Below are 41,648 nucleotides of genomic sequence, written 5' to 3' on the forward strand. Positions count from 1 at the left end.
CCCAGCTGGTCGAAGCGGTGGCCCTTGGCCAGCAGCAGGCGGCCGCCGGTGTCGTAGATGCTGAGCGGCGTCGGCTGATCCGGCGCAAAGCGCTCGCGGTGCAGGCTCAGGGGCTCGAAGTCCATCGCGTCACGGGCGACGTTCAGCCTGGCGACCCCCTCGGCCCCAGGCTGACCCAACGTCTTGCTTTTGTAGAGGGCGCGATTACAGCCGCCATTGCCGCGCTGTGGAGCCCGTGTCTGCACCCAGCGGCGTGACTTGCCGCACGGCGGCGGCGGCCTTGTGAAGGCCCGGGGCCGGTGCGTGGCCCCGTTGAGCTCTGCGCCGCTCAGCCCCGCTTGGCCAGCACCGCCCGCGCCACGCGCGACACCGGCTCGCGACCCAGCACGCCGGAGATGAAGGCGCCAGCGTCCACGAGCCGGTCCAGATCAATGCCGGTTTCAATGCCCAGGCCGTTCAGCAGGAACACCACGTCCTCCGTCGCCACGTTGCCCGTCGCGCCCTTGGCATAGGGGCAGCCGCCCAGGCCCGCCACGCTGGCGTGGAAGCTGTGCACGCCCACCTCCAGGCTGGCGTACAGGTTGGTCAGCGCCTGGCCGTAGGTGTCGTGGAAGTGGCCCGACACCTCGGCCGTGGGGAAGTGCTTCAGCGCCCGCTCCATGGCGGCTTGCACCTTGCGCGGCGTGCCCACGCCGATGGTGTCGGCAATGTCGATGGCGTCCACGCCCAACGCACGCAGCGGCTTCACGACGGCTTCCACCTGGTCCGCCGAGATCTCGCCCTCGTACGGGCAGCCCAGGGCGCAGGACAGCGCCGCCCGCACCTTCACGCCGGCCGCATGCGCGCCTTCGATGACCGGTGCGAAGCGCTCCAGGCTCTCGGCGATGGAGCAGTTGATGTTCTTCTGCGTGAAGGCCTCGCTGGCCGCGGTGAACACCAGGATCTCGTCGGGCCGGGATGCCAGCGCGGGCTCCAGGCCTTTGAGGTTGGGCACCAGCACGGAGTAGCGCACGCCGGGCTTGCGCGTGATGGCGGCCATCACGGCGGTGTTGTCGGCCATCTGCGGCACCCACTTCGGGCTCACGAAGCTGGTGACTTCAATTTCCTTCAGGCCGGCGTCCTGCAGCAGGGCGACGAGCTGCGCCTTGTGCTCAGTGGCCACGTTGGCCTTCTCGTTCTGCAGCCCGTCGCGCGGGCCGACGTCGAGGATCTTGACGTGCGAGGGGAGCGTCATGGTCATGATTCCAGCTTCAACAGCTCGGCGCCGTCGCTCACCTGGTCCCCCACGGCAAACAGCAGCTCGGCGACCTTGCCGTCGCGCGGCGACGAGATGGTGTGCTCCATCTTCATCGCCTCCATCACGGCCAGCGGTTGGCCCTTGGTGACGGTGTCGCCCGCTTTGGCGAGGAAGGCCACCAGCTTGCCCGGCATCGGGGCCGTGAGGCGGCCACCTTCGGCCGCGCCATCACCCGCATGGGCAATCACATCCACCTCGGTCAGCACGGCCGACCCCTCGGCGCCGAACACCGCCACGCGCTCGCCCTGGGCGTAGGTCTTCACGCGCACCCGGTCGGTGCCGAGGAAGAGTTCGTGCGTCTCGGCATCGCTGCTCTGCACGGCGAACTCGATGGCCTCGCCTTCAACCGTCAGCGTCATGCTGCCGCGGTGCTGGCGCGCCAGCAGCACTTCGTGGTGCGTGCCGCCGGCTTCCAGGTCGAAGCGGCGGGTGGCCGCGCCGAACAGGCGGAAGCCGTCGCGGGCGCTCCACGGGTCGGTGCCTTGGGTGGTGGCCTCCACGGCCAGCGTGTGCGCGACGACAGCAGCCGCGCTCACGCGCAGCGGCAGGCCGGGCTGGTCGAACAGCGCGGCGCGCTCGCGCTCGATGAGGCCGGTGTCCAGGTCGGCCCCGGCGAACGAGGCCGTGGCCGCGCAGCGGCGCAGGAAGGCGACGTTGGTGTGCAGGCCCACGATGTGCGTGTCGCGCAGCGCAGCGTCCAGCCGGGCCAGCGCCTGCGCGCGGTCCTCGCCCCAGACGATGAGCTTGGCGATCATCGAGTCGTAGAACGGGCTGATCGCGTCACCCTCGCGCACGCCGGCGTCGATCCGCACATCGCCCCGCTGGAACGCGACGTGGGCCGGCCAGCGCGCCACGTCCAGCGTGCCGGTGGCGGGCAGGAAGCCGCCGTCCGGGTTCTCGGCGCAGATGCGCGCCTCGATGGCGTGGCCATGCATCGTCAGCTCGTGTTGCTTCAGCGGCAGCGGCTGGCCCGCAGCCACGCGCAGCTGCCACTCCACCAGGTCTTGCCCGGTGATGGCTTCCGTCACCGGGTGCTCCACCTGCAGCCGGGTGTTCATCTCCATGAAGTAGAAGCGGCCATCTTGCTCGGCAATGAATTCCACCGTGCCCGCGCCCACGTAGCCGACGGCCTTGGCGGCCGCGACGGCGGCCTCGCCCATCTGCGCGCGGCGCTCGGGCGTCATGCCCGGCGCGGGGGCTTCTTCCAGCACCTTCTGGTGGCGGCGTTGCACCGAGCAGTCGCGCTCGAACAGGTACACGCAGTCGCCGTGCGTGTCACCAAACACCTGGATCTCGATGTGGCGGGGCTTCTGCACGTAGCGCTCGATCAGCACCGCGTCGTCGCCAAAGCTGTTGATGGCCTCGCGCTTGCAGGAGGCGAGTGCCGCGTCGAATTCGTCGGCGCTGAACACCGCACGCATGCCCTTGCCGCCGCCGCCCGCGCTGGCCTTGATGAGCACCGGGTAGCCGATGCGATCGGCTTCGCGCTTGAGCAGCGCGGGGGCTTGATCGGCGCCGTGGTAGCCCGGCACCAGCGGCACCTGGGCCGCTTCCATCAGCCGCTTGGATTCGGCCTTCAGGCCCATGGCCTGGATGGCGCTGGGCGGCGGGCCGATGAACACCACGCCCGCGTCGGCACAGGCCTGCGCAAACGCCTCGTTCTCGCTCAAGAAACCGTAGCCGGGGTGCACCGCCTGCGCGCCCGTGGCCTTGGCCGCGGCCAGGATGCGCTCCCACTGCAGGTAAGAGTCGCGCGGGGCCGGGCCGCCGATCAGCACGGCCTCGTCGCAGGCCTTCACGTGCTGCGCATTCGCGTCAGCCTCGGAGTAGACGGCGACCGTCTGGATGCCCAGGCGGCGGGCGGTGGCGGCCACGCGGCAGGCGATTTCGCCGCGGTTGGCGATCAGGATTTTCTTGAACATGGATGGTGTCTCCTCAAGGGGCCAGTCCCAGGCGCTCCAAGGCTTGTGGCCGCAGGCGCAGGACGTGATGAATGGGCAGGTCAGGAAACGGGGTGGGGCAGGTGACGGAAACCGTTGCGGCGGGGCCAACGTCCAGCGCCACCGGCAGACCTGCTGCGCAGGCGGAACTTGCAGCCTGCCAGGCGCCCACTGGGTCGCTGAACGGGGATATGCCCGCGATGCGGCCCACGCGCATGTCGCCCCGCAATTGATGACAGGAGGGGATGGACTCGATCCGAAAATGGTCTGCCTGGGTCCAGAAGCCCATGCGGCCGCAGTCGGCCGTCATCAGCGCGCCCATCAGCCCGCTCCCCAGCCGGCTGCGAACGGCCGAGGGCAGTTCCGTGCCGGCCACCAAATCTTGAATGTCCAGGACGTCGCGCCAGTCGCGTTGCAGTGCGCTGCTGAAGCCTTGTTGAGGGTCGAGCAACAGTCGGTGCATACGACCTGACTGGCCCGAATCGGCCCAGCGAGCGATCGCAGCGACGTCCACCGCAGCTTTGGTGTTTTGAAACAAACTGGCGGCCATGTCCACGGGCGCTGCGTCGCGGGGGCGGGTAGCTTGCGCCAGGAGCATCAACGTCTGGCCGCACGCGTAGGTGTCGTCATCGCGGTTGAAGCCGGTGGGTAACGTGGCAGACGCACGGTCGCTGCGCGCGAACAGGCAATTGTTCAGCGCCGTTTCCAGCGAGGCTTGCCAGCGGTCGGGGCTGTACAGCCCAGCCTCGCGCATCAACAGCCCGGCCATCCATTCGGCATGGCCTTCGTGGATCCACGGGCGGTCTGCATCGGTGCGGTAGATGCCGGTGTCCCACCAATGCGTTACTTCATGCGCGACAAAGCGCTGAACCTGTCCCGCGATATCGAATCCCTGCGGCACAGCAGGGTCGAACCGCAGGCTCATCATCCGGCCGGCGGTCACATCACCGCGAAACCCATGCAGGCCAGGGGCCGAACTGGTCACGGCCGTCCAGGGTCCAGCAGGGGCCACGCCATAGGCGCGTGCCAGCCGCGCCGTGTTACGTCGCAGTGCGTCGCGCACGGCACTTCTCACTGTCGCGTCCACAGCTTGATCGTGGATCAGGACGCCGCCCGGCAACTGTTCGATCTCGGCACTGCCAAGCCAGACGTATTCGTGCGAGCCGCTGGCATCGAAGCCAGCCTGGGTTTTCCCATCGTCCTGGGCGGCAAACGCGACCTGTTTGGCCGGCAGTACGCGGTCGATCGGCAGGCTCGAAACCTGGCCGGCCACCACAGTGCGAGCGCCCCGGTTCGCAACCCAGCGCCAGCGCACGGTATGGCCCGGCGGTACAGCGCTGAAAAAACCCAGGTAGGTCATCACGGCCGCACGGCCAGCCGGAAAGGCGGGCTCGTTGACGGCATAGCGATTCAACAGCCGTGGCGTGATTCGGAAGATGGCTGAGCGACAGCCGGCTGCGAGCATGACCGTGACACGCGGCTTCAAGGTCACGCTGGCGCAATGTCCCAAGGGCGCGGCCATCTCCGTCCAGACCGTGTGCATGACTTCCTGCTGATTGAACAGCGGCACCTCGCGAACGCCCGGTGGGGGCGTGTAGCTCACGAGCAATGAGCCGTCATCAGTCAACCGCTGCTCAATGAGCAGTTCACCCGCCGATGCCTGGGTGGTCAGTGCGAGCAGGAGAGATGCAATGGAGCCAGGCAGCTTTATCGACACAGGGGGACCTCCGGGATGTTGGCAACGCGGAGCGATCAGCCCGGCTTGCCTTCTTTCAGGCGCTTGCGCTGCGCCTCGTAGTCTTCGTAGCTTTGGCTGTTGGCCTTGCGGCAGGCCGTGCGGTCTTGGGCGCTGTAGGCGCGGTCGCACGAGTCCAGCGCGCGGTCTTGCGCGATGTCGTACAGCAAGCCGCAGCCGGACAGGCCTGCCGCAGCGAGCAGCAACAGCACGGCGGTCTTCATCTCAGTGGCGGCAGAGCTCGACCTTGGCCGCCTTCTCCGACGGCGTCAGGTCGGCCTCGGTCGAGCAGCGCATGCCCAGGCGGTCCAGCAGCGCGCGGTCCTTCTCGGCCTGGGGGTTGCTGGTGGTCAGCAGCTTGTCGCCGTAGAACATGGAGTTGGCACCGGCCAGGAAGCACAGCGCCTGCATGGTCTCGGGCATCTCTTCGCGGCCGGCACTCAGGCGCACCATGGCGCGCGGCATGGTGATGCGGGCCACGGCGATGGTGCGGATGAACTCCAGCGGGTGCAGCGGCGCGGTGCCGGCCAGCGGCGTGCCTTCCACCTGCACGAGGTTGTTGATGGGCACGCTCTCGGGATACGGGTCAAGGTTGGCCAGTTGCACCAGCAGGCCGGCGCGCTGGCGGCGGGTTTCACCCATGCCGACGATGCCGCCCGAGCACACCTTCATGCCCTGCTGACGCACGCGGTCCAGCGTGTCCAGGCGGTCTTGGTAGGTGCGGGTCGTGATGATCTGGCCGTAGAACTCGGGCGAGGTGTCGAGGTTGTGGTTGTAGTAGTCCAGCCCCGCTTCCTTCAGTTGCTCGGCCTGGCCGTCTTCCAGCATGCCGGCCGTCAGGCAGGTCTCCAGGCCGAGGGCCTTGACCTCGGAAATCATCTCGCCAATGGCTTCCAGGTGGCGGGCCTTGGGCGCGCGCCAGGCCGCCCCCATGCAAAAGCGCGTGGCGCCGTTCTGCTTGGCGGCGCGGGCGGCTTCCATCACCTCTTCCAGCGGAATCAGCTTCTCGGCCTTGAGGCCGGTGTCGAAGTGGGCCGACTGCGGGCAGTACTTGCAGTCTTCCTCGCAGCCGCCGGTCTTGATGGACAGCAGCGTGGAGAGCTGCACCGCGTTGGCGTCGAAGTGCTCGCGGTGCACCTGTTGCGCACGGAACAGCAGGTCGTTGAAGGGCAGCTCGAACAGCGCGGCCACCGCGTCCACCGTCCAGGGCGTGGCCTGGCGGCGGTCGGCGTCGGTGGTGGGGGTGAGGGTCTGGATCTGGTTCATGCGAGGGTCAGGCAAGAAGGGCGCCGAGCGCGGCGGGGTCGAGATGGGCCGCCGCAGCGGCGGGGTCTGCCGGCGCCGGAACGCGGGGCAGATGGCCCAGGCAAGGCGCCTGAAGGCCGAGTTGCAGAGCTTGCAGATTGTCGGTGACGTGGGGCTGACGGGCGTCCACCGTGTTGGCCACCCACGCGGCCAGACGCAGGCCGCGGGCGCGCACGGCCTCAGCCGTCAGCAAGGCGTGGTTGATGCAGCCCAGCCGCAGGCCCACGACCAGGATGACCGGCAGGCCCAGGTCCACGGCGAGGTCGGCCGTGTCCCAGCCGTCGGTCAGCGGCACGCGAAAGCCGCCCACGCCTTCCACCAGCGCGAGGTCACCCCACGCGGCCGTGGCACGGATGTCGGCCAGCAGCGCGTGGCGGTCGATGCGGCGGCCCTCCAGCCGCGCGGCGATGTGCGGCGCGCAGGGTTCGCGGAACTGCAGCGGGCCCACCTGCGCGTCGGTCAGGCCCAGCGCTTGCGCGGCGCGCAGCGTGGCCACGTCTTCGTTGACCCAGGCGCCGTCCACCAGCTCCTGACCGGCAGCCAGCGACTTGATGGGCGTGACCCGCCGGCCCTGTGCCGTGAAGGCGTGGGTGAGCGCGGCGGTGACGAAGGTCTTGCCGATTTCGGTGTCGGTGCCGGTGATGAAAAAGCCGTGGTTCATGCCGCCTCCAGCTCCTGCGCCGTGGCGCGCAGCGTGGCCAGCAGTTGGTCCACGTCGGCCTCGGTGTGCGTGCCGCACAGCGTGATGCGCAGGCGTGCGGTGCCGGCCGCCACCGTGGGCGGGCGGATGCCCGGCACGCGGATGCCGCCGGCCTCCAGCCGGGCGGCGGCCAGCATCACGTCGGCATTGCCGCCGACGATGAGGGGCTGGATGGGCGTGGTGGCCGGCGTGAGCGCCCAGCCCAGCGCGGGGTGGGCCTGGATCAGCGTCTCCAGCCCGGTGCGCAGGCGGGCTTGCAGCGCCACCAGGTTCGCGCGGCGGGCCTGGCCCACGGGGCCTTCGATCAGCGCCAGACTGGTCAGCAGCGCATGCTCGATGGCCGGCGGCGAGGCCGTGGAGAAGATGAAGTTGCGGGCGGCCTGCAGCAGGTACTCGGTGATGGTGGCGTGGGCCACCACAAAGGCGCCGGCCAGGCCGGCCGCCTTGCCCAACGTGCCGATGAGGATGAGGCGTTCGCTGTTCAGCCCGAAGTGCTCCAGCGTGCCCCGGCCTTGCGCACCCAGCACGCCGAAGCCGTGGGCGTCGTCCACCACCAGCCAGGCGTCGAACTCGCTCGCCAGCGCCAGCAGCTCGGGCACGGGGGCGAGGTCGCCGTCCATGCTGAACACGGCGTCCGTCACGATGAGCTTGACCTTGGCGGTGCTGGCCGCCAGCAGCGTGCGCAGGCCGGCCACGTCGGCATGGCCGTAGCGCGTGACGGTGGCCTTGGCCAGGCGCGCGGCGTCGATGAGGGAGGCGTGGTTCAGCTGCTCCGAGAAGATCTCGGTGTGCTCATCGCCCAGCGCCGTGACGACGGCCAGGTTGGCCATGTAGCCGGTGCAGAAGCTGATGGCGCGGGCCTGCGGGATGTGCGGCGCGTACCAGCGGGCCAGCGTGTCAGTCACCGCCTCGTGCGCGGCGCTGTGGCCGCTGACGAGGGGCGACGCGCCGGAGCCACCGCCCCACTTGCGCGCGCCTTCGGCGAGCGCGTCGGCCAGCGCAGGCTCGGCGGCCAGGCCCAGGTAGTCGTTGGCGCAGAACATCAGCAGCGGGCGGCCGTTGATGGTCTGGCGTGGGGCGGTGCCGGTGTCGGCGCGGCGCAGCGCGCGCTTGAGGCTCTGGGCCTCGATGGCGGCGAGCTTGGCGCTCAGGTGTTCAAGCAAGGACATCGTTCAAGGTCGCCGTCACGGCCTGGGCCAGGAAGGCCGCGGTCGCGTCGTCGATCAGGTAAGGGGGCATCAGGTAGACGGTGTTGCCGATCGGTCGGATCAGCAGCTCGTGTGCGCGGGCCTTCAGGTGGAAGGTCTCGGCGAAGCGCGCAGGAGCGTTCGGCACATCGAAGGCCAGGATCATGCCGCGTTGGCGCAGGTGGGCCACGCGTGGGGCCAGCGGCGCGAAGGCGCGCGCCAACGCTGAAGCCTGCGCGCGGGCGTTGTCCAGCAGGCCGGCGTCGAAGCGGTCCAGCACCGCGTTGGCGGCGGCGCAGGCCAGCGGGTTGCCGGTGTAGCTGTGCGAATGCAGGAAGCCGCGGGTGACGTCGTCGCTCCAGAAGGCGTTGAACACGTCATCCGTCGTCAGCACCAGCGACAACGCCATCGTGCCGCCGGTGATGCCTTTGCTCAGCAGGATGAAGTCGGGCCAGTCGGTGCCCACCTGTTCCCACGCAAAGAAGGTCCCGGTGCGGCCGCAGCCCACGGCGATCTCGTCGGCGATCAGGTGCACGCCGAACTCGCGTGTCATCTCGCGCAGGCCGCGCAGGTACTCGGGTGAGTACATCACCATGCCCGCCGCGCCCTGGATCAGCGGCTCGACGATGACGCAGGCGATCTGCGCGTGGCGCTCGGCCAGCAGCCTGCGCATCGCGGCCAGCGCCTCGGCTTCGTTGGCGAGGCGGCCGTCGGGCGAGGCCACGATGTGGGCGCGCATCAGCAGCGGGTCGTAGGCGTCGCGGAACACCTGCACGTCGGTCACGCTGAGCGCGCCCAGCGTTTCGCCGTGGTAGCTGTGCCGTAGGCACACGAACTCGCGCTTCTCGGGCTGGCCGAGGTTCTTCCAGCTGTGAAAGCTCTGCTTGAGGGCGATCTCCACCGCACTGGCTCCGTCGCTGCCGAAGAACACATGGCCCAGGGCGCCACCCGTGCGGGCCGACAGCCGCTCCGCCAGCCGCACGGCGGGCTCGTGCGTGCAGCCGGCCAGCATCACGTGGGGCAGGGTGTCCAGCTGCTGCTTGATCGCGTCGTGCAAGGCGCGGTCACTGTGGCCGAAGAGGTTGACCCACCAGGACGAGTTCGCGTCGAAGTAGCGGCGGCCGTCGGTGTCGATCAGCCACGGCCCCTCGCCCCGGGCGATGGGCAGCGGCGGCACATCGGCCAGGCGGGCCATCTGCGTGCAGGGGTGCCAGACGGCGGCACGGCTGCGTTGGGCGAGGTCGGGAGCGGTCATCGGAAAGACTCTCAAGCTCTTAGGGCAGGCGCGGCTTGAACTGCGGCACCGTGGCGTTGAACAGGGCGAGGGCGGCGGCACGGTCGGCACTGCACAGCATCAGGAAGTGCAGCAGTTTGCGAGGCGTGGCATAGCCCAGGTACAGCGCCACCTGCTGGCCGGGCAACTCGGCGGCGAAGGACAGTTCCAGCCCGGCCTCGCTGCGGTGCGGGCGCACCTGTTGCTGCAGCGTCTGCCACACGCCGGGCGTGGCCTCGTTCAACGCGGCCAGGCGTTGGGTGATGACTTCGTCGGCCAAGGCCTGCAGGTCGTCGGCACCGCTCTCGATGAAGTCCACCGCCACCACCAGCGCGGCGTCGTGCGCCGGGGCGTGGAAGGCCACGGTGTTGTCTTCGTCGGTGGCCTGGGCCTGCCAGGTGGGCGGCAGGTCCAGCGTGAACTCCGAATAGACGTGGCTCTGCGTCTGCACGGCGTCGGCCGGCGGGGTGAGCGAGACGCTGTAGCGGTAGAGCATGGCGTCAGCCCACCAGCCAGCCGGGCTTGCGCTTGCCCAGGAAGCTCTGCACGCCCTCGCGGCCCTCGGCGCTGGCGCGGATGTCGGCAATGCGGCGGGCGGTGTCGTCGCGCAGTGCGGGCGTGATCTCGCGGCCAGCCACGTCCTGCACCAGCCGCTTGCAGGCGCGCACGGCGGCCGGGCCGTTGGCGGCGATGGCCGCGGTGAGTTCGTCAACCTTGGCGTCCAGCGCGTCCGCCGTCACCAGCTCGTGCACCAGACCCAGTCGGTGGGCTTCGGCCGCGTTGAAGCGCTCGGCGGTGACGAAGTAGCGGCGCGAGGCTGGCTCGCCCAGGGCCTTGACGACGTAAGGGCCGATGGTGGCCGGCAGCAGGCCGAGCTTGGCTTCACTCAGGCAAAAGCCCACGGTGTCCACTGCCACCACGATGTCGGCGCAGGCCACCAGGCCCACGCCGCCGGCGTACACGTCGCCCTGCACGCGGGCAATGACGGGCAGCGGGCAGCTGTAAATCGCCCACAGCATGTCGGCCAGGCGGGTGGCGTCGGCGTGGTTTTCGTCCCAGCTGTAGCCGGCCATGGCTTGCATCCAGTTCAAGTCCGCCCCCGCGCAAAAGGCCTTGCCCTCCGCCGCCAGCACGATGGCGCGCAGGTCGGTGCGCGCGCCCAGCGCGGTGAAGGCGGCGGTGAGCTCAGCGATCAGGCCCTCGTTGAAGGCGTTGCGCACCTCGGGGCGGTTGAGGGTGACGCGGGCAATGCCGGCGTGTTCGGTGAGGGTGAGGGCAGACGTCATGGGTCAGTCTTGGAGATCGAAGCCCTGGCGGCGCAGGTAGTCGGCCACCACGGGTTGCCACACCTTGGGGAAGCGGCTAAACAGCGCGTGGCCGTCTTCACCGTGCGGCGGAAACTGCACGAATTCGGCGTTGCCGCCGGCCTCGCGGAAGCGGGCCACCCAATCGCGTGGGTGCCGGGGGCCGAAGAAGAGGTCGTTCTCTGTGTAAAGCCACAGCATGGGCACGCGGGCCGTCTTGCCATAGCTGGCGAACATGCGCGCCAGTTGAGCGCTGCTGCAAGGGTCGCCGGGGTGGGTCTTGGGGTCGCCCCCGCCGCCGCCGGCCACGTTGATGGCGGCGACCACGCCCGGAGGGTTGAGCGAGGCCAGCGTGACGGCGGTGGCGCCGCCGAAGGACTGGCCCATCAACACCGTGCGGTCCTTCCGTGTGTCGGGCCGGGCGTGCAGCATGCTGAGCAGTTGCAGGCTCTGGTCGGCGGCGGCCTGGTAGACGGGCGGGTACTGGCGGTTGTTGCAGCTGCCGGAGTCCTCCACGTCTTCCCCCCCGCTGACGCCGTAGCCGATGCGCGTGGGCACGGCTACGAGGAAGCCACGCTCGGCAAACCAGCGCGAGGCTTCAGAGAAGCGCGCACGTCCCATGGCGGCGCGCGCATCGGCCTCGGTGGCGCGGCCGTGGTTGAGCAGCAGGATGGGGTGAGGGCCGGGGCGGCTGTCGTCGGTGAAGACGGTGACGCGGATGGGCTGCTCGATCACCTTGCCCCACGCGTTGCGCGCCTTCACGGGCAGGTCGAATTGCTCTTCCACAAGCTTGGCGTGGGCGCTGGCGGTCAGCAGCAGGCCTAGGCTCAGTGACTGGCAGGCGTAAAGCAGGGGGCGGGTGGTCATGAGCGGGTGAGGGCGTCGCCGGCCGGGTCGCCGAGCGGTTTGCACATCAGCACGGAGCGGTAAGTCTTGCCGGCCCATTGCAGGGTGCCGACGTCGGCGTAGCCACGGCGAGCGTATCGCGCCCGCAGCGCCGCGGCCGGCTCGGCCGTGTCCAGGGCGATCTGTGCGAAGCCCTGGGCCCGTGCCCAGGTTTCCGCAGCGTCAATCAGCCGCTCGGCCAGGTGCTGGCCGCGCCAGTCGGGATGCACGCCGAGTTGCGACAGGATGGCCGTGCCGGGCGTGGTGTACAGCGCGGGCGATGGGTCGCCGATGTACGCCTCGCCCACCGGCTTCGGCCCGCGCACCGCCACCGTGCCCACCAGCCGGCCGTGCTGCTCGGCCACGAAGGCCTGCGCATCGGCCAGCCGCTGGCGCGTCACCTCCACCGGCTGATCCACCGCCGTGAAGTTCCAGCCCTGGGCGGCCAGGCTGGCGTAGGCAGCGTGCAGCAGACGGGTGAGGTCCTCGAGCGAGTCGCTCGGCTGCAGGGGGCGTATCACATGGGTCATGGTGCAACGCCCGCGCAGCTGTGCTCGGCATTCACGCGCGCTTGCAATGCCTTCCACGCTTCGAGCTCCGACGGGGCGGCGCTGTAGGCGGGCTGAAGTTGTTCGGCGCCCGGCAGCGCGGGCTTCTGGCGCATGAGCTGCCGGCAGATAGCGCTCGCGGCTCTATGGGCCCGCGCTGAGCGATCGTTCGTGGGCTGCGGTTCGCTGGGTAGATGCAACTCCTGGACCACTTCGGGCACCGTGGATTGCAGCGCGGCGCTTGCCGAGGTCAGCCGGAAGCCCGCCAGCGGCAGCAGGGCGAACGCCAGCAGATCCGCGTCCCGCTCTTGTGCGTCGAACTCTCGCGGCGTGTCGGCGCGGGGTTGCGGGAACATAAGGCGCTGGCCCATCTGCATCAAATCGGCTGCGGTGCCGGTGACGCCCAGGGCCGCCGTCGCGGCGTTCACGCCTGGCTGCATGCGCAGCGCTTCGTGCCCGAGAACATGGTGCGCCAAGCGGTGAGCCACCAGGAACGCCGCTTCGTCGGCGCTGATGTCTCCCCGAGCGTGAGCAGCCGCCGCGCGCTCGGCCATCAGCGCGCCGCCGGGCTTGCGGGTGACGGAGTCGCCTTTCACGATGGATGCGCCGCAGCGCCGACTGGGGTTGTCTGCCGAGGCGTTGAAGCCGCGCGGACACCAGATCGAGCCCGCCAACAGCACGCGATCGTGGATGCTCTCGAACGACGCCGGCTCCTCGGCGTGGGCGGCGGCGTGCAGGGCAAGCGCCAGCAGAGCGGCGGGCACGACTCGGGCGGAACGTGGCATGTCAGTGCAGGGTCACATCCGGAACACGCCGAACTTCGTTTCCGGGATCGGCGCGTTCAGCGAGGCGGAGAGGCCCAGGGCCAGCACGCGGCGGGTGTCGGCGGGGTCGATGACGCCGTCGTCCCACAGGCGGGCGCTGGCGTAGTACGGGTGACCCTGGTCTTCGTACTGCTGGCGCAGCGGGGCCTTGAAGGCTTCTTCCTCGTCAGCGCTCCAGGTGCCGCCCTTGGCTTCGATGGCGTCGCGGCGCAGGGTGCTCAGCACGCTGGCGGCCTGCTCGCCGCCCATCACCGAGATGCGCGCGTTGGGCCACATCCACAGGAAGCGCGGGCTGTAGGCGCGGCCGCACATGCCGTAGTTTCCGGCGCCAAAGCTGCCGCCGATGATGACCGTGAACTTGGGCACCTGGGCGCAGGCCACGGCCGTCACCATCTTGGCGCCGGCGCGGGCAATGCCTTCGTTCTCGTACTTGCGGCCCACCATGAAGCCGGTGATGTTCTGCAGGAAGACCAGCGGGATCTTGCGCTGGCAGCACAGCTCGATGAAGTGCGCGCCCTTGTTGGCACTCTCGGCAAACAGGATGCCGTTGTTGGCGACGATGCCCACCGGCATGCCCTCGATGTGCGCGAAGCCGCAGACCAGCGTCGTGCCGTAGCGGGACTTGAACTCATCGAACTCGCTGCCGTCGACGACGCGAGCGATGACTTCGCGCACGTCAAACGGCTTGCGGGTGTCGGTCGGGATCACGCCGTGCAGCTCGGCGGGGTCGAAGGCCGGGGCCTTGGGCGCCTGCACGGCCAGCGGGTGGGTTTTGGTCCAGTTCAGCCGTGCGACGGAGTTGCGAGCGAGGGCCAGCGCGTGGGTGTCGTTGTTGGCGAGGTGGTCGGCCACGCCCGACAGGCGCGTGTGCACGTCGCCGCCGCCGAGGTCTTCGGCCGTGACGACCTCGCCGGTGGCGGCCTTCACCAGCGGCGGGCCGCCCAGGAAGATGGTGCCCTGGTTCTTCACGATGATGGTTTCATCGCTCATGGCCGGCACGTAGGCGCCGCCTGCGGTGCAGGAGCCCATCACCACGGCGATTTGCGGAATGCCCTGGGCGCTGAGGTTGGCCTGGTTGAAGAAGATGCGGCCGAAGTGGTCGCGGTCGGGGAAGACTTCGTCTTGGTTGGGCAGGTTGGCGCCCCCGCTGTCCACGAGGTAGATGCAGGGCAGGCGGTTCTGGTCGGCAATTTCCTGCGCGCGCAGGTGCTTTTTGACCGTGATGGGGTAGTAGGTGCCGCCCTTGACGGTGGCGTCGTTGCACACGATGACGCACTCCACGCCCGACACGCGGCCAATGCCGGCGATCACGCCGCCGCCCGGGGCGGCGTTGTCGTAGAGGTTCAGCCCGGCCAGCGGCGCGATTTCCAGGAAGGGCGTGCCCGGGTCCAGCAGCATTTCCACCCGGTCGCGCGGCAGCAGCTTGCCGCGGGCGGTGTGCTTGGCGCGCGCGGCCTCACCGCCGCCTTGCGCGATCTGCGCGAGCTTGGCGTTGAGGTCGTCGATCAGGCCGCGCATGGCGTCGGCGTTGGCCTTGAAATCGGCCGAGCGGGGGTTGAGCTGGGTGGTGAGCGCGGGCATGGAGTCTCCCGGAGGGTTCCGCTTAAGCGGAACTCAACTTGTGATGGATTGGCCTTGTGAGCCGTTCGGGGTGCGCCAGAATAATTGAGGGCGGACCCGGATGCAATGCCGACTTGAGCTTGACTCAAGAATTGCGCAGAATGCGCGCACCATGCCCACGCCCACCGCCTCCGTGCCCCAGCGCCGCGCACCCGCCGGCCCCAAGGCCGAGCAGCGCGTGCGCGACATCCTGCGCGTGGGCCGCGAGGTGTTTGCCGAGCGCGGCTACGAACGCGCCACCACCACCGAGGTGGCCCAGCGGCTGGGCGTGTCCGAGGCCACGGTGTTCACCTACTTCCGCAGCAAGCGGGAGTTGTGCGTGCGGGTCATCCAGGACTGGTACGACGAAATCATTGCCACCATCGAGGCCGGCCTGCCGCGCCAGGCGTCGGTGCGGGATCAGCTGGAGTTCGTGGTGCTCACGCACCTGCGGCTCTTCCTGATTCAAGGCACGGGCTTGTGCGCGCTGGTGCTGTCTGAGGGCCGCAAGGATGCCGGGCACGGCGTGCAAGACCTGGGAGAAAGCTTTGTGGCCCTGCAGCGCCGCTACACCGCGCCGCTGATGGACCTGCTGGCCCGCGGCCAGGAGGCCGGCGAGGTGCGGCGCGACATTCCGCTGCGGCTGCTGCGCTCGCTGGTGTTCGGCCCCATGGAGCACATGCTGTGGGAGGTGGTGATCACCGGCCGGCAGATCGACGTGGAAGCCAGCGCCCGCGACCTGGTGGCCCTGCTGTGGCCGGCGCTGCAGGCGCCCGATGAAGAACTGCTGCGCCTGCGCCGCCTGCGCACGCAGATGCTGAGCGCGCTGGCCAGCGCCTGACTCGCCCCGCGGCAGCCCCCGCCGCTCCGAACTGGGTCTAGGATCCTGCCGACAACAGGGAGAACCACACCATGCGCCGCGCCATCCTGGGCTGGGTTGCTTGCGTGCTGCTGGCCACCGGGCCGGTGGGCGCGCAGACGTCCGCACGCACTGCACCACGAGTTGATCCACGGGCTGACCCGCCCACGGCCGCCCCCGATGCGGACTGGGCCTACCGCATCCAGCCCGGTGACACGCTCATCAGCCTGACCGAGGCCTGGCTGGCCCCGCCCCGCCAATGGCGCGACCTGCAAAAGCTCAACCGCGTGCCCGACCCGCTGCGCCTCAAGCCCGGCAGCACGCTGCGCATGCCCGTGGCCTGGCTGCGCCGCGAGGCCAGCGTGGCCGAGGCGACGTTTGCGCGCGGGGCGGTGAGCCTGCAACGCGGCGGCGCGACCGAGCCACTCACGGCTGGCGCCACGCTGCGCAGTGGTGACCGCATCCGCACGGGCACGCAGAGCAGCGCCAGCCTGCGCTTTGCCGATGGCTCGCGCCTGCTCGTGCCGCCCGACAGCGATGTCACGCTGGACCAGTTGCTGGTGCTGGGGCGTGGGGCAATTCCTGCCGTGCGCATTGGCATCCAGCAAGGCGGGGCGGACAGCCGCGTCGTGCCCAACGCGCAGCGCGTGCCCTTGTATGAGGTGCGCACGCCGCACGTGAACCTGGGCGTGCGCGGCACCGAGTTCCGCGTGCAGACGGCCGGCGGCCAAAGCCGCATGCAGGTGCTCAGCGGTGCGGTGCAGGCCGATGGCCTGACGGCACCCGTGGCGGCGGGCCAGGGCCTGCTGGCCGACGGCGCGGCGCGCAGCGTGGGCGCACTGCTGCCGGCGCCCGACTTGGCCGCCCTGCCGCGCGTGGCCGAGCGTCTGCCGCTGCAGCTGGCCTGGGCGGCGTCGCCCGCCGGGGCGGTGGGCTGGCGCGCCCAGCTGTATGCCGCGGGCAGTGACGACCAATTGCTGCTCGACGCCCGGGTGACCGAGCCCCGCGTGAACTGGGGCGAGGCCCGCGAGCTGGCCGATGGCGACTACCGCCTGCGCCTGCGCGCCATCGACGCGCGCGGCCAGGAAGGCGCCGCCGCCGATGCCGACGTCCGCCTGCAGGCCCGGCCGGAGCCGCCGTTCATCCAGGGGCCACCGCCCAACGCCGTCATCTACAGCGCCAGCAGTTCGGCCTTGGTGAGCTGGACGATCAACACAGCCGCGCCACGCGCACGCCTGCAGGTGGCGCGCGACGCGGGCTTCAAAGACCTGGTGCTCGACGCCCCCCCGCAAGACGGCAACGGCGCGAAGCTCGACCTGCCCTACGGTGAGTACCACTGGCGAATCGCCGCGGTGGAGCCCAGCGGTCGCGCCGGGCCGTTTAGCGACGGGCAGCGCTTCTTCCTCGTGCCGCCGCCGCCAGCACCGCCGCCGGCCGAGCCCGAGGTCAGCGGTGACCAGCTCAAGCTGCGCTGGCGTGCGGACGCGGGCGTCACCCGCTACGAGCTGGAGTGGAGCCCGGTCGACACCTTCGACGGCGCCGCTGTGCAGCGCTTCTCCACCGACAAGCCCGAGCTGACCCTGCCCAAGCCTTCGCCTGGCACCTACTTCCTGCGGGCCAAGGCCTTCAACGCTGCCGGCGCGCCCAGCCCGTGGGGGCAGACGCAGAAGATCGAGCAGCCCTACCCGCGCTGGCTGTGGCTGCTGCCCTTGCTGGTGGTGCCGCTGCTTTGAGGCGCTGGCCTTGGCTGGCCCTGCCGGCAGCGCTGCTGCTGTGGGCCGCGCTCGCGCTGACCGGCCTGCAGGCACGGCTGGACCGCACCGCGGCCGACCTGCTGACCCGCATCTCGGCGCCGGCAGCGCCGGAGGCTGCGACCGCCAGCGCGGTGGTGGACCTGGACGACGCCTCGCTGCGCGCCCTGCGCGAGCCCTTGGGCGAGTGGCCGTACTCGCGCGAGGTGTACGCGCTGATGCTGGACTACCTGGGCCGGGCCGGCGCTCGGCTGGTGGTGCTGGACATCGTGCTGGCGGGGCCGCGCGAGGGCGATGCCCGCTTGGCCGAGGCGCTGCGCCGCGGCCCCCCGGTGGTGCTGGCCGCGGCCGGCTTGCGTCCGCAGCCCGGGTTGGAGCTGGCGCCCGCCAGCGAGGCCGAGTCGCGTGCGCTGGGCCGGTTGGGTGGGGCCGATGGGCCGGGCGTGGCCTGGAGCGCGCTCACCGCGCCGGCCGACCCGCTGCTCGACGCGCTGACCGCGCCCGGCAGCCTGGGCGTGATCTCGGCGCCGCTGGACGACGACGGCCGGCTGCGCCGTGTGCCCTTGCTGCACCGCGTGCAGGGCCGCACCGTGCCCAGCCTGGCCCTGGCCGCGCGCTTGCGGGCTGACGGCGCGGCCGCCTGGCGCGTAGAGGCCGACGACGGGGTGCTGACCGTGGGCGCCCGACGCTGGCCGGTGGACGCCCAAGCGCGCGCCTGGCTGGCCTGGCCGGCCGACGGCGGCCCGGGGCCGCGCGTGAGTGGCCAGCGCTTGATGCGGGCCGCGCTGGGCATGGTGGATGACCCCGAACTGGCCGCCCAGCTGGCCGGGCGCGCGGTGTTTGTGGGCAGCAGCGCCTTCTTTGCCGATGCGGTGATGACGCCGCAAGGGCCCCTCGGCGGCACGGTGTTGAACGCAGCCGTGTTCGACGCCTTGGGCGCCACGCCTGCGCCCGTGCGGCGCGACACAGGCGGTGCGGTGGCTTTGGCGGCGGTGCTGACCCTGCTGTGGGGCGCGTGGCCGCTGGTGTGGCGGCGCACCGCGGCGGCTGCGGCGGTGTCGCTGGCGGGGCTGGTGTTGGGCGCGTGGGCCGCGTGGGCGATGGGCTGGGTGGTGTCGCCCTGGCCCGGCGTGTACGTGCTGGGCTGGGCGCTGGCGCTCACGGCCATGGCGCGGGTGCGGCAGGCGCAGGCGCGAGAGCGCGAACTCCACCGTGAGCGGGAGCTGGCCGAGGCCCGCAGCCGCGCCAAGACCGACCTCTTGGCCCAGGTGAGCCACGAGATGCGCACGCCCATGAACGCGGTGCTGGGCTTCTCGGACATCCTGGCCCGCTCACCCTTGCGCCCGGAGCAGGCGCACCACGTGGAGGTGCTGGGGCACGCCGGGCGCCAGGTGTTCGCACTCATCAACGACTTGCTGGACAACGCCCGCATCGAAAGCGGCCGCCTCACGCTGGCCTCGCACCCGTTCAACCTCGTGGACCTGGTGGAGCTGCAGCTGGAGCTGCTGCGGGAGCGGGCGCAGAGCCAGGGCCTGTGGCTGCGCGTGTTTGCGCGCACCGAGGCCACCGGCTGGGTGCTGGGGGATGCGCAACGCGTGGCGCAGATCGTCACCAACCTCGTGGGCAACGCGCTGAAGTTCACCGCGCGCGGCGGCGTGACGGTGGAGTTGGCGCGTGAAACCGGGGCTGACGGGCAGCCGGGTCAGGTGTGCCTGAGCGTGCAGGACACCGGCATGGGCATCCCGGCCGACCGGCTGGCGCACATCTTCGAGCCCTTCGAGCAGGCCGACGCGAGCATTGCCCAGCGTTTTGGCGGCACGGGGCTGGGCCTGGCCATCACGCGCAGCCTCGCGCAGCTGATGGGCGGTGACATTCGCGTGAGCAGCCGCGAGGGCGAGGGCAGCCGCTTCGAGGTGCGGCTGGACCTCCCCGACGCCCGTCCCCCGCAGGACGACCGCCTGGCCCCGCGCGCCGAAAGCGTGGCGCCGCAGCGCAGCCTGAACTTGCTGCTGGCGGAGGACAACGACGTCAACGTGCTGGTGATCGAGGGCATGCTCGCGCCGCTGGGCCACCGCATCACCCGCGTGGTCAACGGCGCGCAGGCGCTGCAGGCGCTGCGCAGCGGTGATTTCGACCTGGTGCTGATGGACATGCTGATGCCCGAGGTGGATGGCCTGACCGCCACCCGCCAGTGGCGCGCAGAAGAATCGGCCCAGGGGCGGGTGCGCACGCCCATCGTGGCGCTCACGGCCCACGCGTTCGACGCCGACGTGCAGCAGTCGCTGCAGGCAGGCTGTGACGCCCACCTGACCAAACCCATCAGCCTGGCGGCGTTGCTGCAGGCCTTGGCCCGGTATGCGCGTGCCGGCTGAGCGGTCGGCGCCGCAGCTGTCGCGCCCGCAAGTGAACCCGCACTCCACCCCGCGCGTGTACCCGCGCGTGAAACGCCGACGAATGCCCGAGTGAAACACAGGGACGATGCCGCGGGCTAGAGTCATCGGCTTCCCACCCAAGGAGGACTCCCGATGATCAACATGACCGTCAACGGTCGCGCGGTGGCGCTGGACGCCGACCCCGACATGCCCCTGCTGTGGGCTGTGCGCGAAGAACTCAAGCTCACCGGGTCCAAGTTCGGGTGCGGTGCGGCGCAATGCGGGGCCTGCACCATGCACGTGGCCGGCAGCCCGGTGCGCAGCTGCATGACGCCGATTTCGTCGGTGCAAGGCCCCGTCACCACGATTGAAGGCCTGGCCAACGACAAGGTCGGGCAAGCGGTGCAGGCCGCGTGGGTGGCCCACGACGTGGCCCAGTGCGGCTACTGCCAGAGCGGCCAGGTGATGAGCGCCGTGGCCCTGCTGAAGGGCAACAAGAAGCCCACCGACGCCCAGATCGACGCGGCCATGGCCGGCAACATCTGCCGCTGCGGCACCTACACCCGCATCCGCGCCGCCATCCACGCCGCGGCCGCCCAGCTCGCTTGAGGACACCGACCATGCTCAACCCTCGCCTCATCGACCAGGCGGTCACCGCCGCTGCCGGCGCGGCTGCGCACGGCCTGTCCCGCCGCAGCTTCGTCACCGCCACCGTGGGCGGCGCCGTGGGCCTGGCCCTGCTGCCGGGCGCGGTGCGCGCCCAGGCCGGCGCCAAGCCGGGCTCCAAGCCCACCGAGCAGCCGCTGGCCTTCGTCAGCATCGCCAAGGACGGCACCACCACCATCCTGTGCAACCGCATGGACATGGGCCAAGGCATTGAGACCGGCCTGGCCATGGTCTGCGCCGAGGAGCTGGACGCCGACTGGAGCCGCGTGCGCACCGGCTTCGGCGACCAACAAGCCAAGTACGTGGACCCGCTGTTCGGCATCCACCTCACTGGCGGCTCCAACTCCATCAAAAACAGCTACCAGCAATACCGTGAGCTGGGCGCGCGCACCAAGGCCATGCTGCTGACGGCCGCCGCCCAGGCCTGGGGCGTGCCGGTGGCGCAGCTGAAGGCTGAGAACGGTGTCATCAGCGGCGCCGGCAAGACGGCCGGTTATGGCGAGTTCTTCGATGCCGCGATGGCGTTGCCCGTGCCGGAAGCCGTCACGCTGAAGGACCCCAAGACCTTCAAGCGCATCGGCCAGCCCACGACGCTGACCGTCTCCAAGGCCAAGAGCACCGGCACCCAGGCCTATGGCATGGACGTGGACCTGCCGGGCATGGCGGTGGCCGTCATCCAGCGCCCGCCGGTGTTCAACGGCAAGGTCGGCAAGCTGGACGCCGCCGAGGCGCTGAAGGTCAAGGGCGTGAAGGCCGTGCTGCCGGTGACGCTGGACCGCGGCGGCCAAGGCGTGGCTGTGGTGGCCAACGGCTACTGGGCGGCCAAGAAGGGCCGCGACGCACTGAAGGTGGACTGGGACCTGGCCGGCGTGGCCAAGCCCGACACCGCCGCCCTCACGCAGCAGTACCTGGCCCTGGCCAAGACGCCGGGAACGCCCGCGCCCAAGCCGGAGTTCCAGGCCGACGCGAGCGGCTGGGCGAAGGCGCCCAAGAAGATCACGGCCGACTTCGTCTTCCCCTACCTGAACCACGCGCAGATGGAGCCGCTGGCCTGCACGGTGGACCTGAAGGCCGACCGCTGCGACCTGTACTACGCCGCGCAGATGCCGGGCATCGACGCGATGAGCGTCGCCGCCACCGTGGGCTTGAAGCCGGAGCAGGTGCAAATCCATGTGCAGATGGCCGGCGGCGGCTTCGGCCGCCGGGCCACGCCGGCCAGCGAGTACCCGCGCGAGGCCGCTGCCGTGGCCGTGGCGCTGGCCAAGGCCGGCCAGCCCATGCCGGTGAAGGTGATCTGGAGCCGCGAGGACGATCTCAAGGCCGGCTACTACCGGCCCATGACCGTGCACCGCGCCGAGATCGGCTTCGACGCCACCGGCAAGATCGCCGGTTGGCAGCACCGCATCGTGAGCCAGAGCATCCTGAAGGGTTCGCCGCTGGAAGGCTTCGGCTACCAGAAGGGCGTGGACGGCACCACCACCGAGGGCATGCGCGACCCGTACGACATCCCCATGAACCTCAGCGTGCACCACCCCGAGGTGAACGTGCCGGTGCTGTGGTGGCGTTCGGTGGGCGCCACGCACACCGCGTACGTGATGGAGACGCTGCTCGACGAGATCGCGTTCACCACCAAGCAAGACCCGGTGGCCTACCGCTTCAAGCTGATGGAGGGCAACGCCAAGGCCGAGCGCCATCGCCTGGCCCTGCAGGCGGCCGTGGACAAGAGCGGCTATGGCAAGCGCAAGCTCAAACCCGGCCAGGCCTGGGGCGTGGCGGTGCACGAGAGCTTCGAGTCCGTCGTGGCCTACGTGGTGGTGGCCAGCCTCAAGGGCAAGGGCAAAGACCGCCAGCCGGTGCTGGAGGAAGTGCACGCCGGCGTGCACTGCAACCTGTGCGTGAACCCCAAGGCGGTGGAGACGCAGGTGCAGGGCGCGGCCATCATGGCGCTGGGCACCACGATGCCCACGCACCGCGTGACGTTCAAGCAGGGCGTGGTGGAGCAGAACAACTTCTACGACATGGCCATGCCGCGCATCACCGAGGCGCCCAAGGTCATGACGGTCAGCATCGTGCCCAGCAATGATCCGCCCAAGGGCATGGGCGAGCCCGGCTTGCCGGCGCTGGCCCCGGCGCTGGCCAACGCGGTGGCGCGCCTGACCGGCCAGCGCCAGCGCGAGCTGCCGTTCCGCTTCGCCTGACGCCGGTTCAGGCGGTGGCCGGCGCGGGCGGGTAGCCCGCGTCGGTCAGCACGGTCACCCAAGCCTCGCGGGGCAGGGCGCTGTCGATGTCGGCGGTGCGGGCTTCGCGGTTCAGTTGCAGCTTGGCCTGGGCGTCAGCGGCTTGGACGGCTTCGGTGATGGCGGCCACACAGTGGCCGCAGCTCATGTCGGGCAGCGTGAAGTGGTGCATGAACGTCTCCTGAGGCTGGCATCATCGCCCCATCCTTTTGCGGTGGCTTTGACATGCATCTGATCGCATTGAGTGGCGCGCTGCGCCAGGGGTCTTACAACACCGCCTTGCTGCGCGCCGCGGCGGCGCTGGCCCCGCAAGGCGTGACCGTGGAGGTGCGCACCCTGCACGGCATTCCGCTGTACGACGGCGACCTGGAAGCCCAGGGCATGCCCGAGGCGGTAACCACACTGCGTGAGGCCATCCACGCGGCGGACGGGCTGCTGATGGCCACCCCTGAGTACAACAACTCCATGCCCGGCGTGCTGAAGAACGGGCTGGACTGGCTCTCGCGCCCCAGCGGCGAGGGCGCCAAGCTGTTCGGCGGCAAACCCACGGCGGTCCTTGGCGCCACGCCTGGGGGTTTTGGCACCGTGCAGGCGCAGGACGCGCTGCTGTCCGTGCTGCGCGCCTTCGGCAACGACTTCTGGATGGGCGGCCGGCTGATGGTGTCGCGCGCCAACACGGTGTTCGATGCCGACGGCCAGCTCATCGACGACAAGGTGCGTGCGCAGCTGCAGCAGTTCGTCGAGGGCTTCGTCGGTTTCGTGCAGAAGCGGTCGGCATGAGCGCCGTGTTCGTCGAGCGCATCCGCAGCCACGTGGGCGACGTGGGCGGCCTGCCCATTCGCCGCGCACTGCCCAGCGCGGCGCGCCGCACGATTGGCGCCTGGTGCTTTGCCGACCACGCCGGCCCGGCCACCACCGCGCAGCGCATGAACGTCGGCCCGCATCCGCACACGGGGCTGTCCACCTTCAGCTGGATGATCGAAGGCGAAATCCTGCACCGCGACAGCCTGGGCTCCGAGCAACTGCTGCGCCCCGGCCAGGTGAACCTGATGACGGCCGGCCACGGCATCAGCCACAGCGAGGAGTCGCAGACCGACCGCATCCATTTGGCGCAGCTCTGGATCGCGCTGCCGGATGCCGAGCGCGAGCGGACGCCCAGCTTCCAGCACTTTGCGGAGCTGCCGCAGCTGGACGCCGGCGGGTTTGACGGCACGCTGCTGGTGGGCGAGTTCGCCGGCCAACGCTCGCCCGTGCCCAGCTTCACGCCGCTGCTGGGCCTGGACCTGGTGGCCAGCGGCCCCGCCGACGCGGTGCTGGCGCTGCAGCCGGGCTTTGAGCACGGCGTGATGCTGCTGGAGGGCGAGGTGGAGGTGGCGCCGGCCGGGTACAACGCCGTCGAGACCGTCGCGCCGGGCACGCTGCTCTACGTCGGGCCGGGTTGTGAGGCGCTTGAGCTGCGCTGCACCGCGGCGTCGCGCCTGCTGCTACTGGGCGGCGAGCCCTGGGCCACACCGCCGCTGCTGTGGTGGAACTTCGTCGGCCGCGAGCCGGCGGAGATGGCCGTCTGGGCCCAAGACTGGGCGCAGGACGACGGCGGGCGCTTTGGCACTGTGGCGGGCTATGTGGGCCCGCGCATCGCGGTGCCGCCGGTGCCGGCGTTGCGCCGGCCGGGTTGAGCCGGGCTCAGCCGGCGCGCGCGCTTTTCACCAGCGCGTCAATGCGCGGCGTGGTGTTCACCGCCACCAACTCGATCTGCGGGTTGGCCTTGGCGAACACGCGGAAGAGTTCGTCGGTGAAGCCGTGGCCCACATCGGTCACACCGTCGAAGTCGATCTCGGCGCGCTTGAAGGTCGTCAGCCGCAGGCCCACGCGGCGGGCGGCGGCGCGGGAGTCCAGCGCCTGGCCTTCGGTCGTCAACAGGCGCAACTGCACGCGGGTCTGGTCGAACTCGATGCCGTCGCCGCTCAGGCTCCAGGCGTTCATCACGCCGTCCAGTGTGCGCGTGGTGTTCAGCGCAATCGCCATGTAGATGCTGCTGCCCTGGCGGGGCAGGGCGCGGCCTTTTTTCCAGCCGCTGCTTTCCCATGCGCGGCGCTGGTAGGCGGTGTTGTTGGCGTGGATGTCGAACACGTCGGCCAGCTGGCTGCTGAAGAACAGGCCCCGGCCGGTGTGGGCGTCGGGCGCGCTGGTGAGCCGCCCCTTGCTGAGTTCCAGCATCGCGTGCTGGGTGTCTTCCAGCTGGAAGGCGGTGCAGATCTTGTCGAACACGCCAATGCCGTCGTCGCTGACCAGCAACTGCACGTGGCTGGGCGTCTGGCGCAGCGACACGGTGACGCTGCTGCCGCCGGAGTGGTCGGCCGCGTTGTTCACCAGCTCGGTGAACCCGTGCTGGATCATGCGCTCCACATGCTTGGGCAGCGCGAAATGGGGCGCGAAGTCGCGCTGCCAGGGCAGGTCTTCCTGCAGGCCGTAGAGCGTGTAGCTGCGGGCCACCTGCCGCAAGGCTCCGGGCGCGAACACTGGGCGGGCGCGGCTGCCGCTGCGCACCAGCCAACCGGCGTCCACCAGGCGCTTCAGCGCGGCCAGCGCCGCCCGGTGGCTGGCGCCGGTGCGCTCCTCGATGTGGGCGGCCAGGTCGTGCGAATGCTCGCTGGCGGCGGCCGTGATCCAGTTGGTGAGGTGGTCGAACACCAGTCTTGTCATGGGGCCATTGTGCTGACTCCTCCCATCCGTGGGGGTGGGGCATGCCCGCGCATCCATAGAATCCCCAACCAGTTACGGCGCGGTTACAGCCTAGGGTGCACACCGCAGTCGGCCCAGATTTCTCAACTCCACCGGGGAAATTCCCATGCCTCTCGTCTCCATGCGCCAGTTGCTGGACCACGCCGCTGAACACGGCTATGGCATTCCAGCTTTCAACGTGAACAACCTGGAGCAGGTGCAGGCCGTGATGGCCGCGGCCGACGAAGTCGGTGCACCGGTCATCCTGCAGGCCTCGGCCGGCGCGCGCAAATACGCGGGCGAGCCCTTCATCAAGCACCTCATCCAGGCCGCGGCCGAGATGTACCCGCACATCCCGCTGGTCATGCACCAGGACCACGGCACCAGCCCCAAGGTGTGCGCCGGCGCCATCGAGCTGGGCTTCGGCTCGGTGATGATGGACGGCTCGTTGATGGAAGACGGCAAGACCCCGTCGTCCTTTGAATACAACATGGAGGTCACCCGCAAGGTGGTCGACATGGCCCACGCGGTCGGTGTGACCGTGGAAGGCGAACTGGGTTGCCTGGGCAACCTGGAAACCGGAGATGCCGGCGAGGAAGACGGCATCGGCGCGGCCGGCAAGCTGGACCACGCCCAGATGCTGACCGACCCGGAAGAGGCCGCCACCTTCGTGAAGGCCACGCAGCTCGACGCGCTGGCCATCGCCATCGGCACCAGCCATGGCGCCTACAAGTTCAGCCGCAAGCCCACGGGCGACATCCTGGCCATCAGCCGCGTGAAGGAGATCCACGCGCGCATCCCGAACACCCACCTCGTCATGCACGGTTCGTCCAGCGTGCCGCAGGAGTTGCTGGCCATCATCAACAAGTACGGCGGCCAGATGAAGGAGACCTTCGGCGTGCCGGTGGAGGAAATCCAGGAAGCCATCAAGCACGGCGTGCGCAAGATCAACATCGACACCGACATCCGCCTGGCGATGACGGGCGCTGTGCGCAAGTTCCTGGCTGAGAACCCAGACAAGTTCGACGCCCGCGAATGGCTCAAGCCCGCCCGCGAGGCCGCCAAGGCCATCTGCAAGCAGCGCTACCTGGAGTTCGGGTGCGAGGGCCAGGCCGGCAAGATCAAGGGCCGCACGTTGGCTGACATCGCTGCGGCCTATGCCCGCGGCGAACTCGCGCAGAAGGTGCAGTGAGCCCGGCGCACTGCTTCACCTATGGCTCGCTGATGTGGGCCGACATCATGGCCCGCGTCTGCGGGCGTGAGTTCGCCAGCGAGCCCGCCTCGCTGGCGGGCCACGCGCGCCACCCGGTGCGCGGGCAGGACTACCCGGGCCTGCGCCCGGCCGAGGGCAGCACCGTGGCAGGCCGGCTGTACCGCGACGTGGATGCCGCGGCCTGGGCGCGGCTCGATGCCTTCGAGGGTGACGACTACGAGCGCACCCCCGTGACCGTGACGCTGGCCAGCGGCGAGGCTGTCAGCGCCTGGGTCTACCGCTTCAAGGCCGAGGCCGCTGCGGCGCAGCTGCTGCCGGGTGAGTGGGATGTGGCCGCCTTCGAGCGCGAAGGCCATGCCCGCTTCACCGCGCGCTACGTGGGGTTCCAGGCCCTGGAACCCTGAGAAACCGGCCGGTAGGAATCCCCCCACGTGAAGCCCTGCGGGATGCAGGGCAAACCGTCACAATCGGCTGACATAACCACGCTGTGTGGTTGACGCCGGGGGCGTGACATGGACGAGCTGACCGGGTTGGTGGCGCGGGCGGGGTTTCTGCCGCACGGCTACTGTTTTCAATGGTCGCCAGGGTTGCTGTGGACCATGGTGGGCGCGGACCTCGCCATCGCGGTGGCGTACTTCTCGCTGCCCTTCGTCATTGCCCGCTACGCCCGGCAGCGGCCCCAGGTGAACCTGGGCAGCCTGGCCACGCTGTTTGGCGTGTTCATCTTCGCCTGCGGCATCACGCACGTGCTGGATGTCTGGACCATCTGGCGGCCCGACTACGAACTGCAAACCGTGGGCAAGGTCATCACCGCCGCCGCGTCGGTGCTGACGGCGGTGGTGGCCTGGCGGCTGAGCCCCAAGCTGCTGGCGCTGCCCTCGGTGGAGGAGATGCGTCAAGCCAACGAGGCCTTGCGCCAGGAAATGGACCGCCGCGCCCACGCGGAAGACCACCTCCTGGAAACCGAGCAAAGCCTGGCTACGGCGCTGTCGGCCATCGACGCAGGCTTCATCACCACCGATGACCAGGGCTTCGTGACGCGCCTGAATGCCGTGGCCGAGCGCATCACCGGCTGGACGCTGGGCGAGGCGCTGGGCCGCTCGGTGTGGGAGGTGTTCGTGCGCGAGGGGGTGCCGGCGGAGTGGACGCGACGCAACCCGGTGGACCTGGTGCGCGAGCGGGCGGGCGATGTGGCGTTGCGCCGGCAGACCGTGTGCCTCACGCGCGGCGGGCTGCGGTGTCCGGTGGAAATGCATGTGAGCCTCACGCACCACGCCGACGGCCGGGTGCGCGGCATTGCGGTGGTGTTCCGCGACATGAGCCGCCTGACCTTTGCCGAGGCCGAGGTGCGGCGCCTGGCGGCGGTGGTGGAGTCCAGCGCCGACGCCATCGTGGTGAAAGGGCTGGACGGCCGCATCACCAACTGGAACGCGGCCGCTGAGCGCATGTTCGGCTACAGCGCGGTCGAGGCCGTGGGCCAGCCGGTGCAGATGCTGATTCCGCCGGAGCGTGAGGCCGAAGAGGCCCGCATCCTGCAGGCCCTGGCGCGCGGCGAGCAGGTGCCGCCGTTTCGCACCGTGCGGCTGGCCAAGGACGGCCGGCGGGTGGACATCTCGGCCCAGGTGTCGCCGCTGCGCGATGCCTCGGGGCAGATTGTGGGCGGCATCAAGTCTGCCCGCGACCTGACGCACCAGCGGCAGATCGAAACCGCGCTGCGCCAGAGCGAGGCGCGGCTGCGGTTTGCGCTGGAATGCGCCGCCATTGGCGATTGGGAGTTGGAGGTCGAGTCGGGCCAGATGCACCGCTCGCACCGCTTCGACCACTGCTTCGGCCTCACGGACGTGACGGGCGCCTGGGGGCGTGACGAGTTGCTGGCCTGTGTGCACCCCGACGACCGGGCCATGGTGGGGGCCGGGCTGCAGGCGCTGCCGGAAGGCCAGCTGCCGTGGCACGCCGAGTTCCGCGTGGTGTGGCCGGACGACAGCACGCACTGGCTGCGGCTGGACGCCCGCGTCACGCGGGACGAGGCGGGTGCGGCACGCCTGGTGGGCATCGTGGCCGATGTGACCGCCATGCGCACCGCCGAGCAGGCGCGCCAGCAGGCCGTGTGGCTGGCGGCCGAGAACCAACGCGTGCAGGAAAGCAGCCGCCTCAAGAGCCTGTTCCTGGCCAACATGTCGCACGAGCTGCGCACGCCGCTGAACGCGGTCATCGGCTTCTCCGACCTGCTCACGATGAGCGACACGCCGCCCGACCCCGAGCGCCAGCGGCAGTGGCTGCAGCACATCGCCAGCAGCGGCCGCCACCTGCTGAACATGATCAACGACGTGCTGGACCTCTCCAAGATCGAGGCCGGCAAGATGGAGTTCCACCCCGAGCCGGTGGACCTGCCGGCGTTGGTGGACGACGTGATGGCCACCGTGGCCGTGCTGGCCGGCCAGCGCGGGCTGAGCCTGAAGTCGTCCATCGCCCCCGACCTGCACGGCCTGGTGCTGGATCCGGCCCGGCTCAAGCAGGTGCTGCTGAACTACCTCTCCAACGCCATCAAGTTCACGCCGGCCGGCGGCCATGTGGAGCTGCGCATGGCGGGCGAGGGCCCGCGCCTGTGGCGGCTGGAGGTGCAAGACAGCGGCATCGGTATTCCGCCCGATCGCATCGACCAGTTGTTCGTGGAGTTCCAGCAGCTGGACGACGGCCTCACCAAGCGCCACCAAGGCACCGGTCTGGGCCTGGCGCTGACGCGCCGGCTGGTGGAGGCCCAGCACGGCCGCGTGGGCGTGTACAGCGAGCCGGGGCAGGGCAGCCTGTTCTACGCCGTGCTGCCCCGTGAGCCGCAAGACGCCGAGGCCGCCGCCAACGCTCGCCCGGCCCACCAGCAGTTGGTGGCGTTGCGGCACCACCCCTTGCGCGACGGTGTGGCGCGCGACCTCAGCCAGGCCGGCGTGCTGGCCGACACCGCCGGCACGGCGGCCGAGGTATTGCGCCTGGCCCGGGTGCGGCGCTACACCGAACTGGCGCTGGACCTGGGCCTGCCGGATGCGCACGGCCTGGGCCTGCTGGCCAGCCTGCGCAGCGGTGGGCCGTCCATGCATGCGGCGGTCAAGGCGCTGGCGCTCACGCCGGCCTCGGGCGCCAGCGTGGCTTTCCCGATTTCAGACGTGGTGGCCAAGCCGCTGCGCCGTCCGGCACTGGCGCGGGCCCTGGTGCCTCTGCGTGACCGCTTCGCCCCGGGGCGGCCGGTGCTGGTGGTGGACGACGACCCCGCATCGCGCGAACTCATGTGCGCCGCCCTGCAGGCCACGGGTGTGGAGGCCATGGCCGCGGACGGTGGCGCGCAGGCCCTGTCGATGTTGCAGACCCTGCAGCCCGCCGCGCTGGTGCTGGACTTGATGATGCCCGGCGTGGACGGCTTCCAGGTGCTGCATGCGCTGCGCAGCCAGCCGCAGTGGGCGGACCTGCCTGTCATCGTCTGGACGGCCTTGTCCATGGACGCGCCCGAGATCGAGGCGCTGGCCCGCTCGGCCGGGCAGCTGGCGTCGCCCGAACCTGCGCAGGCTCTGGCCGAAGTGCGGGACGCGATGCTGCGCGCCGCCCGCCAAGGCCGCCGCGTGCGCCGCGGTGGCGCCGCTGGAGGCTGAGCATGGCGGGCGAACGGGTGCTGGTGATCGACGACAACGAGCTCAACCTGGAGCTTGCGCAGTTCGTGCTGGAAGCCGGCGGCTTCGTGGTGGACTGCGCCATGGACGCCGACGAGGCCTGGGCTCGCCTGCGCGCCTGCCGGCCCGACATCGCGCTGGTGGACATCCAGCTGCCGGGCACCGACGGCCTCACCTTGGTGCGGGCCATCAAGGCCACGCCGGACCTGGCCCGCGTGCCGCTGATTGCCTTCACCGCGTTTGCGATGCAGGGTGACGCCCAGCGCTGCCGCGACGCGGGCTGCGACGGGTACTTGAGCAAGCCCATCGACGTGCACAGCTTTGCCGCCAGCGTGCGGCGGCACCTGCCAGGAGGCGGCACCTAAAATCCGGCCCTTCCGCCTGACGCCCGCGCCGCCATGTCCCAAGCCCTGTACGAATCCCGCCTGACCTCCCTCCCGCTGCTTGGCCGCGGCAAGGTGCGCGAGAACTACGCCGTCGGTGACGACCGCATCCTGATGATCGCCAGCGACCGCCTCTCGGCCTTCGACGTCATCATGGGCGAGCCCATCCCGGGCAAAGGTGCGCTGCTGACCAAGATGGCGCTGTTCTGGTTCGACAAGCTCCAGGGCATCGTGCCCAACCACCTGACCGGAGACGACCCGCTGGGCGCCGTGTCCACCGACGCCGAGCGCGAGCAGATCCGCGACCGCGCCATGCTGGTGAAGCGCCTGAAGCCCCTGCCCATCGAGGCCGTGGTGCGCGGTTACCTGGCTGGCAGCGGCTGGGCCGAGTACCAGAAGACCCAAAGCGTGTGCGGCGTGGCCCTGCCGGCCGGCCTGCGCAATGCCGACAAGCTGCCCGAGCCCATCTTCACGCCCGCCACCAAGGCCGAGATGGGCGACCACGACGAGAACATCAGCTTCGATCAGGCCGCCGCCATCGTCGGTCCCGAACTGGCCGCGCGGGTGCGCGACATCTCCATCCAGCTGTACCAGCGCGCGGCTGACTTCGCCCTCACCAAGGGCATCATCATTGCCGACACGAAGTTCGAGTTCGGCCTGGACGCCGACGGCGCGCTGACGCTGATGGACGAGGTGCTGACGCCCGACTCCTCGCGCTACTGGCCGGTGGAGAGCTACGCCCCCGGCAGCAACCCGCCCAGCTACGACAAGCAGTTCGTGCGCGACTGGCTGGAAGCCGTGCGCATCGACGGCCAGCCGTGGGGCAAGGTCGCCCCGGCCCCGGCCCTGCCGGCCGAGGTGATTGCCAACACAGTGCAGAAGTACGAAGAAGCCCTGCAGCGCCTGACGGCCTGAGCATGGTGCCGCGCTGCGTGCTGCCTGCGGGCCGAGGGGGGAACCGGTGAACGTCAAGCTGCGCAGCCGGCTCGCCCAGCGGCTGGACACCGACATCGCCCTGGCGGCCGCCGTGCCGGCGCGGGCGGCGGTGCTGCAGGTGCAGCGCGCCATCCTGTGGTTGCGCCACGGCCGCGCGGCGGAAGCCCGCGAGGCCCTGAACCGCCTGCACGCCCAGGCGCTGGTGCACCCGCGCGTGGACCTGGCCGCCTGGCTGCACCTGGCCGAAGGCCTGACCGCCTACTTCAGCGCCTTTGGTGGCGGCGCGGGCGAGCGCGTGCGGCGCGCGCATGTGATGGCGCGCCACGCCGGCCTGGGCGTGCTGCAAGCGCAGTGCGACGCCTGGCTCGCGCAAATGGCGTTTGTGGAGCGGGACATCGAGCGCCTCGTCACCCACGCCACGGCCACGCTGGCCGGCCCGGCGGACGACAGCGCCGCCTGCCGCGTGGCCTCGGCACTCGGCATGGCCTGGGACTTGGCTCAAGACCCGGCCGTGGCCACCGCCTGGTACGCCTGGGGCCGGCGCGCCGCCAGTGCCGAGGGCGATGACGCCGGCCTGGCTGCCTTGCTCTACAACCAGATGCAGATGCGCGCGGTGCGCATCCGCCACGCCGCCCTGGCGGGCGAACCCGGCGAGGCGCCGGCCGTGCTGTTGGGCGTGGATTCCATTGGCCATTTCGACGACGCCGTGGGCGGCTCCGCCCGGGGCGACCTGACCCCGCTGCTGCGTGCCCAGCTGCTCACCGTGCAGGGCGACTTTGCCGCGGCCGCCCCGCTGCTGGAGGCCCACCTGCCCGAAGCCATGGCCTCGGGCTTGGCCCGCACCGGCGGCAGCCTGCTGGCCGACCTGGCCTGGTGCTGGGCCAACACCGGCGAGGCCTCGCGGGCCCGCGCGCTGGCCGACCAGGCCGCCGTGGAGGTGCTGGCGGAAGACTCGCCCCACTGCGACCTGGACGAGCGCGCAGCCCTGCACGCCCGGTTGGCGCAGGTGTACGCCCGGCTGAACGAGCCGGGCCTGGCGCAGCGCCACGGCGAGGCCGCCCAAGCCGCCTGGGCCGACGATGCCGCCCAGCGCCGCCTGTGGGCGCGCCGGCTGGCCGAGGCAGGGCTGGGCACTCCGCCACGCTGACCGGTTTTTCCGGCCGCAGCGGCCGCCCGGCCTGCGTTACCCTCGCCGCCCTATGTCTGCCGAGCTCCACGACGCCGCCCTGTCCGCCTTGCCGGTGGGCACGCGCTTTGGCGAGCTGGAAATTCTGGGCACGTTGGGCGTGGGCGGCTTCGGCATCGTCTACCTGGCCCGCGACCACGCGCTGGAGCGCGAGGTGGCCATCAAGGAATACATGCCCGGCCAGTTCGCGGCGCGTGATGGCGCCTCGCAGGTGGTGGTGCGCTCGCCCGCGATGCAGGAGACCTTTGCACTCGGCCTGGCCAGCTTCGTGAACGAAGCGCGGCTGCTGGCGCGCTTCGACCACCCCTCGCTGCTGAAGGTCTACCGCTTCTGGGAAGCCAACGGCACGGCCTACATGGCCATGCCCCGGCTGAGCGGGCAGAACCTGCGCCAGGCCCGCACCGCGCAGCCCACGCCGCCGCCCGAAGCCTGGGTGCGCCGCGTGTTTGACGCCGTGCTGGACGGGCTGGCCGTGCTGCATGCGCAGCAGGTGTGGCACCGCGACATCGCGCCCGACAACATCTTCCTGCCGGCCGACGGCAGCCCGCCCATCCTGCTGGACTTCGGCGCCGCGCGCCAAGCCATTGGCGACCGCACGCAGCTGTTCACCGCCATCCTGAAGCCGCGCTTCGCGCCCATCGAGCAATACGCCGAGGCCGCCAACCTGCGCCAGGGCCCGTGGACCGACTTCTATGCGCTGGCGGCCGTGATGCACGAGCTGCTGACCGGCCACCCCCCGCCGCCCGCCACCGCGCGGGCCATGGGCGACGACCTGCAGCCACTGCAGCTGCCCGGCTACTCGCCCGCCTTTTTGGCCGGCCTGCACTGGGCGCTGCGCGTGGCGCCGCACCAGCGCCCGGCCAGCGTGGCCGCTTGGCGCGAGGTGGTGGATGGGCGGGCTCCGGTGCCGAGTGCGCAGGCTGCCGCGCCGCGTGCGGAGGCTCCAACCCCAGCCATTCCCGCCCCGGCCGGCCGCCCGCAGCGCCTGGACATCGAGTTCGCCGACACGTTGCAGTTCCTGCCGTCGGAGCTGGACGCGCTGCCGGCCGAGCCTGCCCCGTCGCCTCGCGCGGCCCGCCCGGCCCGGAGCGCCCGCAGTGCCCGGTTGCTGCTGGCAGCGGCCGCCGTGCTGGGGGTGTTGATGCTGTGGGTGTTCGCCCGCCAGGTGCGCCGCCCCGCGGCCGAGGCACCGTTGGCTGCGGTGGAGGCGGCATCGGCGGCGTCATCGCCGGCGGTGGCCGAGGCGGCTTCCTCGACTGTGGCCGGGCCGGCTGAAGGAGCGTCCGCGGCGTCTGTAGCCTCTGCGCCGAGCGTGGCCCCTGCCATGGCGTCGGCCGCCTCCGTGCCCGCCGCGCGCCGCGAACCCCGTCGGGAGCCGCGACCCATCATCACCGAGAAGGCGGGCGAGTTCCGGCCCGTGTCGGGCAGCCCCACGCTGTCGCCCAACGACCCGCCGCCCGCCAGTGCGCCCGGCGCGCGCAATGCGGCCGGAAGTGCGGCGGCGGCATCGCCCGAGCCCCGCACCGCGGCCGAGGCTTGCGGGGGGCGCACGCTGTTCGCGCGGGCCTGGTGCATCGACCGCCAGTGCGAGAAGCCGCAGTTCCAGACCGACCCCGAGTGCGTGAAGCTGCGCGAGATCCGCAGCAGCCGCAGCCGCGACAACGGCCCCTGAGCGGGGCGCCGGCGGGCTGCTGTTCAGGCCTTGGCGGGTGGCGTGCTTGCCGCCGCTGGCAGCGTGATGCGCGTATCGAACTTCGCCCGCTTCACGCTGAAAAACGCCTTGATGTTGCGCACGTTGGCCTGCTGCGTGAGCAGCCGCTGCGTGAACGCGTGGTAGGCCGGCATGTCGGCCACCTGCACCACCAGCATGAAGTCCGGCCCGGGCGACACCCGCCAGCACTGCTGCACCGCGGGTTCGGCCACGGCCCGGTCCTCGAAGGCGTCCAGATGCTCGGCGCCCTGGCGGTCCAGCGTCACCTCCAGCAGTGCGTGCAGCCCGGCGCCCAGGTGGTCGGGCGAGAGCAGGGCCACCCGCCGCTCGATCACCCCCGCCTCCACCAGCCGCTTCACGCGGCGCAGGCAGGTGGCGGGCGACACGGCCACGCGGGCCGCCAGGTCTTGGTTGCTGAGCGAGGCGTCGGTCTGCAGCGCGTCCAGCAGGCGCAAATCGATGGCATCAATCCATTCATGCATGGCAACATTGTGAAAGAAAATTGCATCACGCCAAAGCAGTGCAAGATTCATTCAATTACGCAAGAAAAATGGATGCATCTGCCGCGATGGCCTGCCTACGATGCCGCCATTCCTCAAACGGAGAACCCATCCATGTGCGGCATCGTCGGCGCGGTCAGTCAGCGCAACATCGTTCCCATCCTCGTTGAAGGCCTGAAGCGCCTGGAGTACCGCGGCTACGACTCCTGTGGCGTGGCCGTGCACCAGGACGGCGGCCTGAAGCGCGCCCGCTCCACCAGCCGCGTGGCCGAGCTGCAAGCCCAGGCCGACCAAGACGGCATCTCGGCCGGCACCGGCATCGCCCACACCCGCTGGGCCACCCACGGCGCCCCGGCGGTGCACAACGCCCACCCGCACTTCTCGGCCGGCCCCAATGCCAGCGAGGCCAGCGTGGGCCGCATTGCCCTCGTGCACAACGGCATCATCGAGAACCACGACGAACTGCGCGCCGAACTCAAGGCTCGCGGCTACGCCTTCGCCAGCCAGACCGACACCGAGGTCATCGCCCACCTGATCGACCACCTCTACAACGGTGACCTGCTGGACGCCGTGCAGCAAGCCCTGCCGCGCCTGAAGGGCGCCTACGCCGTGGCCGTGTTCTGCCGCGATGAGCCCCACCGCGTGGTGGCCGCCCGTGAGGGCTCGCCCCTGGTGCTGGGCGTGGGCGAGCAGGAGAACTTCGTGGCTTCGGACGCCATGGCCCTGGCCGGCGTGACCGACCAGATCGTGTACCTGGAAGAAGGCGACGTGGTGGACCTGCAGCTGGGCCGCTACTGGATCAGCCGGCTGGACACCGCCACCGGCCGTTTCGGCGCGGTGCAGCGCGAAGTGAAGACCGTGCACGCCCACAGCGGCGCCGCCGAGCTGGGCCCCTACCGCCACTACATGCAGAAGGAAATCTTCGAGCAGCCCGTGGCCATTGCCAACACGCTGGACGCCGTGACCAGCATCAGCCCCGAGCTGTTTGGCGACGGCGCCTACCGCGTGTTCAAAGAGATCGACAAGGTGTTGATCCTGGCTTGCGGCACCAGCTACTACTCGGGCTCCACCGCCAAGTACTGGCTGGAAAGCATCGCCAAGATCCCCACCAGCGTGGAGATCGCCAGCGAGTACCGCTACCGCGACAGCGTGCCCGACCCCAAGACGCTGGTTGTGACGATCAGCCAAAGCGGCGAGACGGCCGACACCATCGCCGCGCTGAAGCACGCCCGCGCCCAGGGCATGAGGCACACCCTCACCATCTGCAACGTGGCCACCAGCGCCATGGTGCGCGAGTGCGGGCTGGCCTACATCACCCGTGCGGGTGCCGAAATCGGCGTGGCCTCCACCAAGGCCTTCACCACGCAGCTGGTGGGCCTGTTCCTGCTGACCCTGGCCCTGGCGCAGACGCGCGGCCACCTCAGCGACGAAGCCGAAGCCCAGCACCTGAAAGACCTGCGCCACCTGCCCGTGGCCGTGCAGGCCGTGCTGGCGCTGGAGCCGCAAGTCATTGCCTGGAGCGAAGAGTTCGCCCGCAAGGAAAACGCCCTGTTCCTGGGCCGCGGCCTGCACTACCCGATCGCGCTGGAAGGCGCGCTCAAGCTCAAGGAAATCAGCTACATCCACGCCGAGGCCTACCCCGCCGGTGAGCTCAAGCACGGCCCGCTGGCGCTGGTGACCGCCGAAATGCCCGTCGTGACCGTGGCCCCCAACGACGCGCTGCTGGAAAAGCTCAAGAGCAACATGCAGGAAGTCCGCGCCCGCGGCGGCCAGCTCTACGTGTTTGCCGACGGCGACACGGCCATCGAGAGCGAACCCGGCCTGCACGTCATCCGCATGCCCGAACACTACGGCGCCTTGAGCCCCATCCTGCACACGGTGCCGTTGCAGCTGCTGGCGTATCACACGGCTTGTGCACGGGGAACGGATGTGGACAAACCGAGAAACCTGGCCAAGTCCGTGACGGTCGAATGACCGGAACGGGCGAGGTCAGGTTCGTGTTCCGACCAAAAATAGTCGTGAACAGGTCATTAAAGTCGAAAACTAGCCAATAAAGTCGAAAACGGCAAGGCGAGGCAGTCCTAGCGATGACACCCATGCGGGCTGACCTTGCTGAGTCCGCCAGCGCTGCCTCGTCATTGGCAATGTTGCTGGACGGCCGAACGCCTATGTCCGCCTTGAAGGCATCGCTGTCCAAAACGGTATGAAGACGCGCTCGAATTCTGGGGCAAGGACCTTGCCGACAAGTTGCGGCTTTGCTGAACCTTCCAGGATCACTTCAGCAACAAACACCCCCAATGCGTCCTCCAAGAACGAGTTCATGATGCGCAGCAGGTCGATCATTTGGCCAATTAGTGGGTCCACTGCGTTTCGCAGATCGACTGTGCCGTATTGCTCGAACATCCAGGCTTGAGCAACCGTGTCGGCCGCGTCGTAGTACGTGTTGCCAGACTTGTCACCCAAGAAGACGAGGTCGTCCACCCAGGACTCGTCGGGAACAACGTGGCTGCTCCAGCGCTCGAAGTTGGGGAAGTGGAATCCCATGCCATTCCTGAGAGGCGATAGCCAAGTCGCGCTGTTGACTGCAGCGTTCAGTTCTTTCAGCCTCTTCAAGCCGTCCGGCAAGAGGGGCAGTACGTCTTCACGAAGCGTCTTTGCAAGTTCCTTGGTTTCCCGAATTGCTTTGCTTGCTTCCCAGATCTTTCCGCTCGCGAGCCGAAACAGAAACATCGCCTGACCAAGTTCAGGACGCAGACGTGCTGGTCGAGGGTCATCGTGCTTCGGCAGCGCAAAACCTACAAGCTTCTGAAGGCACATCAGTTCGTTGAAGATGTGTCCGAGCAAGTAGTAGGCAAAGCGCTGCTCATCGGAGAGCTTCTTGATTGCCGTAAGCGGAACGCTCAAGGCAAGCATTTCTACGCTTCGATTCGCCACGCTTGAATCTCCCCTCTGCGCCTGCCGTCAGTGGCTGAGAGCAGGACATTGAAACGGCCACTAGAGCTGTTTGAATCGAAGCAAGCGGCGATCCCGCCGGACCTGACGCTGGGTGCTCAGCCGATCGCTCGCGTCCCCTTGCAAACCGGATAACCCGAGCATCCCCATAACGCATGGCCGGCATTGGTGCCGCGCGTCGCAGTCCGCTGGACCATAGCCTCTTTGTGCCTTGCCCGGGATTCTTGGAGCGATCAGGATCGTCCCGCCTAGGTCTGATGCAGATTCTGCCGGACACTGGCCGGATTCCATCGAAAGCAGTGCCTCGCAGTGCGGGGCGTCGCTGAGAACGCTCTCAACATGTCCGTCGACCTGATCCCACGCGTCGATTCACTGCTGCCGTGGCTCCCGGGGGAAACCCTGTTCAGCTTGTGCAGCCGTCAGCACTGTCTGTGGGGCTACAGCCTGTCCTCGCATTCGACCGAGATCATGTTTGGCGGCAAGCGCTTGGGTACCCAGCATGACTTCCCGAGCGGGCTCGACGCATTCGCTCTTCGATCCGAAGGGCAATTCGGGTCCGCCGTTGAGATCGCACGTGACCGGACGGTGCTGCGGTTCTATCGGCCATTCCTTGCCAAGGCCCAGATCGACGACGCCATCTGGGCAATGCGGGGCTCGGCCGTTTCCCACCTCAAGTTTCGATTGGGCCTGCTGACGAGCCGCTTCAGGGCCAACCATCCGCTGAAGGCTTGCATGGCGTGCATGCAGGCCGATCTGACGGAACATGGCTGGGTTTATTGGCATCTCGTGCATCAATATCCTGGCGTCTGGATGTGCCCGGTGCATGGCACGCCGTTGCGCATATCCCAGGTCAAGTCGACGGGCGTCGAGCGATTCCTCTGGAGCCGTCCTGCTGAAGCTCAGCTTGTGGATCCCTGGCTGGCGGGCGATGACGCGCAACGTTCGGCGCTGATTCGCCTTTCCAAGCTGACGATCGCCCTGGTGGATTGCGACAGGGAGGATGGTTGGCTGGGAGCTGATGCTGTGCAGGACACGCTTCGCGCAAGGCTTCGGGAGCGAGGTTGGCTGACGGTAGCGGGCAACGCGCGGCTCACGGTGGCAGCGACCGACTACATGCAGCATTGCTCAACACTGCGCCTTCCGGCTGAACTTTCCGGCCTTCCTTCGACTCTTGCGGAGGCGAAGGCACAGATCAGCAGGCTGATCCGCACGCTGCGCTCGGGCGTCCATCCGATCAGGTTGTTGGTGGCGATCGACTGGCTGTTCTCCGGCGCTGATGATTTTTCTTCGCTTCATACAGCCGCCACTGATCTTGTCACCGTCCGGCCGGCCAGCGAAGGACCTTCGCCGGCGAGTCGGTCTGACAGCGATCTTGCTCGTCGAGCGCGGCTAGCTGCCTTGCTTCAGTCAGGGGCGTCCGCGACTGCCGCAGCGACGGAAGTCGGCGTCGATGTGTCAACCGCGATGGCCTGGGCTGCCGCTGAAGGCATCCCGGTGCCGCGACGACCAAAGATCTTGAAAGCCGCTGTTCGCACTGCTCTTGTGCAGTGTCTTCGCAAGGGGATGGATAAGCAGGATGCGGCGGGTCGCCATGGCATCTCTGTTGAGACCGTCACGAGGCTCTTGCGCACGGAGGTCGGGCTGCACTCGGCTTGGAAGGCGGCGAGGGCTGCGGCGGCGCAACGGCGCGCTCGCAGCGCTTGGCAAAAGCTGCTTCGCAATCACCCATGTCTTGGCGTGAAGATGCTGCGAGCAATGGACGCAGCCAGCTATGCGTGGCTTTATCGGAACGATCGGGCCTGGCTGACAGAACACACGCCAGCAAAGGGAACGAGCCAAACGAATCCGCGGGAGAACACGGTTCGGTGGGACGAGCGGGACCTGTCGCTCAGCGGCGAGGTCGAGAAGGCGGTGGAGCGTCTGGCTCGGCCCGGCCGTCCATTGCAGTTGTGGCAGATCTACCAAGCCGTCGCTGGACTGAAGCCCAAGCTAGCGGTGCTTCACCGACTGCCACTCACGCAGCACGTCATCGAACGGGCACTTGGTCGTCGCCGGGCCGGCAGCGCGCCGGACTTGCTGTAAATGGATCCTCGCTCGGCCGATCAGGTTGACATGCAAATATGCATTTAAGTATGCTTTATGCATGAACGACGCAGCGACCCTAGCTCGTGCTATCAAGGCAGGTGAAATCTGCAGGGAGCATGGGATCACTCAGGCCCAGATCGCCGATGCCGTTGGCGCGAGCCAGTCGCAGGTGAGCCGCATCCTCTCCGGCCGGGGGCTACGCCAGTCAAGGCTCATGGAGGAGGTGTGCCTCTACGTCGAGCAGTTCTCCGTCGGCGTCACTGCGGATGCCGTTCGCGGAAACGCCGAACTCGTTGAGGCGATTCAAGCCGCATGGGACGGGTCGGCATCGCACGCCAGGGCGCTGTCGACAGTCATACGTTCGCTGTCAGTACTCCGGGCAAAGCCGCGGGCCGAATCGCAGGGCTCGAAGGACCGCCAAGGATGACCATCCGCCCTGACGTACTGCCGGAAGAATATGCCCCTGGCTACAGGGGCAGGGTCATGACCTTCAACGGTTTGACGGACCCCAAGCTTGCGATGAACGCACTGATGGAGTGGTCGGGCAACGCCGGGACCTCGCGGCGGGAGTTTTCCACCGTGGAGTTGCTAGCGAAGGTGGCCGGCGTCGACGTCGCGCACTTTGTCCGAGCGCATACGACCTTGCCGTTACGTCGGGCGGTTGTTGCCACACTGCCCGAGGTCGAACACGGCTGCACAAGCAAACGCTCACTGCTGTGGTCCATAGCGCTACGGGACACGCGGCCAGGTGCCTACCTGTGCACTCAATGTGTTGAGGAAGATATCGATTTTCACGGCATGTCCTACTGGCGCCGAGAGCATCAGTTACCAGGGCTCTACTGCTGCACCAAACATGGCTTGCCGTTGGGTTACGCAGATGCTCCAAACGCATTCCTGTCGCCGCCCTCGCTGTTCTACAGCAGCCATCACGCAGTTGACTTCAGCTGGGTAAGGAAGTTGGAGCGCAGCGGTGCTGTCCAGCGTTATTTGTCGATCATGGCAGACCTTCTCGCCAGGTCGAGACCACTCGATGAACGCGATGTTTCGCGTGCCGCAAGAGCACGGGCCATGGAGCTTGGGCTACACACGGGTCGCCGAGCGGTAGAGCATCAGCTCGTCAGCGATCTCGTCAAAGAGCGTTTCGACGACGCTTGGCTGGCCTCAGTCGTGCCGGGCCTCGTTGAAAAGCGGATCGGAGAGTTCTGGTCGCCGGTTGACGGAGCACTGTCTGGCAAGCGTATGGGCATTTCATCGACGGTCTATGCCATCGTATTTGCATCGCTCTTCGAGTCAGCGGATGAAGCGGTGAACGCGATGCTCGAGCCGTCCGCACCTGACAGTGTGAAAGCTCGGGTTTGCACGGCACCGGTTGAGGTCTCAGATCAGCAACTACGTGACGCCTACATCGACTGCAGAGGTTGCCATGCGTCAGTCGCGCGACAGCTGGGCCTGAGTAGCTATGCTGCCCGAAAGCGCCTGCAAGAAGAGGGGCTTCCGAACCTGGGCGGTGCCGCATCGCGCTTGGTGCGGGATGCAGCGGCCGCCGTCTTCATCGAAGGGGTGTCAATAGATCATGCAAGCAAGGCGCACAGCATTGACCGAGCGGATCTGGAGCGGCTGCTCATTCAATCGGCCGGACCCTTTCGGGCAGCGTTGAATGGCATTCGACGATCTGAGCAACGGAGGACCATGCCGCCGAGACCCAGGCCGATGGCGCCGCCGCGACAGCGGCGGGGGGCCCCGCCCGCGCCCCCCCCCCAACGCCCCCCCCAAAAACAAAACACACCCCGGCCACAAATGTGCCCCAAACCCGCCAACCCCGG

At 69.3% G+C, this 41,648-nt stretch carries 37 protein-coding genes (1 of these 37 cut by a window edge); 18 read left to right on the forward strand and 19 right to left on the reverse strand.

Annotated features, from left to right (window positions below):
• From ACG01O_RS21655 to ACG01O_RS21725, 15 genes are all read right to left on the reverse strand, one after another.
• Positions 1-125: the start of an HD-GYP domain-containing protein gene (locus tag ACG01O_RS21655; protein WP_394387630.1), read on the reverse strand. Its footprint begins 1,009 nt before the window's first position; the window shows 125 of its 1,134 coding nt (coding positions 1-125); it begins with the start codon at positions 123-125; the stop codon falls past the left edge of the window.
• A gap of 203 nt (positions 126-328) precedes the next feature.
• Complete coding sequence (locus ACG01O_RS21660) at positions 329-1,240, reverse strand: hydroxymethylglutaryl-CoA lyase (RefSeq protein ID WP_394387632.1); 912 nt, start codon at positions 1,238-1,240, stop codon at positions 329-331.
• The gene (locus tag ACG01O_RS21665) at positions 1,237-3,219 is read right to left on the reverse strand and encodes an ATP-binding protein (protein WP_394387634.1); all 1,983 of its coding nucleotides are present in this window, start codon (positions 3,217-3,219) and stop codon (positions 1,237-1,239) included. Before ACG01O_RS21665 ends, ACG01O_RS21660 begins: the two co-directional genes overlap by 4 nt.
• 13 nt (positions 3,220-3,232) lie before the next feature.
• Positions 3,233-4,954 (reverse strand): cupredoxin domain-containing protein, encoded by a 1,722-nt coding sequence (locus ACG01O_RS21670; protein ID WP_394387636.1) that lies wholly within the window; start codon positions 4,952-4,954, stop codon positions 3,233-3,235.
• 35 nt (positions 4,955-4,989) lie between these two features.
• Positions 4,990-5,196 carry a hypothetical protein gene (locus ACG01O_RS21675; RefSeq protein WP_394387638.1) on the reverse strand — a complete coding sequence of 69 codons (207 nt, stop codon included), beginning with the start codon at positions 5,194-5,196 and terminating at the stop codon, positions 4,990-4,992.
• Between the two features lies 1 nt (position 5,197).
• Entirely contained in the window at positions 5,198-6,238 is a 1,041-nt protein-coding gene (bioB, locus tag ACG01O_RS21680; protein WP_394387640.1) for a biotin synthase BioB, read from the reverse strand.
• A 7-nt stretch (positions 6,239-6,245) separates the two neighbouring features.
• Positions 6,246-6,938, reverse strand: coding sequence for a dethiobiotin synthase (gene bioD / locus ACG01O_RS21685; protein WP_394387641.1), 693 nt, complete (start codon positions 6,936-6,938; stop codon positions 6,246-6,248).
• A complete protein-coding gene (locus ACG01O_RS21690; protein WP_394387643.1) occupies positions 6,935-8,146 on the reverse strand; it encodes an aminotransferase class I/II-fold pyridoxal phosphate-dependent enzyme in 1,212 nt (403 codons plus the stop codon). The genes bioD and ACG01O_RS21690 overlap by 4 nt, the downstream gene beginning before the upstream one ends.
• Positions 8,133-9,419 (reverse strand): adenosylmethionine--8-amino-7-oxononanoate transaminase, encoded by a 1,287-nt coding sequence (gene bioA, locus ACG01O_RS21695; RefSeq protein WP_394387644.1) that lies wholly within the window; start codon positions 9,417-9,419, stop codon positions 8,133-8,135. The genes ACG01O_RS21690 and bioA overlap by 14 nt, the downstream gene beginning before the upstream one ends.
• A 19-nt stretch (positions 9,420-9,438) precedes the next feature.
• Positions 9,439-9,933, reverse strand: a complete 495-nt coding sequence (locus ACG01O_RS21700; RefSeq protein ID WP_394387646.1) for a hypothetical protein — start codon at positions 9,931-9,933, stop codon at positions 9,439-9,441.
• A 4-nt stretch (positions 9,934-9,937) separates the two neighbouring features.
• On the reverse strand, positions 9,938-10,723 hold the full coding sequence (locus ACG01O_RS21705; RefSeq protein WP_394387648.1) for an enoyl-CoA hydratase/isomerase family protein: 786 nt from the start codon (positions 10,721-10,723) through the stop codon (positions 9,938-9,940).
• A 3-nt stretch (positions 10,724-10,726) separates the two neighbouring features.
• Positions 10,727-11,608, reverse strand: coding sequence for an alpha/beta hydrolase family protein (locus ACG01O_RS21710; protein ID WP_394387650.1), 882 nt, complete (start codon positions 11,606-11,608; stop codon positions 10,727-10,729).
• Positions 11,605-12,156 carry a GNAT family N-acetyltransferase gene (locus tag ACG01O_RS21715; protein WP_394387652.1) on the reverse strand — a complete coding sequence of 184 codons (552 nt, stop codon included), beginning with the start codon at positions 12,154-12,156 and terminating at the stop codon, positions 11,605-11,607. The genes ACG01O_RS21710 and ACG01O_RS21715 overlap by 4 nt, the downstream gene beginning before the upstream one ends.
• Positions 12,153-12,938, reverse strand: coding sequence for a hypothetical protein (locus ACG01O_RS21720; RefSeq protein ID WP_394387654.1), 786 nt, complete (start codon positions 12,936-12,938; stop codon positions 12,153-12,155). Before ACG01O_RS21720 ends, ACG01O_RS21715 begins: the two co-directional genes overlap by 4 nt.
• Positions 12,939-12,971: 33 nt before the next feature.
• Positions 12,972-14,579 (reverse strand): carboxyl transferase domain-containing protein, encoded by a 1,608-nt coding sequence (locus ACG01O_RS21725; protein ID WP_394387656.1) that lies wholly within the window; start codon positions 14,577-14,579, stop codon positions 12,972-12,974.
• A gap of 151 nt (positions 14,580-14,730) precedes the next feature.
• On the opposite strand from ACG01O_RS21725, the gene ACG01O_RS21730 reads away from it, so the two are divergent.
• From ACG01O_RS21730 to ACG01O_RS21750, 5 genes are all read left to right on the forward strand, one after another.
• On the forward strand, positions 14,731-15,438 hold the full coding sequence (locus tag ACG01O_RS21730) for a TetR/AcrR family transcriptional regulator (protein ID WP_394387658.1): 708 nt from the start codon (positions 14,731-14,733) through the stop codon (positions 15,436-15,438).
• A 71-nt stretch (positions 15,439-15,509) separates the two neighbouring features.
• Complete coding sequence (locus ACG01O_RS21735) at positions 15,510-17,189, forward strand: FecR domain-containing protein (RefSeq protein WP_394387660.1); 1,680 nt, start codon at positions 15,510-15,512, stop codon at positions 17,187-17,189.
• Positions 17,186-19,579, forward strand: coding sequence for a hybrid sensor histidine kinase/response regulator (locus ACG01O_RS21740; RefSeq protein ID WP_394387661.1), 2,394 nt, complete (start codon positions 17,186-17,188; stop codon positions 19,577-19,579). Before ACG01O_RS21735 ends, ACG01O_RS21740 begins: the two co-directional genes overlap by 4 nt.
• 153 nt (positions 19,580-19,732) lie before the next feature.
• A complete protein-coding gene (locus tag ACG01O_RS21745; protein WP_394387663.1) occupies positions 19,733-20,188 on the forward strand; it encodes a (2Fe-2S)-binding protein in 456 nt (151 codons plus the stop codon).
• An 11-nt stretch (positions 20,189-20,199) separates the two neighbouring features.
• Positions 20,200-22,443 (forward strand): xanthine dehydrogenase family protein molybdopterin-binding subunit, encoded by a 2,244-nt coding sequence (locus ACG01O_RS21750; protein ID WP_394387665.1) that lies wholly within the window; start codon positions 20,200-20,202, stop codon positions 22,441-22,443.
• A 7-nt stretch (positions 22,444-22,450) separates the two neighbouring features.
• Here the strand turns inward: ACG01O_RS21750 and ACG01O_RS21755 are convergent, their stop codons facing one another.
• Complete coding sequence (locus ACG01O_RS21755) at positions 22,451-22,654, reverse strand: heavy-metal-associated domain-containing protein (RefSeq protein ID WP_394387666.1); 204 nt, start codon at positions 22,652-22,654, stop codon at positions 22,451-22,453.
• Between the two features lie 53 nt (positions 22,655-22,707).
• On the opposite strand from ACG01O_RS21755, the gene ACG01O_RS21760 reads away from it, so the two are divergent.
• Both ACG01O_RS21760 and ACG01O_RS21765 read left to right on the forward strand, forming a co-directional pair.
• Positions 22,708-23,262, forward strand: coding sequence for an NADPH-dependent FMN reductase (locus ACG01O_RS21760; protein WP_394387668.1), 555 nt, complete (start codon positions 22,708-22,710; stop codon positions 23,260-23,262).
• Complete coding sequence (locus ACG01O_RS21765) at positions 23,259-24,158, forward strand: pirin family protein (RefSeq protein WP_394387669.1); 900 nt, start codon at positions 23,259-23,261, stop codon at positions 24,156-24,158. The genes ACG01O_RS21760 and ACG01O_RS21765 overlap by 4 nt, the downstream gene beginning before the upstream one ends.
• 7 nt (positions 24,159-24,165) lie before the next feature.
• Here ACG01O_RS21765 and ACG01O_RS21770 read toward each other — a convergent pair whose 3' ends face one another.
• Positions 24,166-25,185: an ATP-binding protein gene (locus ACG01O_RS21770; protein ID WP_394387671.1), complete on the reverse strand. Its 1,020-nt coding sequence runs from the start codon at positions 25,183-25,185 to the stop codon at positions 24,166-24,168.
• Positions 25,186-25,330: 145 nt separating this feature from the next.
• On the opposite strand from ACG01O_RS21770, the gene fba reads away from it, so the two are divergent.
• The 7 genes from fba (at position 25,331) to ACG01O_RS21805 (ending at position 34,249) form a co-directional block, all read left to right on the forward strand.
• Positions 25,331-26,395, forward strand: coding sequence for a class II fructose-bisphosphate aldolase (fba, locus tag ACG01O_RS21775; protein WP_394387673.1), 1,065 nt, complete (start codon positions 25,331-25,333; stop codon positions 26,393-26,395).
• Entirely contained in the window at positions 26,392-26,820 is a 429-nt protein-coding gene (locus tag ACG01O_RS21780; RefSeq protein WP_394387675.1) for a gamma-glutamylcyclotransferase family protein, read from the forward strand. The genes fba and ACG01O_RS21780 overlap by 4 nt, the downstream gene beginning before the upstream one ends.
• A 108-nt stretch (positions 26,821-26,928) precedes the next feature.
• The gene (locus ACG01O_RS21785) at positions 26,929-30,054 is read left to right on the forward strand and encodes a PAS domain S-box protein (protein WP_394387677.1); all 3,126 of its coding nucleotides are present in this window, start codon (positions 26,929-26,931) and stop codon (positions 30,052-30,054) included.
• Between the two features lie 2 nt (positions 30,055-30,056).
• Entirely contained in the window at positions 30,057-30,437 is a 381-nt protein-coding gene (locus tag ACG01O_RS21790) for a response regulator (RefSeq protein ID WP_394387679.1), read from the forward strand.
• A 33-nt stretch (positions 30,438-30,470) separates the two neighbouring features.
• Positions 30,471-31,370: a phosphoribosylaminoimidazolesuccinocarboxamide synthase gene (locus tag ACG01O_RS21795; RefSeq protein WP_394387681.1), complete on the forward strand. Its 900-nt coding sequence runs from the start codon at positions 30,471-30,473 to the stop codon at positions 31,368-31,370.
• A 46-nt stretch (positions 31,371-31,416) separates the two neighbouring features.
• Complete coding sequence (locus ACG01O_RS21800) at positions 31,417-32,538, forward strand: hypothetical protein (RefSeq protein WP_394387683.1); 1,122 nt, start codon at positions 31,417-31,419, stop codon at positions 32,536-32,538.
• A gap of 52 nt (positions 32,539-32,590) precedes the next feature.
• Positions 32,591-34,249, forward strand: coding sequence for a serine/threonine protein kinase (locus tag ACG01O_RS21805; RefSeq protein ID WP_394387685.1), 1,659 nt, complete (start codon positions 32,591-32,593; stop codon positions 34,247-34,249).
• A gap of 23 nt (positions 34,250-34,272) precedes the next feature.
• On the opposite strand, the gene ACG01O_RS21810 is transcribed toward ACG01O_RS21805, so the two are convergent.
• Positions 34,273-34,770, reverse strand: coding sequence for an Lrp/AsnC family transcriptional regulator (locus tag ACG01O_RS21810; RefSeq protein ID WP_394387687.1), 498 nt, complete (start codon positions 34,768-34,770; stop codon positions 34,273-34,275).
• A gap of 132 nt (positions 34,771-34,902) precedes the next feature.
• Between ACG01O_RS21810 and glmS the strand changes: the two genes are divergently transcribed.
• Entirely contained in the window at positions 34,903-36,762 is a 1,860-nt protein-coding gene (glmS, locus tag ACG01O_RS21815) for a glutamine--fructose-6-phosphate transaminase (isomerizing) (protein ID WP_394387689.1), read from the forward strand.
• Positions 36,763-36,954: 192 nt separating this feature from the next.
• Here glmS and ACG01O_RS21820 read toward each other — a convergent pair whose 3' ends face one another.
• Positions 36,955-37,701 (reverse strand): hypothetical protein, encoded by a 747-nt coding sequence (locus ACG01O_RS21820; RefSeq protein WP_394387691.1) that lies wholly within the window; start codon positions 37,699-37,701, stop codon positions 36,955-36,957.
• Positions 37,702-38,079: 378 nt separating this feature from the next.
• Between ACG01O_RS21820 and ACG01O_RS21825 the strand changes: the two genes are divergently transcribed.
• From ACG01O_RS21825 to ACG01O_RS21835, 3 genes are all read left to right on the forward strand, one after another.
• Positions 38,080-39,822 (forward strand): TnsD family Tn7-like transposition protein, encoded by a 1,743-nt coding sequence (locus ACG01O_RS21825; protein ID WP_394387693.1) that lies wholly within the window; start codon positions 38,080-38,082, stop codon positions 39,820-39,822.
• 61 nt (positions 39,823-39,883) lie between these two features.
• Complete coding sequence (locus tag ACG01O_RS21830) at positions 39,884-40,252, forward strand: helix-turn-helix domain-containing protein (RefSeq protein WP_394387695.1); 369 nt, start codon at positions 39,884-39,886, stop codon at positions 40,250-40,252.
• Positions 40,249-41,648: TniQ family protein (locus tag ACG01O_RS21835; RefSeq protein WP_394387697.1), on the forward strand; the 1,400-nt coding region annotated here is incomplete at its 3' end. The genes ACG01O_RS21830 and ACG01O_RS21835, both read left to right, overlap by 4 nt.

It is taken from the genome of Pelomonas baiyunensis (genome assembly GCF_043555935.1).
Taxonomy (GTDB): Bacteria; Pseudomonadota; Gammaproteobacteria; order Burkholderiales; family Burkholderiaceae_C; genus Pelomonas; species Pelomonas baiyunensis.

Bases quoted from the DNA above. Each gene is read 5' to 3' on its own strand.
- bioA (WP_394387644.1), bottom strand. From the start codon at position 9,419: ATGACCGCTCCCGACCTCGCCCAACGCAGCCGTGCCGCCGTCTGGCAC.
- ACG01O_RS21795 (WP_394387681.1), top strand. From the start codon at position 30,471: ATGTCCCAAGCCCTGTACGAATCCCGCCTGACCTCCCTCCCGCTGCTT.
- ACG01O_RS21690 (WP_394387643.1), bottom strand. From the start codon at position 8,146: ATGTCCTTGCTTGAACACCTGAGCGCCAAGCTCGCCGCCATCGAGGCC.
- ACG01O_RS21725 (WP_394387656.1), bottom strand. From the start codon at position 14,579: ATGCCCGCGCTCACCACCCAGCTCAACCCCCGCTCGGCCGATTTCAAG.
- bioD (WP_394387641.1), bottom strand. From the start codon at position 6,938: ATGAACCACGGCTTTTTCATCACCGGCACCGACACCGAAATCGGCAAG.
- ACG01O_RS21825 (WP_394387693.1), top strand. From the start codon at position 38,080: ATGTCCGTCGACCTGATCCCACGCGTCGATTCACTGCTGCCGTGGCTC.
- ACG01O_RS21735 (WP_394387660.1), top strand. From the start codon at position 15,510: ATGCGCCGCGCCATCCTGGGCTGGGTTGCTTGCGTGCTGCTGGCCACC.
- ACG01O_RS21665 (WP_394387634.1), bottom strand. From the start codon at position 3,219: ATGTTCAAGAAAATCCTGATCGCCAACCGCGGCGAAATCGCCTGCCGC.
- ACG01O_RS21760 (WP_394387668.1), top strand. From the start codon at position 22,708: ATGCATCTGATCGCATTGAGTGGCGCGCTGCGCCAGGGGTCTTACAAC.
- ACG01O_RS21675 (WP_394387638.1), bottom strand. From the start codon at position 5,196: ATGAAGACCGCCGTGCTGTTGCTGCTCGCTGCGGCAGGCCTGTCCGGC.
- ACG01O_RS21810 (WP_394387687.1), bottom strand. From the start codon at position 34,770: ATGCATGAATGGATTGATGCCATCGATTTGCGCCTGCTGGACGCGCTG.
- ACG01O_RS21805 (WP_394387685.1), top strand. From the start codon at position 32,591: ATGTCTGCCGAGCTCCACGACGCCGCCCTGTCCGCCTTGCCGGTGGGC.
- ACG01O_RS21730 (WP_394387658.1), top strand. From the start codon at position 14,731: ATGCCCACGCCCACCGCCTCCGTGCCCCAGCGCCGCGCACCCGCCGGC.
- ACG01O_RS21745 (WP_394387663.1), top strand. From the start codon at position 19,733: ATGATCAACATGACCGTCAACGGTCGCGCGGTGGCGCTGGACGCCGAC.
- glmS (WP_394387689.1), top strand. From the start codon at position 34,903: ATGTGCGGCATCGTCGGCGCGGTCAGTCAGCGCAACATCGTTCCCATC.
- ACG01O_RS21660 (WP_394387632.1), bottom strand. From the start codon at position 1,240: ATGACCATGACGCTCCCCTCGCACGTCAAGATCCTCGACGTCGGCCCG.
- ACG01O_RS21700 (WP_394387646.1), bottom strand. From the start codon at position 9,933: ATGCTCTACCGCTACAGCGTCTCGCTCACCCCGCCGGCCGACGCCGTG.
- ACG01O_RS21830 (WP_394387695.1), top strand. From the start codon at position 39,884: ATGAACGACGCAGCGACCCTAGCTCGTGCTATCAAGGCAGGTGAAATC.
- ACG01O_RS21770 (WP_394387671.1), bottom strand. From the start codon at position 25,185: ATGACAAGACTGGTGTTCGACCACCTCACCAACTGGATCACGGCCGCC.
- ACG01O_RS21755 (WP_394387666.1), bottom strand. From the start codon at position 22,654: ATGCACCACTTCACGCTGCCCGACATGAGCTGCGGCCACTGTGTGGCC.
- ACG01O_RS21710 (WP_394387650.1), bottom strand. From the start codon at position 11,608: ATGACCACCCGCCCCCTGCTTTACGCCTGCCAGTCACTGAGCCTAGGC.
- ACG01O_RS21820 (WP_394387691.1), bottom strand. From the start codon at position 37,701: ATGCTTGCCTTGAGCGTTCCGCTTACGGCAATCAAGAAGCTCTCCGAT.
- ACG01O_RS21750 (WP_394387665.1), top strand. From the start codon at position 20,200: ATGCTCAACCCTCGCCTCATCGACCAGGCGGTCACCGCCGCTGCCGGC.
- bioB (WP_394387640.1), bottom strand. From the start codon at position 6,238: ATGAACCAGATCCAGACCCTCACCCCCACCACCGACGCCGACCGCCGC.
- ACG01O_RS21715 (WP_394387652.1), bottom strand. From the start codon at position 12,156: ATGACCCATGTGATACGCCCCCTGCAGCCGAGCGACTCGCTCGAGGAC.
- ACG01O_RS21790 (WP_394387679.1), top strand. From the start codon at position 30,057: ATGGCGGGCGAACGGGTGCTGGTGATCGACGACAACGAGCTCAACCTG.
- ACG01O_RS21705 (WP_394387648.1), bottom strand. From the start codon at position 10,723: ATGACGTCTGCCCTCACCCTCACCGAACACGCCGGCATTGCCCGCGTC.
- fba (WP_394387673.1), top strand. From the start codon at position 25,331: ATGCCTCTCGTCTCCATGCGCCAGTTGCTGGACCACGCCGCTGAACAC.
- ACG01O_RS21785 (WP_394387677.1), top strand. From the start codon at position 26,929: ATGGACGAGCTGACCGGGTTGGTGGCGCGGGCGGGGTTTCTGCCGCAC.
- ACG01O_RS21765 (WP_394387669.1), top strand. From the start codon at position 23,259: ATGAGCGCCGTGTTCGTCGAGCGCATCCGCAGCCACGTGGGCGACGTG.